At 59.7% G+C, this 57,671-nt stretch carries 46 protein-coding genes and 2 pseudogenes; 24 read left to right on the top strand and 24 right to left on the bottom strand.

Annotated features, from left to right (window positions below; translation table 11 throughout):
- Positions 1-117: 117 nt before the first annotated feature.
- A pseudogene (gene tnpA / locus B2A78_RS06830) lies at positions 118-357 on the top strand (IS200/IS605 family transposase); the annotation flags it as partial.
- Positions 358-575: 218 nt separating this feature from the next.
- Here tnpA and B2A78_RS06825 read toward each other — a convergent pair.
- The 8 genes from B2A78_RS06825 to hppD form a co-directional block, all read right to left on the bottom strand.
- Entirely contained in the window at positions 576-1,676 is a 1,101-nt protein-coding gene (locus B2A78_RS06825) for a M14 family zinc carboxypeptidase (RefSeq protein WP_077729166.1), read from the bottom strand.
- 274 nt (positions 1,677-1,950) lie between these two features.
- Positions 1,951-3,042: a tryptophan 2,3-dioxygenase family protein gene (locus B2A78_RS06820; protein WP_077729165.1), complete on the bottom strand. Its 1,092-nt coding sequence runs from the start codon at positions 3,040-3,042 to the stop codon at positions 1,951-1,953.
- Positions 3,043-3,213: 171 nt separating this feature from the next.
- A complete protein-coding gene (locus tag B2A78_RS06815) occupies positions 3,214-5,169 on the bottom strand; it encodes an acetoacetate--CoA ligase (protein WP_077729164.1) in 1,956 nt (651 codons plus the stop codon).
- A 753-nt stretch (positions 5,170-5,922) separates the two neighbouring features.
- Positions 5,923-6,858, bottom strand: coding sequence for a hypothetical protein (locus B2A78_RS06810; RefSeq protein WP_077729163.1), 936 nt, complete (start codon positions 6,856-6,858; stop codon positions 5,923-5,925).
- Positions 6,859-6,988: 130 nt separating this feature from the next.
- The gene (gene maiA, locus B2A78_RS06805) at positions 6,989-7,633 is read right to left on the bottom strand and encodes a maleylacetoacetate isomerase (protein ID WP_240502435.1); all 645 of its coding nucleotides are present in this window, start codon (positions 7,631-7,633) and stop codon (positions 6,989-6,991) included.
- Complete coding sequence (locus tag B2A78_RS06800) at positions 7,633-8,610, bottom strand: fumarylacetoacetate hydrolase family protein (protein WP_077729162.1); 978 nt, start codon at positions 8,608-8,610, stop codon at positions 7,633-7,635. The genes maiA and B2A78_RS06800 overlap by 1 nt, the downstream gene beginning before the upstream one ends.
- A 2-nt stretch (positions 8,611-8,612) precedes the next feature.
- The gene (locus tag B2A78_RS06795) at positions 8,613-9,731 is read right to left on the bottom strand and encodes a homogentisate 1,2-dioxygenase (RefSeq protein WP_077729161.1); all 1,119 of its coding nucleotides are present in this window, start codon (positions 9,729-9,731) and stop codon (positions 8,613-8,615) included.
- Positions 9,731-10,786 (bottom strand): 4-hydroxyphenylpyruvate dioxygenase, encoded by a 1,056-nt coding sequence (gene hppD / locus B2A78_RS06790; RefSeq protein ID WP_077729160.1) that lies wholly within the window; start codon positions 10,784-10,786, stop codon positions 9,731-9,733. The genes B2A78_RS06795 and hppD overlap by 1 nt, the downstream gene beginning before the upstream one ends.
- Before the next feature lie 257 nt (positions 10,787-11,043).
- On the opposite strand from hppD, the pseudogene B2A78_RS26980 reads away from it, so the two are divergent.
- From B2A78_RS26980 to B2A78_RS06750, 8 genes and pseudogenes are all read left to right on the top strand, one after another.
- Positions 11,044-11,163, top strand: a pseudogene (locus B2A78_RS26980) (hemin uptake protein HemP); the annotation flags it as partial.
- 253 nt (positions 11,164-11,416) lie between these two features.
- Entirely contained in the window at positions 11,417-12,178 is a 762-nt protein-coding gene (locus B2A78_RS06780) for an energy transducer TonB (RefSeq protein WP_077729158.1), read from the top strand.
- Positions 12,179-12,182: 4 nt separating this feature from the next.
- Positions 12,183-12,929, top strand: a complete 747-nt coding sequence (locus B2A78_RS06775) for a MotA/TolQ/ExbB proton channel family protein (RefSeq protein WP_077729157.1) — start codon at positions 12,183-12,185, stop codon at positions 12,927-12,929.
- Positions 12,929-13,357, top strand: a complete 429-nt coding sequence (locus B2A78_RS06770; RefSeq protein ID WP_077729156.1) for a biopolymer transporter ExbD — start codon at positions 12,929-12,931, stop codon at positions 13,355-13,357. Before B2A78_RS06775 ends, B2A78_RS06770 begins: the two co-directional genes overlap by 1 nt.
- A gap of 76 nt (positions 13,358-13,433) precedes the next feature.
- The gene (locus B2A78_RS06765) at positions 13,434-15,581 is read left to right on the top strand and encodes a TonB-dependent siderophore receptor (protein WP_077729155.1); all 2,148 of its coding nucleotides are present in this window, start codon (positions 13,434-13,436) and stop codon (positions 15,579-15,581) included.
- On the top strand, positions 15,581-16,279 hold the full coding sequence (locus B2A78_RS06760; protein WP_077729154.1) for a PepSY-associated TM helix domain-containing protein: 699 nt from the start codon (positions 15,581-15,583) through the stop codon (positions 16,277-16,279). The genes B2A78_RS06765 and B2A78_RS06760 overlap by 1 nt, the downstream gene beginning before the upstream one ends.
- A 156-nt stretch (positions 16,280-16,435) precedes the next feature.
- A complete protein-coding gene (locus B2A78_RS06755; protein WP_077729153.1) occupies positions 16,436-17,587 on the top strand; it encodes a hypothetical protein in 1,152 nt (383 codons plus the stop codon).
- Between the two features lie 40 nt (positions 17,588-17,627).
- Positions 17,628-17,942, top strand: a complete 315-nt coding sequence (locus B2A78_RS06750; protein WP_077729152.1) for an HPF/RaiA family ribosome-associated protein — start codon at positions 17,628-17,630, stop codon at positions 17,940-17,942.
- A gap of 484 nt (positions 17,943-18,426) precedes the next feature.
- On the opposite strand, the gene B2A78_RS06745 is transcribed toward B2A78_RS06750, so the two are convergent.
- Positions 18,427-18,753: a hypothetical protein gene (locus B2A78_RS06745; protein ID WP_077729151.1), complete on the bottom strand. Its 327-nt coding sequence runs from the start codon at positions 18,751-18,753 to the stop codon at positions 18,427-18,429.
- Between the two features lie 464 nt (positions 18,754-19,217).
- Between B2A78_RS06745 and B2A78_RS06740 the strand changes: the two genes are divergently transcribed.
- The 6 genes from B2A78_RS06740 to hisC all read left to right on the top strand — a co-directional run bounded on the left by B2A78_RS06740 (position 19,218) and on the right by hisC (position 26,011).
- Complete coding sequence (locus B2A78_RS06740; RefSeq protein ID WP_077729150.1) at positions 19,218-21,185, top strand: AsmA family protein; 1,968 nt, start codon at positions 19,218-19,220, stop codon at positions 21,183-21,185.
- A 944-nt stretch (positions 21,186-22,129) separates the two neighbouring features.
- Entirely contained in the window at positions 22,130-22,957 is an 828-nt protein-coding gene (locus B2A78_RS06735) for a helix-turn-helix domain-containing protein (RefSeq protein ID WP_077729149.1), read from the top strand.
- 507 nt (positions 22,958-23,464) lie between these two features.
- Positions 23,465-23,890, top strand: a complete 426-nt coding sequence (locus B2A78_RS06730; RefSeq protein ID WP_077729261.1) for an SRPBCC family protein — start codon at positions 23,465-23,467, stop codon at positions 23,888-23,890.
- An 85-nt stretch (positions 23,891-23,975) separates the two neighbouring features.
- Positions 23,976-24,464, top strand: a complete 489-nt coding sequence (locus tag B2A78_RS06725) for a cupin domain-containing protein (protein WP_077729148.1) — start codon at positions 23,976-23,978, stop codon at positions 24,462-24,464.
- 19 nt (positions 24,465-24,483) lie between these two features.
- Positions 24,484-24,951 (top strand): GNAT family N-acetyltransferase, encoded by a 468-nt coding sequence (locus B2A78_RS06720; protein ID WP_077729147.1) that lies wholly within the window; start codon positions 24,484-24,486, stop codon positions 24,949-24,951.
- Positions 24,944-26,011 carry a histidinol-phosphate transaminase gene (gene hisC, locus B2A78_RS06715; protein ID WP_077729146.1) on the top strand — a complete coding sequence of 356 codons (1,068 nt, stop codon included), beginning with the start codon at positions 24,944-24,946 and terminating at the stop codon, positions 26,009-26,011. Before B2A78_RS06720 ends, hisC begins: the two co-directional genes overlap by 8 nt.
- A gap of 158 nt (positions 26,012-26,169) precedes the next feature.
- Here the strand turns inward: hisC and B2A78_RS06710 are convergent, their stop codons facing one another.
- Both B2A78_RS06710 and B2A78_RS06705 read right to left on the bottom strand, forming a co-directional pair.
- Positions 26,170-26,379 carry a hypothetical protein gene (locus B2A78_RS06710; protein WP_156879394.1) on the bottom strand — a complete coding sequence of 70 codons (210 nt, stop codon included), beginning with the start codon at positions 26,377-26,379 and terminating at the stop codon, positions 26,170-26,172.
- A 250-nt stretch (positions 26,380-26,629) separates the two neighbouring features.
- Positions 26,630-27,556, bottom strand: a complete 927-nt coding sequence (locus B2A78_RS06705) for a LysR family transcriptional regulator (RefSeq protein WP_077729144.1) — start codon at positions 27,554-27,556, stop codon at positions 26,630-26,632.
- 100 nt (positions 27,557-27,656) lie between these two features.
- Here B2A78_RS06705 and metE point away from each other — a divergent pair, with 100 nt between their 5' ends.
- Positions 27,657-29,954 (top strand): 5-methyltetrahydropteroyltriglutamate--homocysteine S-methyltransferase, encoded by a 2,298-nt coding sequence (gene metE / locus B2A78_RS06700; protein ID WP_077729143.1) that lies wholly within the window; start codon positions 27,657-27,659, stop codon positions 29,952-29,954.
- A gap of 17 nt (positions 29,955-29,971) precedes the next feature.
- On the opposite strand, the gene B2A78_RS25990 is transcribed toward metE, so the two are convergent.
- The 3 genes from B2A78_RS25990 to B2A78_RS06690 form a co-directional block, all read right to left on the bottom strand.
- On the bottom strand, positions 29,972-30,148 hold the full coding sequence (locus B2A78_RS25990; protein ID WP_156879397.1) for a hypothetical protein: 177 nt from the start codon (positions 30,146-30,148) through the stop codon (positions 29,972-29,974).
- 762 nt (positions 30,149-30,910) lie between these two features.
- A complete protein-coding gene (locus B2A78_RS06695) occupies positions 30,911-31,297 on the bottom strand; it encodes a YkvA family protein (RefSeq protein WP_077729142.1) in 387 nt (128 codons plus the stop codon).
- A 350-nt stretch (positions 31,298-31,647) separates the two neighbouring features.
- Positions 31,648-32,013: a hypothetical protein gene (locus B2A78_RS06690; RefSeq protein ID WP_077729141.1), complete on the bottom strand. Its 366-nt coding sequence runs from the start codon at positions 32,011-32,013 to the stop codon at positions 31,648-31,650.
- 239 nt (positions 32,014-32,252) lie between these two features.
- On the opposite strand from B2A78_RS06690, the gene B2A78_RS06685 reads away from it, so the two are divergent.
- Positions 32,253-33,899: an alpha/beta hydrolase gene (locus B2A78_RS06685; RefSeq protein ID WP_168175361.1), complete on the top strand. Its 1,647-nt coding sequence runs from the start codon at positions 32,253-32,255 to the stop codon at positions 33,897-33,899.
- Between the two features lie 80 nt (positions 33,900-33,979).
- Here B2A78_RS06685 and B2A78_RS06680 read toward each other — a convergent pair whose 3' ends face one another.
- From B2A78_RS06680 to B2A78_RS06630, 10 genes are all read right to left on the bottom strand, one after another.
- On the bottom strand, positions 33,980-34,390 hold the full coding sequence (locus tag B2A78_RS06680) for a biopolymer transporter ExbD (RefSeq protein ID WP_077729139.1): 411 nt from the start codon (positions 34,388-34,390) through the stop codon (positions 33,980-33,982).
- On the bottom strand, positions 34,368-35,057 hold the full coding sequence (locus B2A78_RS06675) for a MotA/TolQ/ExbB proton channel family protein (protein WP_077729138.1): 690 nt from the start codon (positions 35,055-35,057) through the stop codon (positions 34,368-34,370). Before B2A78_RS06675 ends, B2A78_RS06680 begins: the two co-directional genes overlap by 23 nt.
- A gap of 214 nt (positions 35,058-35,271) precedes the next feature.
- Positions 35,272-36,030 carry an energy transducer TonB gene (locus tag B2A78_RS06670; protein WP_143735093.1) on the bottom strand — a complete coding sequence of 253 codons (759 nt, stop codon included), beginning with the start codon at positions 36,028-36,030 and terminating at the stop codon, positions 35,272-35,274.
- Positions 36,027-36,455, bottom strand: coding sequence for a hypothetical protein (locus tag B2A78_RS25595; RefSeq protein ID WP_086135480.1), 429 nt, complete (start codon positions 36,453-36,455; stop codon positions 36,027-36,029). The genes B2A78_RS06670 and B2A78_RS25595 overlap by 4 nt, the downstream gene beginning before the upstream one ends.
- 1,411 nt (positions 36,456-37,866) lie before the next feature.
- Positions 37,867-38,628 (bottom strand): hypothetical protein, encoded by a 762-nt coding sequence (locus B2A78_RS06655; protein WP_205780689.1) that lies wholly within the window; start codon positions 38,626-38,628, stop codon positions 37,867-37,869.
- Between the two features lie 46 nt (positions 38,629-38,674).
- Positions 38,675-39,184, bottom strand: coding sequence for a hypothetical protein (locus B2A78_RS06650; RefSeq protein ID WP_077729135.1), 510 nt, complete (start codon positions 39,182-39,184; stop codon positions 38,675-38,677).
- Between the two features lie 22 nt (positions 39,185-39,206).
- Complete coding sequence (locus B2A78_RS06645; RefSeq protein ID WP_077729134.1) at positions 39,207-40,370, bottom strand: DUF3322 and DUF2220 domain-containing protein; 1,164 nt, start codon at positions 40,368-40,370, stop codon at positions 39,207-39,209.
- Positions 40,357-43,731, bottom strand: a complete 3,375-nt coding sequence (locus B2A78_RS06640) for an SbcC/MukB-like Walker B domain-containing protein (protein WP_077729133.1) — start codon at positions 43,729-43,731, stop codon at positions 40,357-40,359. Before B2A78_RS06640 ends, B2A78_RS06645 begins: the two co-directional genes overlap by 14 nt.
- The gene (locus B2A78_RS06635; RefSeq protein WP_077729132.1) at positions 43,728-44,435 is read right to left on the bottom strand and encodes a DUF4194 domain-containing protein; all 708 of its coding nucleotides are present in this window, start codon (positions 44,433-44,435) and stop codon (positions 43,728-43,730) included. Before B2A78_RS06635 ends, B2A78_RS06640 begins: the two co-directional genes overlap by 4 nt.
- Positions 44,422-45,846 carry a DUF3375 domain-containing protein gene (locus B2A78_RS06630; protein ID WP_276205377.1) on the bottom strand — a complete coding sequence of 475 codons (1,425 nt, stop codon included), beginning with the start codon at positions 45,844-45,846 and terminating at the stop codon, positions 44,422-44,424. The genes B2A78_RS06635 and B2A78_RS06630 overlap by 14 nt, the downstream gene beginning before the upstream one ends.
- A 191-nt stretch (positions 45,847-46,037) precedes the next feature.
- Between B2A78_RS06630 and B2A78_RS06625 the strand changes: the two genes are divergently transcribed.
- The 7 genes from B2A78_RS06625 to pglX all read left to right on the top strand — a co-directional run.
- A complete protein-coding gene (locus B2A78_RS06625; protein WP_077729130.1) occupies positions 46,038-46,952 on the top strand; it encodes a WYL domain-containing protein in 915 nt (304 codons plus the stop codon).
- A gap of 63 nt (positions 46,953-47,015) precedes the next feature.
- Positions 47,016-47,516, top strand: a complete 501-nt coding sequence (locus tag B2A78_RS06620; protein ID WP_077729129.1) for a BrxE family protein — start codon at positions 47,016-47,018, stop codon at positions 47,514-47,516.
- Positions 47,517-47,518: 2 nt separating this feature from the next.
- Complete coding sequence (locus B2A78_RS06615; protein ID WP_077729259.1) at positions 47,519-48,307, top strand: DUF1819 family protein; 789 nt, start codon at positions 47,519-47,521, stop codon at positions 48,305-48,307.
- Positions 48,288-48,863 carry a BREX protein BrxB domain-containing protein gene (locus B2A78_RS06610; RefSeq protein ID WP_004146420.1) on the top strand — a complete coding sequence of 192 codons (576 nt, stop codon included), beginning with the start codon at positions 48,288-48,290 and terminating at the stop codon, positions 48,861-48,863. Before B2A78_RS06615 ends, B2A78_RS06610 begins: the two co-directional genes overlap by 20 nt.
- A gap of 28 nt (positions 48,864-48,891) precedes the next feature.
- Positions 48,892-52,533: a BREX system P-loop protein BrxC gene (brxC, locus tag B2A78_RS06605; RefSeq protein ID WP_077729128.1), complete on the top strand. Its 3,642-nt coding sequence runs from the start codon at positions 48,892-48,894 to the stop codon at positions 52,531-52,533.
- Positions 52,534-52,535: 2 nt separating this feature from the next.
- Positions 52,536-55,256, top strand: a complete 2,721-nt coding sequence (locus tag B2A78_RS06600; RefSeq protein ID WP_077729127.1) for an ATP-binding domain-containing protein — start codon at positions 52,536-52,538, stop codon at positions 55,254-55,256.
- A 10-nt stretch (positions 55,257-55,266) separates the two neighbouring features.
- A partial coding sequence (pglX, locus tag B2A78_RS06595) for a BREX-1 system adenine-specific DNA-methyltransferase PglX (RefSeq protein ID WP_205780687.1) occupies positions 55,267-57,671 on the top strand: 2,405 nt, incomplete at its 3' end.

The raw sequence follows: 57,671 nt of genomic DNA, 5'->3' as shown, positions 1-57,671 counted from the left end.
CATAGCGGCTCAAGACCTGGCCGACGCAGGCCGCGCCGGTGCGGCCATCGAGGAGAGCATGCAAAACCAGGGGGAGTGCGCGGCCTGTTGCAGGTCTTCTGCGGCGGGGACGGTTCGAAGCGGCGGAAGAAATTGATTTTTGGTGCGCTCAAGCGGCATTTTGGAGAGATATTTCAGGAGCTCGCCGGGCACAAGGAATCGAAAATTGTTGAAGGTCACCTGATGGGCGACCACGTTCATATGTGTATCAGCATTCCGCCGAAGTATGCGGTTTCGAACGTGGTGGGCTACATCAAGGGTAAGCGTGCGATCCAAATCGCCAGGAAGTTCGGCGGTCGGCAGAGGAACTTCACCGGCGGGAGTCGATTTGGATGCGTGAAGCGCCCAGCGGGCGAGCGCCGGGGAGGATGCGAAATCAGCAGACAACCCGGCGGCGCGCTGATCCTGCGCGTCATACAGGAGAATTCAGCACGCACGAAAATGTACCGTAGACCAGAATATGCGTCGGCGAATCATATGGGCACAGTGCGTGCCAATCGACATCCGGCCGATTGGTCCGGCGTTTGCGCGTCTCATCATCCGTCATACCACCATTCCAAGCCCTGACGCCTTAACCGCTCTCGCTCGGCTTCGTCGAGCTCGGTCCATGGCTCGGGCGAGCGTACGGCGCGGTAGAAAAGCTCGAACAGCAAAAGATGACGCCTTAGGGTCCGCCGCACGCGGTGAGGAAGGCGCGGATTGAAGACGCCGAGGGCCGAGAATGCCTGCGACCAGTTCTTCTTCACCCAAAGCCACGAACCCAGCTCCAGGGTGAAGGGAATATAGCGGCCGTCGGGCCGGACGGTTCTGTATTCGTCGTAGAGGTAATCCCACAAGTCGCCGTGGGCGAGGTACTGTCGGGACTGGGGCTCTATGCAATAGACGTGGTTGGGATGGGTCTTGTCGATCAGGTGCTTCAAGGCGACGGCTTCCGCCAGTGCCGGAAAGGGCTTCCGGGTTTTCGCGAAGGGAAACCACAGGCGGTCTACCTTCCCGTAGCCGGAGTGCACGTCGATGCTGAGTGCGGTTCGGGCGGGAAAGAGCTCGCGGCGCACCCAATCGCAAAGGGTTTGCGCCTCGATCTCCATGGGAGCGTCTTCCTGCCCTTGATACCAGGGCAATGCGGGAGAAATGCGATGCCCGGCGAATAGATGCCAACGGGACAATCCTTCCGCCCGAACCGGCGCGTTTCGCATGAGATCGACCCGGTTGCCGTTGGATCGTCGTTTGAGATACATGCCGACCGGATTGACCAGCGGCATGATCAGCAGGCGAGTCGTGGAGAGCATGTCTCGGGTCACCCGGTCCCAGCGAGCCATTTCCACCAGGGTCCGGAGATATGAGGTCACGACCTGCGTGCCGATACGCTCGAGCCCGTGGACCCCGCCGAACAGCGCCAGAGCCGGCAAGGCGGGATCGGGCGGACCGAAGCGAAAGGCCAGCAGCGGAAACGATTCCTCACCGTGATGCAATTCCGCCAAAACTTCCACCCGCGCCCAATCCCAGCCCGCATCCGCGACGTGCTCCGCGAGTATCAGAAGCTCCCGCAGTTCGGGGAGGGCGCGCATCACCGGACGAGTGAGCAACCCCTGTCGAGGCTCGAAGGACGTCGATTCACTGGCGGAGAAATCGGTCATGGGTGTACGTGAAGAGCGTGATTTGGACAGCTTAGCAGGATGGATATCGCTGCCCTAGTCCGTCCGATCCAGCGGTGGACGATGTCTGCCTTCTGTCTCGTCGAACATCGAACGGTAGATAGGCTTAAGTTGTTGGATAAGGCTCTGCGGGGGTGGGCCTGAGCACATTTTCAGGTTTGGCGCAGCGCCGTCAAGGTCCAGTAGGTCGGCAATCCCTTGCCGACCTACGAATTTCACGATCCTCACCGCTAAACCGATACAAAATGTTGCCGGCTCAGCTGCACCTCTCTCCGGTGAAGTGGAAGTCGAGACTTTGCTTCAGCCGCTTGGGCAGGGCCGGCAAGGACGAGCGCGGGATCAGAAAGGTCGAGAGATTGAACAAATCCTTGAAGATCCGCTTCTTGTCCACCGTTTCCTGGAGATATTCGTGTCCGCTGCTTCCCCCGGTACCGATTTTGCTCCCCAGCATGCGTTGCGCCATCAGGGCGTGGCGGCTGCGCCAGGCGGTGAACTGTTCGTCGATGTCCATCAGGTGACTGAGCAGGCGGAACGGCAGGTGCAGAATCGGCTCGTCGCGGTAAAGCTGGATGAAGAGGGCCGATAGCACGGACGTTTGGCAGAGATGAAACATGCCTTGCGCCTTGAGCCGCTCGAATCCTGCCGGATCGAGCAGGTAATCGAATTTCCGCCGGGTGTTTTCCAGCTCGGCGAGCTGCGCGCTTCGCTCGGCATCGGAAAATAAAGGATTCGTCTCGATCGAGCGCCGGTCTTTCGCCAGCATAGCCATGACCGCCTGACGGTAGCTTTCCCAAAAGTCATAGCCCTCGAACTTGAGGAAGGGCATGCGCGCCAGCCAGGCGTCCACCTGTTCGAAAAGACTTGGCTCGCTGGCGATTTCACGCAGGTATGCGACATCCTCGGATCTGAGCCGGCCGGTGACCGGTTGCGGAACGTGAACGCCCAACCCCAGGCGCAGTTCGATCTCGCGGAATTGCACGCTCTGAAATCCGGAAGCGGGGATCAGGTAATCGCGAAAATCGAGAAAATCCAGCGGAGTGATGGTCTCCAGAACGTCGATTTGCTGATTCAAGACCTTTTGTATCGCAATGACGCGCTCGAGACGGGCGACGATGACGCCCATGCTGTGTTCGTCCAAAGGCGTGACCGCGAATGCACCGAGCACCGACTCGAGTTCGTGCAGGATTTGCTTGAACCAGATCTCGTAAGCCTGGTGCGTGATGATGAACAGCATCTCGTCGTGGGCTTCCCTGCCATGCCGGCGGCTTTCGGGCGTCTGAGCGCTCAAGAGACGCTCGAGTTGCAGGTAGTCGGCGTAGTAGATTTCTTTCGTGGAGCGCTGATTCATCGGGGTGTCTCCGCTTGATTGATGTTATACAGGTATTGTCGGCAAAGGATTGCCGACCTACGCTTGTAGGCAAACCCAAGTAAGTCGGCAATCCTTTGCCGACACGAACGCGCGTTCCGTTCGGCCGGGCGGGAGAACGGCATCAGGCATGACATGCCCGGCTCAAATCCCTCAGCTCGCGAGCTCCGGCAAATTCCTGAAGAGTTCCAGCGCCTCGGGATTGGCGAGCGCGTCGCGGTTTTTCACGGGGCGTCCGTGAATGATCTCGCGTACGGCGAGTTCGACGATCTTGCCGGAGAGCGTGCGGGGAATGTCGGCGACCTGCACGATCTTGGCCGGAACATGGCGCGGGCTCGCGTTTTCGCGAATCTGCCTCCGGATTCTTGCCGCCAGCGTTTCGTCCAGCTTCAGGCCTTCGCGCAGGCGCACGAACAGCACGATGCGGACATCGTTATCCCAATTCTGGCCGACAACCAAACTTTCGACGATCTCGTCGAGCCGTTCGACCTGCCGATAGATCTCGGCGGTGCCGATGCGCACGCCGCCGGGATTCAGCACCGCATCGGAGCGGCCGTGAATGACGATGCCGCCGTGCGGCATGATCTCGGCCCAGTCGCCGTGCCGCCAGACGCCGGGGTACATCGAAAAATAGGCCTCGCGGTATTTGCTTCCATCCGGATCGTTCCAGAATCCCAGCGGCATCGACGGGAAAGGTTTGGTGCAAACCAGTTCACCTTTGCGGCCGACGACCGGTTGGCCGTTTTCGTCGAAGACTTCGACCGCCATGCCGAGCACCTTGGCCTGGATCTCGCCCCGCCGAACCGGCCCCATCGGATTGCCGCCCACGAAGCAGCCGATCAAATCGGCCCCGCCCGAGATCGAGGACAGGCAGGCGTCGGATTTGACGCGCTCATAGACGTAATCGAAGCTGTTCGGCGCCAGGGGAGAACCGGTCGAAAGAACGGTCCTCAGCGATGTCAGCCGGTGCGTGCGCTTCGGTTCCAATCCCGCCTTGAGCAAGGCGTCAATGTATTTGGCCGAAGTGCCGAAATGGGTCATGCCCTCGGCATCGGCGAAATCGAACAGCACATTGCCCGAGGGGTGGAAGGGAGAACCGTCGTAAAGGAGCAGGGTGGCGCCGCAGGCGAGGGCGGAGGCCAGCCAGTTCCACATCATCCAGCCGCAGGTGGTGAAATAGAACACCCGATCGTTCGGCTTCACGTCGCATTGCAGTAGGTGTTCCTCCAAATGTTTGAGCAGCGTGCCGCCGGCGCCGTGAACGATGCACTTCGGAATGCCGGTCGTGCCGGACGAATAGAGAATGTATAGCGGCGAGTCGGAAGGTAGCCGGGCGAAGGGAATCTCGCGCGTTTGGTAGGGCGCGAGATAATCGTCGAAGCGAATCGCCCGTTCGCCCAGCGCCTCTAGCTCGGGCCGCTCGGAGATATAGGGAACGAGGACGATGCGTTCGAGCTTCGGCAAGTTGGCCACGATCGTGCGGAGCTTGTCGGCGGCGAAATGGGCTTTGCCGTTGTAAAAGCATCCGTCGGCGGCGATGAGAACCTTCGGTCCGACTTGCCCGAACCGATCCAGCACGCCCTGTACGCCGAAATCGGGCGAGCAGGAGGTGAAGATCGCCCCGACCGATGCGGCGGCGAGCATCGCGATCACGGTTTCCGGCAGGTTGGGCATGATGACGGCGACCCGGTCTCCCGGCACGACGCCGTCGGCTTCGAGAGCCTGCGCCAGACGGCTGACTCGCTCGTAAAGCTCGCGCCAGCTCAGCCGCCGGCGCACCCTATCCTCGCCCCAGAAGACGATGGCGTCTCCGTCATCCCGGCGTTTGAGCAAATTCTCGGCGAAATTGAGCCGCGCCTCGGGGAAGAACCGCGCGCCGGGCATCTTGTCGCGGTCCGCCAAAATGCGGTCGCCGCGCGTCTCCGCCACGACTCCCGCGTAGTCCCACAGACTCAGCCAGAATTCGTCCATTTGCTCGATTGAGAAGCGGTGAAGGGCAGCGTAATCGGGCAATTCGATGCTCCATCGATCTCGCAGAATGTGCGTGAATCGGTACAGATTCGTGCTTTCGATGCGCGAGCGGGTGGGTTGCCAGAGGGGTTGATTCAAGACGGCGCTCCAGATTATTTATCGCGGGAAAACCCCCGGTTCTGCCGAGGGACTCGCAAAGTTTGACATTTCCGGGAGTCAGGTATTGTCCCAATTTCGCTGGGCCGTCATTCCGGCAGGGATTGCCGGAATCCAGTTCACAGGGATTGTGAATGGTCGAAACCATCCGTGGTCACTGGACCCCGGCACTCCAATCGCAAACGGGCCTTTAGTCGGCCCCTTCCCTGCCGGGGTGACGACATGGCTTTTGCCCGATGGCGGTCAGGCCCCTTTGAGGGGCCAGCCGTCGAAAGCCACTGGCTTTGCCGGTGGATCGTTACTTCACGCAAACTCCAATAGCCGGAATAAGTCCTTCGACTTTTCTCAGGACAGGTTCTGCGTTTCCGGCTTTGTGTTCTTATCCCGTTTGCCGCGCCGAGCATCGGAGCTTTCTGCGGGAATAACCCGTAAGGGGCGCAGAATGGATTCTGCGCGGCGATCGAGGGTCATGGATGACCCTTCGATCGCCTCCCGCCGAAAGCGACAAATTCGCCGGGAGCGAATTTGAACAGCGGTACGCTGGCCCGAAGGGCGAAAACCAAGGATGGTTTTCGTAGCAGCGCAGGACCCAAGCGGCAACCGGGCGGCTTTTTCTTTGGTTACCTTCTTTTGGCCGAGCAAAAGAAAGTAAGCCGACCGTGGGTTCGGAAACCCACATTCAAATAGCTGTCGCGCAAGCGACTCCTCATATTTACGATTTGCGGGAAGCGCTGCTTAAGCCGCTTTCGCCAACGCCCGCCGCTGCTCGTCCAGACCGTCCCAAAACACCGCCACGCCGTCGAGCATTTCGTTGCCGTAACGGATGAAATCATCCTCGTCGATGTCGCGGGTGAAATAAAGCTCTTCCAGTTCCTCCTGGGTATGCTGGGCGTGCTGGGCTTCGAGGCGGTTGTGCCAGGTGAAGAAAGCGAGCGGCAAGTTCGAGCCGGTACGCGCGTTGTAGCGGACCAAACCGTCGATCAGTTCCTGCCAGAAACCGGCCGCCGCCCAGTTTTCCACGGCATAGCTCGCGGCCTGGGTGATTGCGTAGTTCTCGTTGCCGTAGAGCCGGATCAGTTCGTCGCAGAAATGGAGGGTGGCGGGGGTGCCGTGCCTGCGGCCGCCGAGATCCAGAAATCCGAGTCCGAGCTCCCCGGCGATTCGCAGCAGCCACTCGAAATGCGCCGCACGGAAATGGAATATGCCGCCTTCCACCGTGCCCTCGGTGGAGACCAGTTCGGGATCGACCTCATGGTCGGGATCGCGCGTGGCGGACCTTTTCCGCCCGGCATTGAAGACGACGCCGATTTCGTTGGCTAGAATTTCCTTGGAGGCCCGCATGCCTTCGAGAGAATCGGCATTGATCATTTTTTGAAGCTGGGCCACCAGGAACTGGTTCGAAAACACCGAGAACTGGACGATGAACGCCCGGACCTGATCGAAGGTTTGCTCGCCCTGGCTGAACCAGGCGGTATAACGATTGTCGGTGATGATCCGGTGTCTCAGCATTTCGGTGTCTATGCGCCGCTGAAAGGCGAGAAAGCGTTGGGCCTTGTCGACCGAATACCCGGTCCGGTTCGTCGCAAGCGCCTCGAGCGTCGGAGCGGTCAGGCCCGACAAGCGGTGTTCCTCGGCATAGCGCTCAAGTTTGGAGTCGGCGACGGCTATCATGGAACCTCCTCATAACATAAGAAGGAAAACTACTTATTTGACCCGCGAATTCGTTCCGAATTTCTCCGGCAGGTCGGCAATCCGTTGCCGACATGGGCACTCCCGGCGCTACGCCAACCCGAAAAATTCACTATTCGGCGTCCGCCTGCTGCTCCGGTGCCGCGTCGCGGAATGCGGTGAGCGCAAGGCAGCTTTCGTCGATCGCTCGAATTCGGGGGAACCCGTTCAAATCGCAGCCGAAGCGCCGGGCGTTGAACACCTGCGGCACCAGGCAGATATCCGCAAGGGTCGGCGTGTCGCCGAAGCAGAATCGGCTGCTGCCTCCGTGGCGGGCGAGCTGTTCCTCGAACGCCCCGAACCCTTCCTCGATCCAGTACCGAATCCAGGCGTTTCGGGCCAGCTCGTCCTGGCCCAGCACCTCCGCGAGATACCGTAGGACCCGAAGATTGTTCAAGGGATGAATGTCGCAGGCGATGATTTGCGCAAGCGCTCGGACGTAAGCCCGCTCGTCGCGGCGGCGTGGCAGCAGCGGCGGGTCGGGATAGGTGTCGTTCAGATACTCTATGATCGCCAGGGACTGCGTGAACGGCGTTCCCCGGTCCACCAGGGTCGGTACCAGTCCCTGCGGATTGATTTCACGATATTTGCGTTGCCGCTGCATGCCCTTCGCGAGATGCACGAATTGCGGCCGGTAAGACAATCTTTTGAGGTTCAAGGCGATGCGGACCCGGTAGGCGGCCGAGCTTCGGAAGTAGGTGTACAGCTCCAGCCCCATCACTGCAGCACGTCCTGTTCGATGGCGCCGAAAACGGAGCGTCCGTTCCGGTCCAGCATTTCGATCCGTACCGTCTCGCCGTGCCGGAGATAAGGCGTCCGGGCTTCGCCGGATTCGATCTGTTCGAGGACGCGTTTTTCGACGATGCAGGAATAACCCCGGCCGGTGTCCGCGTTGCTGACGGTGCCGGAGCCGATGATGGTGCCGGCGGGGAGGGGGCGGGTCTTGGCAGCGTGGGCGATCAGGGCGGGGAAGTCGAATTGCATGCCTTGGCCGGCGTCGGGATTGCCGACGAGAATACCGCTCCGGTGGGTCAGCAGCGGAAGGTGGATCTTGCCGCCGTCCCAGGCATTTCCCAATTCGTTGGGCGTGACCGCAACCGGCGAGAAGGCGGGTCCGGGTTTGCCGTGCAGGAACCCGAAGCCTTTGGCGAGTTCCTGGGGAATCAGGTTGCGCAGCGAAATGTCGTTGACCAGCATCAGCAGCTTGATGTGCGGGGCCGCTTCCTCGGATGTCGTTCCCATAGGCACGTCGTCGGTGATCGCCGCGACTTCCGCCTCGAAATCCAGCCCCCAGCTTTCATCGGCGAGCCGGATCGGGTCCCGTGGGCCGAGGAAAGCCGCCGATCCTCCCTGATACATCAGGGGGTCGGTGTACAGGCTCGGCGGCATGGGCGCGCCGCGGGCCTTTCGCACCCTCTCGACATGGGACAGATAGGCGCTTCCGTCCAGCCATTGATAGCTTCGGGGCAAGGGCGACGCCAGCTCGGTAGGTCTTAAGGGGAGCGCATCGAGCTCGCGCTGATTGAGGGCGCGATAGGTGGTCTCGAGTGCGGGTGCGGCGTCTTCCCAGTTCTCCAGTACCGATTGCAGCGTTGAGAAGCCGGACTCCAGGGCGGGGAATGCCGTTTTCAGCTCCCGGTCGACGATAACCAGGGTTCCGTCGCGGCTTCCGGATTTCAGCGAAGCGAGTTTCATGGCTATTTCCAGGAATCCACGTAGCCCGCCCACTCGACCCCACGGGGCAGGTCGGCCACTTCGAGAGCGTCGCGGGCGTCGATCATGACCGCCACCTCGTCGGTTTCGGTGCGCGACCTCGCCTTAGCCGCCTCCAATGCCTTGGGATGAGGGCCGTGGGTGATTCCGCTGGGGTGCAGGGTCATCATGCCCGGATGGATGTTGTCGCGGGAGAAGAAATGGCCGCGGTGATAGAAGATCACCTCGTCGTAGTCGTCGTTGTTGTGATAGAAGGGCACCCGGAGCACGCCCGGATCGCTTTCCAGCGGCCGCGGGCAGAAGGTGCACACGACGAAGCGCTCGCTGGCGAAGGTGGTATGGGCCGAAGGCGGAAGATGATAGCGATGGCTCATCAGCGGGCGGATATCGCGCCAGTTGAGCCGGACCGGCATCAGCGTGCCCTGCCAGCCGACGGCATCGAGCGGATTGAAGGGATAGGTCACGGCGCTGAGCCGATCCCGCCGCTTGACCAGCACCCGCCAGGTCCGGTCCGACTGCTGGGCGAGAAAGGCGTCGTCGATCTTGGGCGTGTCCAAGACCGCCGGGTCGAACACGGCATGGGCTCCGACGATGCCTTTTTCGGGAAGCCGGTAGGTGCTGTTGGACGCCTCGATCAGGAGGAAGACGCCCATTCCGGAGGTTTCGATGCGCCACAGGGTGCCCCGTGGAATCACCAGGTAATCGCCCTCGGAAAAGGCGAGATGGCCGTAGTCGCAATAAAGATGTCCGGAGCCCTCGTGGACGAACAGCATTTCGTCGCCGTCCCCGTTCCGAACCAGATGATCCATGGCGGAATAGGTATGCCAGCACCGGATCTTGACGTGCAGATTGCCCAGCATCGGCGTGGCGTCCCATGGCGAGACGCTGGTTCCGGTGAGCTGGTTGGTATCGAAGGCGCGCGGCCTGAGCGGTCCCTCGACGCTGATCCAGCCGGTCGGCGGATGGCGGTGGAGCATTTGCGTGGAAGGGCCGTAGAAGCCCTCCCGCCCCAATTCCCGTTCGTAAGTACCCTCGGGCAGATCGGCGTGAGCCTGGCGGGCGGCGACGCCCTCGACTCTCGGCAGTGAAATCCAGCGGAACATCAGATTACCCCCCGTCTCATTTGATCGTCTTCTATCGCCTCGAACAGCGCCTGGAAATTGCCCTCGCCGAATCCTTCGTTGCCTTTCCGCTGGATGATCTCGAAGAAAATCGGCCCGATCACGGTCTCGGTGAAGATTTGCAGGAGAAGGCCCACTTTGTTGCCCGGCAGGCCGTCGATGAGAATCCGGTTCCGCCGCAGCCGCTCCAAATTCTCACCGTGGCCCGGAACGCGGGAGTTCACCCGCTCGTAATAGGTATCGGGCACGTCCATGAAGCGGACGCCGTTCTCGCGGAGCCGCTCAACGGTGGCGTAGATGTCGTCCGTGGCCAGAGCAACGTGTTGAATGCCTTCGCCGTGATAAAGGTCGAGGTACTCCTGAATCTGCGACTTGGGATCGGAAGGCTCGTTGACGGGAATGCGGATCTTTCCGCAGGGGCTCGCCATCGCCCGTGATTTCAGCCCGGTCGCCTTGCCGTGGATGTCGAAATAGCGGATCTCCCTGAAACCGAAGACGCGCTCGTAAAAATCGGCCCATTCGTCCATGTGGCCTTTGCGTACGTTGTGGGTCAAATGGTCGATGCGGGTCAGGCCGACCCCGAAAGGTTCCGCCGGCTCGTTTTCGATGGGAACGAAGTCGACATCGTAGATCGAATGCTCTCCATAACGGTCGACCAGATAAATCAGGCTCCGTCCGATCCCGCGGATGGCCGGGATATTGAGTTCCATGGGACCTGCCTCGCTGGCGGACGGCCTGGCGCCCAGTTCGAGCGCGCGCCGGAAGGCCCAGGCGGCATTTTCGACGCGAATCGCGAAGGCGCAAATCGAAGGCCCGTGCCGCTCCGCGAAGCGCTGGGCGAAACTCCCCGGTTCGTGATTAATGACGAAATTGATCTCTCCCTGCCGGTATAGAACCACATCCTTGGACCGGTGGCGGGCCACGGCCTTGAATCCCATCTGCTCGAAAAGTCTCGCCAAGGCTTGAGTGTCACGGGCGGTATATTCGATGAATTCGAATCCATCGGTCCTTATGGGGGGGACGTCGTCGCTTGTCATATTGGATACCCCAGTGGCGGATTTTTTTGAGTTCTTTGATTCCTATGACCTCGGTGGTCGCATAAAGATTCCCATGGCTCGACGAGTCAGGCGCAGCAAGAACGGTTGTCAATGAAAATGATAATGGATATCATTTGCGACAGGGTGGATGTGCCGTCCGCCGCCGCTGAACGACATGAGGAAAAAGTATGAGCCCAAGCAACCGAACCGAAACCGATCGCCCGCATCGTCGGGGTGATGCGGGGCCCTTTCATTCGAAGCGCAGAGTCACAAGTACGGAGTTGTTGGGCTCCGGTCGTGAAATCGTGATCGAACATGGCGGAGACGAATACCGTCTGCGCCTAACCAGCAACGACAAGCTCATTCTGACGAAATAGTTTGGGTGTGTGAGACTCGTCCCGGGAGAGCGTAGGTCGGCAATCCTTTGCCGACAACCCGCTGGCCGGACTGTTGCTGTCGGCAAAGGATTGCCGACCTACACATCGGGATCCCTTACACCGAATCGGAAAATGCTTTAGTGGAACGCGTCGCAGGTTCCGACACCCCTTGTAGCCAGCCACCCGGCCTCACGGCATAGGTAGCCAGCCAGACAGTTTGGTTTAGTTACGCTTCTGTTGGTGAGGCAGCATCATGTGGGCAGCCACTTTTCCGCCGGACCGTCTCTGGCCCGGCATCTCAATCGTCGATCGTTGTTGGGGAGTTCGCGCCGCCGGCATATTGGGGGCTGCCCTGGTCCATGTCACGGTGCTACCGATGCTGATAGAGGACGAGTCGGTGCCGGCAGTGCAGAGTCCGCAAGCGGCGCCGGTCATGGTCGACCTGATTTCGACGGCGCAGCCGCGAGCCGATGCGCCCCAGGCCGTACAGAAACCGGTAGAACCCGTCAAGCCCAAGACCGAAACGCCCAAACCGAAAGCGAAGCCCAAGCCGAAACAGGTCCGACCGTCGGCCAAGCGGTCGCCGATCCTGTCCAGGCCCAGCCAGGCAGCCGTGCAGCAGACGACTGCCGAACAGGAACCGTCTCCACGTCAAACTTCGACCGAAGCGGCGCCGGGCCCGGTACTGCCGCCATCAGCCGTATCGGCGACGGCTCCGTCGCCGGGACCGGTCGTTCCGCCGCGCTTCAACGCGGCTTATCTGCGCAATCCGGCGCCGGTCTATCCGGTCGGTTCCCTACGCCGAAAAGAGCAGGGCAAAGTCGTGCTTCGGGTCCTGGTGGATGCCGGCGGCGGCGCCGAAACGGTGAAGGTCCAGACCTCCAGCGGATACGACCGGCTCGATGCCGCCGCTCTCGAAACCGTAAAGCAGTGGAAATTCGTTCCCGCCCGCCAGGGAGACAAGTCCGTGCCGGCGTGGGTCTTGGTCCCGATTTCATTCTCACTCGAAGGATAATCCTATGGAAACGACAGAAACCCTGGGCTTGACCCATTTCCTGGCGCAAAGCGACTCGGCCGGCAAGGCGATTTTCGCGATCCTCGTCGCCATGTCCGTCGCGAGCTGGTATTTCATCGTGGCGAAGAACCTGCAGGCGCTGATCGCGCGCCGCCGGACGGCCCGCTTTCTGGAGTCCTTCTGGAACGCCTCTTCCCTGCATGCCGTGGAATTGCAATTGGAAGAGCACCACCCGGACGAACCGTTTTCCCATCTCGCCTATCATGCGCTGGTGTCATCCCGGCATCATGCCCGGCACGGCGCGGGGCGGCTGAACGAAGCGGGTTCGGCGGCGGAATTCCTGACGCGTTCGATGCGCCGGGTCATCGACGAGGAAACCGCGTCCCTCGAATGGGGGCTGACCGTGCTGGCATCCATCGGCAGCACAGCGCCCTTCATCGGCTTGTTCGGCACCGTTTGGGGCGTTTACCACGCCCTGGTCAACATCGGCATGAGCGGGCAGGGGAGCCTCGATCAGATCGCGGGTCCGGTGGGTGAAGCGCTGATCATGACCGGCGCCGGCCTCGCCGTGGCCATTCCCGCCGTATTGGCCTACAACGCCTTCGCCCGCTCCAATCGGCTGCTGCTGGCAAAGCTCGATGCCTTCGCCCACGACCTGTTTGCCTTCCTGACCACCGGCGCGCATTGCGTCGGGACCGAAGCCGATGACCGAAGCGCCGCGGTCGGCCAGGCCGTCGCGGGAGGTGCGTGATGGCGTTCGGAAGCTTCAGCCAGGGGCAGGGCGGCATGCGTCCCTCGGCCGAGATCAACATGATCCCGCTCATCGACATCATGCTGGTCTTGCTGGTCATTTTCATGATCACGACGCCCTTGCTCACCCACAACGTCAAGATCGATCTGCCCAGAGCGGCGAGCCAGCCGAGCGCAGACCAGGCCGAGCACATCGATTTGGCGATCGACGGAGCCGGCCGGCTTTTCTGGAACAATGAAGCGATCGACCGGGCAGGGATGCGCGAGCGCTTCGCGGCGGCGGCACGGCAGCAGCCTCAGCCCGAGGTGCACCTCCGGGCCGATAAAGCCACGGCCTACCAGATCATCGCCGAAGTGCTCGCCGCCTCGGCCAATGCCGGCGTGACACGCATCGGCTTCGTCTCCGATCCGAACGAAGCCAAGCCTTGACATACGAATTAGCCACCCAGCCGTTTTCCAGCCAGGTAGCCAGCCAACAGAACCAGTTAACTTGGGGAAAACATCCATGACTAAGAATAACAACTACCGGCTTAAATCCACGGCGTTGGCCGGAACGCCACTCGCGCTTGCCCTGGCGTGCGCGACGGATGGCGCCATCGCGGCGGACGAAGATCTCACCACGCTCGACCAGGTCAAAGTGGTCGGCAAGGTGGAACAGGCGGGCGGCGACACGAAAGGTTACATGGCCAAACGCACCACGACGGCGACCAAGACCGACACTCCCCTGATTGACGTTCCGCAGTCGATCACCGTCATCACGCAGGAGCTGATCAAGGACCAGAACATGCAGAGCATCGCCGATACGGTCCGCTACGTGCCCGGCGTCGTGATGTCGCAAGGGGAAGGCAACCGGGATGCGGTGATTTTTCGCGGCAACGCCACGACCGGCGATATGTACGTCGACGGCATGCGCGACGATGTCCAGTATTTCCGCGATCTTTACAACATCGACCGGGTGGAGGTGCTGAAAGGCCCGAACGCGATGATTTTCGGCCGCGGCAGCTCCGGCGGTCTGATCAACCGGGTAACCAAGCAAGCGAACTGGGAGAACCCGCGCGAGGCGAGCTTTCAGGTCGGTTCCTGGGACAAATTCCGGTTAACCGGGGACTTCGGCCAAGCCATCAACGAGAATTTCGCCGTTCGTCTCACTAGCATGTGGGAGAGTTCACGCAGCTTTCGCGAGGGTTTCCATGCCGAGCGCTGGGGCGTCAATCCAACCGTGTCCTGGCGTCTGGGCGATCAGACCCAAGTGACCTTCGGCTACGAGCATTACGAGGACGACCGTGTCGCGGACCGCGGCATTTCCTCGTTCTCGGGCCGCCCGGTCGAGATCGACGTTTCCACGTTTTTCGGCGATCCGAGGCGCAGTCCGACCTGGTCGAAAGTCGACGCGTTCAACGCCTTGATCGATCACGACTTCGGGAACGGGATCAAGTTCCGCAACCGCACCCGTTATGCGATCTACGACAAGTTCTACCAGAACATCTTCCCGGGGGCGGTCAATGCCGCGGGCGACCAGGTGGCGATCTCGGCCTACAACAACGCGACCCAGCGCGAGAATTTCTTCAACCAGACCGATCTGACGTTCGAGCTCGAAACCGGACCGTTCAAACACACTCTGTTGACCGGCGCCGAGTTCGGTCACCAGGAAACCGACAACTTTCGCCAGACCGGATATTTCACGGCGGTGGGTCCCAATGCGACATCGGCCAGGGTTCCCGTGGCGGATCCGAGATATACCGGCCCCGTCACCTTCCGGCAAAGCGCCACGGATGCGGACAACCACGGCCTCGCGACCATCGCGGCAGGCTATTTTCAGGATCAGATCGAGCTCACCAAGCACTGGCAACTCGTGGCGGGGCTTCGCTACGACAACTTCGAGGTCGATTTCCGCAACAACCGCAACGGCCAGACTTTCTACACCAATGACGACCTTTGGTCGCCGCGCGGGGGCCTGATCTTCAAGCCGTTCGACGAGCTCTCGATCTATGCGAGCTACAGCATGGCCTATGTGCCGCGGGCGGGCGATCAATTGGTCTCGCTGACACTGGCCAATAGCTCGTTGGAGCCGGAAGAGTTCAAGAACTACGAGGTGGGTGCGAAGTGGGACATCCGTCCCGACCTGTCGGCGACCCTGGCCTTTTATCAGCTCGATCGCCTCAACGCCATCGCTACCGACCCCAATAACCCCGCGACGTCGTTCCTGGTCGACGGCCAGCGCACTCGAGGCATAGAACTGGGGATAAGCGGCAACATCACCGACCAGTGGCGCGTGATCGGCGGATACGCCTACCAGGATGCCGAAATCACCGAGAGCTTGTCGGCCAGCGCTCCGAAAGGCAACAAGGTGGCACAGGTCCCGGAACACACGGTTTCGCTCTGGAACCGCTACGACATTACCCCTCATTGGGGCGTCGGCCTCGGCGCGGTATACCGCAGCGAAATGTACGCGGCCACCGACAATAACGTCACCCTGCCGGGCTTCCTCCGCTTCGACGGGGCTGTCTATTACACGGTCAACGACAATGTCCAGGTGCAGGTCAACGTCGAAAACCTATTCGACAAGGAGTATTACGCTTCGGCGCACAGCAACAACAACATCATGCCGGGCTCGCCGATTGCCGCCACAGCCGCGCTGCGGGTGAGATTCTGATGAAGCCCGCCGAGTTCGGTCTTCCGGCTCACTCGCCGCGCTCCAAGCCCTCGGGCGGATACTTGTTCCTCCCTAGGCGTCTGGCGCGCGGGGCATTCCTCAAATGGCTGCGCCGCACTCACGCCTGGATAGGGCTGTGGGGCGCGGCGTTGGGGTTTTTGTTCGGGACCACGGGAATTCTGCTCAATCACCACGAGAAGTTGAAAATTCCGGCCGCCCGGATGGAGCAGACCGTGATACAGCTGCCGCTGCCGGAACCGCGTCCCGCCGATCCCAAGGCCTTGGCACTATGGCTAGCAGAAGCGCTGCAGTTCCCATCCGACAAGGCGAAGATCATGCAGGAGCCTGGCAAGACCGTTATCTGGAACGGCGTGGAGGTGCGGCAGCCGGCGCGCTGGCAGATCGCCGCGCGTACGCCGCAACGCTTCCTCCAAGCGGAATATTGGGAAGGTAATGCTTTCGTCACCGTCAAGCGCGGCGAAGCGAATGTCTTCGCCCTGCTCGGCAACTTGCACCGCGGCGCCGGGTTGGGCGTCGGCTGGATCTTGCTGGCGGACACGCTGGCCGGCGGACTGATCGTGCTCGGCCTGACCGGCGTGCTGCTGTGGACCCGGCTGCATGGCCGCCGGCTCACCGCCGCCGGGCTCGGCCTCGGCTCGCTCGGTCTGGGACTCTGGTTTGTCTGGCAGGCTCTATAGAGAGACGGGGGAGGTCGCGCCGACCGGAACAACGGGAATCATCGCAGCGGAAGGCGGCCGGCTGAAAGCAGGGGAACGATTGGCGAACGTTCTTGGTCATTGATACTTATTCATCTTGGGTATTTTCCAGGACTTTCGCCTTGCCCCGGAGGCTTTATGGATTCACCGGCACATGATTACCCCACCGGGCTCTTCTTCGACGTTCAAGGGCCCCCATGCCTCTCGCTGTACGCGCCGACTCACCGGTCCCATCCGGATAACCAGCAGGACCGAATCCGGTTTCGGAACCTGGTGAAAGCCTTGGAAGACTCGTTGCGGCGGACCTATCCGGAAGAAAAGATTCGAGCGCTCATCGAGCCGTTTCGAAACCTGGCCGCCGATCGCGGCTTCTGGAATCACACGCTGGATGGACTAGCCGTACTGGCCGCGCCCGGCTTGTTCCTAGCCTATAGGCTGCAGCGGCCGGTTCCGGAATTGGCGGTAGTGGCCGACAGCTTCCACACCAAACCCCTGCTGTGCATCCTCCAGTCGGCCGATCGCTACCAGGTTCTCGGACTGAATCGTAAGGAAATCAAGCTTTTTGAAGGGAATCGCGACGCACTGGACGAAATCGAACTGGCCGATGAGGTCCCGCGCACCATCATCGAAGCGCTGGGCGAGGAGTTGACCGAGCCGCACCTGACCGTCTCCACCTATGGCTCCGGCCCCGCCGGTCCGGCGATGCACCATGGCCAGGGCGGGAGAAAGGACGAGGTGGACCTTGATGCGGAACGGTTCTTTCGCGTCGTCGACCGCGCCGTGCTGGAACATCATTCGCGGCCCTCGGGCTTGCCCTTGGTGCTCGCGGCGCTGCCGGAACACCATCATCTCTTCCGCCGGGTGAGCCATAACCCGTTCCTGCTGGAGGAAGGCATCGATGTCCATCCGGACGCGGTGTCTGCCGGCGAACTGCGGGAGCGCGCGTGGCGGGCGGTCGAGCCTTATTATCTGGCAAGGCTGGACGAGCTGGTGGAGGCGTTCGGCGCGGCGAAAGCCAAAGGGCTCGGTGCCGACGATCCGGCCCAGGTCGCCGAGGCGGCCGTAGCCGGTCGGGTTACGAGCTTGCTGATCGACGCCGGCTGCGAGATTCCCGGCCGAATTGATTCCACGACCGGACAGGTCGAATTCGACGATCTGGCTCACCCCGAGGTCGATGATCTGCTCGACGATCTCGCGGAGTGGGTCATGAGGAGCGGCGGCCAGGTGGTCGTCGTTCCCCCCGAGCGGATGCCCACCGGGACCGGGGTTGCCGCGATTTATCGCTATTAAGGGGGTCGTTCCCGGATAGCCTAGGCAAAAGGACGCGTCCATGCAGATTCAGTTCAACACCGACAGCAACATCGAAGGCCGCGACGAACTGGCCCACTGGGTCGAGGATTCGGTAGCGGCGATTTTGGGTCGTTTCGGCGAAAGGGTCACCCGGGTGGAAGCTCATCTCAGTGACATCAACGCTCACAAGATCGGTCAAGACGATATACGCTGCCTGCTCGAGGCTCGCCCTGCGGGCCTGAAGCCGGTAGCGGTCAGTCACAGGGCCGACAGCGTCGAGCAGGCGGTCAACGGAGCCGCGGAAAAGCTGAAGAGAGCGCTGGATTCCACCTTCAGCCGACTGGAAAACCGCTAGCGAACGGCATTCGCACAGGCGTATCCAGCGAACGATTCGGCGCGGACGTCTGTTTTGAGAATCGGCGTGTGGCCGCAAAAAATGACTCGCGCGTCGACGGCCTGTCCGGCTCGCTTCCGCTCGGCAAGCGCTTTTTCGACTATTAACCCGGCCTATAAATAATAGGCCGGGTTAATCCGGGACAGGGATGCCCCGGCGCGGCGACAAGCCGCGTGAGCCCAGGCCGGGCGTGTACCGGCCCGGGCGGCGGCCCGAAATACCAGGAGGGTATTTACGGGCCTGATTAATAAGGGAAGCGCCGGTTCGTGTGCGTCGTCGAAAATGAAGAGCGTTTCGACCTCTCCCGGATAACGGTGATCGAGTACGGTTCGGATATTTTCTTCGATACCGGTATCGAGTCCTCTGCCCCAACGCGCGGCGGGATGCGAAAGACCTGCGCGATCGGCTCCGCGAGCGGCGTTTCACCTCTCGCGGAGCCGGTTACTCATTCACACTCGTAGATGTTGCCGGTCACATGACCATTGAATGCACCGCGAGGGGTGGCGCTTTCCCATACGATATGAGTGGCTCCGAGATTGTCCGCTTTCCGTAGCGCCCGGCCTTTTGCGACTCGCTCCCAGTGCACGCCGCCATGTTTTCCGTAGCCCGAGTGCCCGCTCACCATGCCGAGCGATTCGCAATACTCGACTGCATCGGATGTGGCCTCGACAGGCGGCTCGTCAGCCAGTGTCGTTGCCGAGAAAATTAGAGCGCTCAAGGCCAAGATGGCGGATCCCGTGGTTTTAGAATTCGGCGGGAAAAGCTTGAACATGATTGTCTCCAGAAATCTCCAAGGACGCGGATTCATCTCGTTGATACTTACGCCTGGCTTACACCACCCAATGCGGGGTACCGAGGCGATGACGATCGTATTGACGCGATACTAAATCAAAAGTTCCGTGAGCGGGCGGATCGGGTCGATAGCGAAATCGTGGGGGAACAATCATCCGTACTGTCTAAGGATGGAAAGCGTCTTTCCAACGACCTTTTTGCCGGATCGGCGGTCATAACGATTTAAGAGAATTTGGACGGCGACAGGTCTATCCGGCAAGGCATCGTACGACCGAGCGGATTCGCCGGCAGCGAGGCTTGAAAGATACGGACCGTGTAAATCGCTCGCGGCGCCGAGGGTACTATGGACATTGAGAGCGGAATCCGGGAGGAACTTGGAGCGGTACCGGCCTTCACCAGGCGGGTTGCCGATCAGCCCGATAACCGATTTCCTTGGGAAAGCTTATGCTGCGCGTCTTGAAATGGATCGCTATCGGAATCGGTGCCCTGATCGGGATTCTGATTCTTACCATCGTTCTCGTCATAGCCTTCTTCGACCTGAACAGGCTTCGCGAGCCGCTATCCACGGCGGTCAGCAAGTCCCTGGGCCGCGAATTCGCGATCAATGGCGATCTGAGCGCCGACTGGTCGTGGACGCCGCGCTTCACGATCAACGACGTGGAACTGGCCAATGCGCCCTGGGGAAGCGAACCGGAGATGTTCACCCTCGACCGGCTGGCGTTCGCCGTCCGAATTCCGGAACTCTTCAAAGGGCGCATCGTGCTTCCGGAAGTCCGCGTCTCGAAACCCCACATATTGCTCGAACGGAATCCCGAGGGAATGGCCAATTGGGAGTTCGGCGACAAAAAAGAGAAGCGGGAACCGGCCGGAGCCCCCGTTAGCGAAAGATGGGTTCCGAAAATCGATAGCCTCGCCATCGACGACGGCCGCTTGTTGTTCCGCGATCCGACCACGGATACCCGCTTGGACATGAACGTTTCGACGGTGGTCGGCGAGTCGGACGAGCAGGCGGTCGAACTGAGCGGCCAGGGCCGATTGCAGCAGGAACAATTCACGCTGAAGGTCAGAGGCGGTTCGGTGCTGGATCTTTGGCAAGAAGATCAGCCTTTCCCGGTTAACGTCGAAGTCGAGTACGGCAAGACCGAGGCCAAGGTATCGGGCACGATAGCCGAACCCTTGGAGCTTCAGGGCCCCGATTTGCAGTTCGAGGCGAAAGGGCCGGATCTCGCGGCGCTCGCCTCCATAGCGCCCATGTGGATACCCGAAACGCCGCCGTATCGGTTCAGCGGAAAGATTAACCGTGAGGGCGAACGCTGGCTGTTGAAGGGGTTCGAGGGCAGTCTCGGCAACAGCGATCTCACCGGCGACCTGATGTTCACGATGCGGGACGAGCGGCCCTACCTGCAAGGCGACGTGGTTTCCCGCAAACTCGACTTCAAGGATTTCGTGGGCGTCTTCGGTGCCGATCCGACGCCGTCCCCGGAGGAACCGGAGCGCCCGAGACTGCTTCCCGACAAGCCGTATCCCGTGGAGGGCTTGCGCGCCGCCGACGGGGACGTGCGCTTCCAAAGCAGCAATATCGTGACCCCCTGGATGCCGGTGGACGATGTGTCCGTGCATGTCAAAATGGATCAAGGCATGCTGACGATCCAACCGGTAAAGCTTACCGTGGGTTTCGGGGCGATCGAATCCAATGTGACTCTGAACGCACGCGGCGACAAATTACAGACCGAAGTCAAAGGAAAAATCGACAAGGTGCCGTTCAAGCGGCTGGTGGCCGGAACCCCGTTCGAAGAAGAAACCGCCGGCACCTTTTTCGGCCGCGTGAATCTGACCACCGCCGGCAACTCGGTGGCGGAGATGGCCGCTCACGCGGACGGCGGCATAACCATCCTGATGGAACAGGGCCGCATCAGCAACCTGATGATGGAACTGTTCGGTATCGACTTCGCGGAGAGTCTCCAGAAACTCATCGGCACGGATCCGAGCATTCCGGTCCGCTGCACCATCGCCGACTTCATCGTCAGCGACGGCGTGGTGAAGACTCAGTTGTTCCTGATGGATACCACCGATACCAATGTGCTGATGGAAGGCCAGGTGAATCTGGCCACCGAGGCCCTGGATCTCCGCCTGACCGCCCATCCCAAGGACTTCAGCCCGTTCAGCGCGCGAAATCCGATCAAGATCGAAGGAAACCTGAAAAAGCCGCGCCCCTATCCCGAGCCTGCGCCCCTGATCGCCCGCGGCGCAGCTTCCGTAGCGCTGGGAGCGCTCCTGACTCCGGCGGCAGCATTGATTCCCTGGATCGAACTCGGCTTGGCCGAGGACAGCGCGTGCCACGCACTGGTCGATGCCGCCACATCCAAAGAGAAAATTCCGGAAAAAGAGCGGGAACGACAAGAACGGCACTAAACCGGGTCCATGTCTTTGAAAAGAGACGGGGCGCCACATTCCGGAATTTATCGGGCCGGACGTCTCGAGTTGTGCGCTGAGTCTCAACCTGCTTGCAATTGACGGGGATACTTTGGCGGCGTAGATTCGCGGCGGATATGGCGTTTTCGCTTACCGACGACGGCTTACGCGGCAACGCGCCATCTACTGGACGTTAGGTCGTGTCGGTCCGATGAGAAAACCGACAGGGATCCGGTGCTCGGCCGGCGTTTTGAATCCCCCTCGATCCCTCTTTCACAATGGGGGGAGGCAAGCGTCATTCCCCCCTTTGCAAAAGGGGCCAGGGAGGGCAATGCCGTTAAGTTAAGGCGAATGACGTCACCCCGGCAGGGAAGGGTGGCTTCGGTGCTCCAATCGCAAACGGTCATCCCAGGAGCGCTGGGATGACCCTTCCAATCGCAAACGGTCGCTTTAGTCGCGACCCTTCCAATCGCAAACGGCCTGGCCGGGAGCGCCGGCCACGCCCTTCCCGAAGACACCGTTTGCGATTGGAATGCCGGGGTCCAGAAGCCATGGATGGCAGAGGCGTGTCATTTCCCTGTGCCCTGGATTCATGCCGCACAGTCCCTGTGCGGCACCCTACGGACGCTTCGCGTGCAAATCGGCCATCCTGCCGATTTGTCCGGCACAAATTTGCCAGGAGCAAATTTGGACGTGCGGAGCACGGTCCGTAGGACGAACCCCAGGGATGGGGTGAGCAATCCCTGCCGGAATGACGAGTTAACTTAACAGCATTGGGCCAGGGGGGATTGCGTTCATCTCTCCCGTCGCGGTGTCCGTACTATCGGGATGAAAATGCGCTGGGCCCAAGATAGCTCAATTACCCGCCTCTCAAAGTCGCGACTCATGGGCAGGGACAACCGAGAGATCACGGCCTGCCGTGCTCGATAAACAGGTGTGTCATTATGAGTTTAAGAATCTTTCGGCCATCTCGCTTGCTGGCACCTTATGTTACGGCGATTTGGGACTATGACGATTTAATGGGTGCTGACAACTCGGCGCTGACGATCTTGCCGGATACCGCAACCTATTTATGTTTTTTGTATGCCGATTTATTGACCACGGCGCACAAGGACCGAATTTATACAACCCGTAGCGGACTCGCCGGTTTTCAAAGTTTTCGCAGTGATCTTGGGTCTTTTGGAAAAGTATCCGGGGTTTCGGCGCGCCTTACCCCATGGGGGTTAAATGTTTTTTGTCGCGGCATAGTGAGAGATTGCGCCGAAAGGCGGGTGGACTGTAGAGATATTTTCCCCAAATATTCGATAGAAGAAATCGAGGATAACTTGTCTCTTAAGAGGAGCGCTAGCGAGCGCGTCCAATGTGTCGAGCATTTCTTGCTTTCGATTTTGAATCGGGACAATGAGGATTTGCTGATTCAAACAGCGTGCAAGGAGTTGGATAAGTCAAACGGAAATCATCCCATTTCGAAGCTCGCCCGAACTTTAGGCTTGACCGAACGCACGCTCGAACGGCGGTTCCAGTTTCATGTCGGCGCTACGCCCAAGAAATATGCTCGTATCGTCCGTTTGCGGAACGCGCTTTTCCAGCGCCGAATGCTTTCAAATTGGGCGGATGCGGCATATGCAGCAGGTTACTACGATCAGAGCCACATGATTCGCGATTTCCATGAGCTTTACGGGATGTCGCCGGAATCCATCCATCCTCGATTGGAAGCTTCCAAAACCATACAGTTTTCCGGATTATTGAATCTACATGGAGCCGGACGCTAGAGCATTTTCATATCTGCTGTACGGGCACTCACGAGTAGGTCGGGAATCCTTCCCAATCGCAAACGGCGTCTTCGGGAGCGCCGAAGCCCCCCTTCCCGACGCCACGTCCCGGCGAGCGTCTTCGTCGGCAAAGGATTGCCGACCTACGAATACTTGAATCCATTCACCCGAGCCGAAGGCGCCAACGACGTCCGCCAAGCCGGTTTTGCCGTACGAGCGCGATGAAAACGCTCTAAGGGTGATTGTTTTATCGCTCGAAGAACCCTCTTGGCCATTTCTCGCGCCTCTATATTTCTCTCCGTTTCACGCTCGGCCACGCTGTTTAGGACTGTGCCGCTTCCGCTTGTCGGTTTTTTCCAATACGAACGATAGATCGTGTTGCTACAGTACGCCGCACGGGCCGCCAAAAGGTTCGTTGTAGATTGAAGTCGTTGTAGATCGATAGAACGGTGCGGCATTGTCACAAAGGTGTTCATTCGATCGCGAAAACTGGTTAAGGAGATGTCGATGTTTACTAAACAACCGATTACGAAAAAGCTAAATGTCCCCGCCGATATGGTTTGGGGAGCGATCCGAAAAATAGGAAGACTCGACGTTTGGTTTCCGTTCATCGAAACGTGCAGAGTAGAGGGTGATGGAAAGGGCGCATTGCGATATATGACCGTAGCAGGCGGCGGCGAGATAAAAGACACTATTGAAGAAATCGACGACATAAACATGCGATTGATATATCTTCGGCCGATATCTCCATTTCCCGTAACCTATTACAAAGGGACGGTCGAAGTCTTTAAGTCTTATGATGGCTTGGGCGTTGTAGTGTGGACTATCGATTTCGAATCGCAGCCCGAAGATGCCGCATCGGTGGCCGAGCTAGTGCGCGGTGCTATCAGCGCAGGTATTGACGGCATGGAGAAAGACCTCCAGTCCGCATAGAGCATCATCGAATGCAGCGGAGATTTCCCCAAGCACGACGACCGGTGAGCCACTCTTCGAACCAGCCTAATTGGAAATTTGCCCGATGAAGACAGAAACATCTTTGACATTACCCGCGCTCGACCCTTCCCGTGTTCCCGCCAGAACCGCCTCGACCTATCCGACGGAACGACTCCGTTCATTGACCGCCGGACGAAGCAAAAGGGCTCTCGGCGATGCGCTGGGCCTGCAGACCTTCGGCGTCAACCTGGTCACACTGGAGCCGGGCGCCGTGTCGGCGCTGCGGCATTGGCATACCCGGCAGGACGAGTTCATCTACGTTCTGGAGGGGGAATTGACCCTGGTAACCGAGCAAGGGGAGCAAATCCTAGTCCCCGGACTATGTGCCGGATTTCCGGGCGGCCAGCCGGACGGGCATCAGCTGATCAACCGCGGACAATCCGTCGCGGTCTATCTGGAAATCGGCGACCGGCTTCCGGGGGACCTTGCCAACTATCCCGACGAAGATTTGGAGGCGCGTGCGGTTCGCGGCTCTTATCGGTTCTTCCGCAAAGACGGTACGCCTTACGAGTGAGGTTCCAGGCGAGCCATGAATGGACATTCGAGCTGCCACTCCGGATGATGCGCGACGCATCAGCGCGCTCCTTCGCGATCTCGCCGGCAAGTACATCGCGCACGAATTTTCCGAGGAAGGAGCCGGCCGCTTGCTCGAGTCGATGAGCGAGGTCGCGATCAGGAGCTACCTGGAGTCGGGTTACCGCTATCACCTTGCCGAGGAAAATGGCGAATTGGCCGGTGTGATCGCAATCAGGGACAATCGCCATCTCTATCATTTGTTCGTATCCGAACGTTTCCAGAGCAAGGGCGTGGCCAGAAGGCTCTGGGAAGTCGCCAAAGCCGCGAGTCTCAGTGCCGGAAATCCAGGTGTGTTTACCGTGAATTCGTCTCGTTATGCCGTCGCCGTATACGAAAAATTCGGATTCGTCAGGCAATCCGAAGCGGTCGACGTTTCGGGCGTGATTTGTATACCCATGAAACTGGAGTCGGTAATTCGTGAATAAATTTTGGAGTCCCGCCATTCGGGATTTGACGCGTTATACGCCCGGCGAGCAGCCCAGGTTGAACGATCTCATCAAGCTCAACACCAACGAAAATCCGTATCCTCCTTCGCCCAAGGTGTTAGAAACCTTGCGTGGCGAGATGGGCGAAACGCTCCGGCTTTATCCCGATCCCGATGCCGATCGCCTGAAAGAGGCCATTGGCCGATTTTATGGCGTCGAGAAACATCAAATCTTCGTCGGCAACGGATCGGACGAGGTGCTGGCCCATGCCTTTCAAGCGCTGCTGAAGCACGACTTGCCCATTCTGTTTCCCGATATCACCTACAGTTTTTATCCGGTCTACTGCGGTCTTTACGGCATCGAGCACACCTGCATTCCGCTGACCGAGCGCTTCGACATCCGGATCGACGATTACCGGCGCCCGAACGGCGGGATCATCTTCCCGAACCCGAACGCGCCTACCGGCTGCCTGCTGCCGCTCGCCCATATCAAAGCGCTGCTCGAAAACAACACGGAATCGGTCGTGGTGATAGACGAGGCCTACATCGATTTCGGCGGCGAATCCGCCGTGGCGGCGGTCGAACGCTTCCCCAATCTGCTGGTGATACAAACGTTGTCCAAGTCGCGGTCCCTGGCCGGCCTGCGGGTAGGTTTCGCCATCGGAGACGCCGGTTTGATCGAGGCTTTGGAGCGCGTGAAGGGCAGCTTCAATTCCTATCCGCTGGATCGCTTGGCCATCGCCGGCGCGGTGGCGGCGTTCGAGGACCGGGACTATTTCGAGAGCACGCGGCTAGCCATCATCCGGAGCCGGAATCAGCTCGTTCGGGAGCTATCCGGATTGGGATTCGAGGTATTGCCGTCCGGCGGGAACTTCGTATTCGCCCGGCATCCCCGTAGGGACGCAGCGGAGCTGGCTGCGCTGCTTCGGCAGCGGCATATTATCGTGCGGCACTTCAGGCAGCCGCGGATAGAGCAATTCCTGCGCATCACCGTCGGCACCGACGCTCAGTGCCGAGCGTTGGCGGAGGCGCTAGCGTCTATCTTGGAATCGCCGCGCTGAGTCGTTTCATACCGGCCACCGGCATAAAACGCGGGGATCTCTGGCGGAAGCAACGGCACACAACGGACCCGAACGCCTGCAACCGCGGCATCAAACCACATCGCTACGTTGGACCCATGGTCGATTTTGGGGTGATTACCGAATTCACCAGATTGTAGCTACGCTACCACGGGTTCGATGTCGCTCTCGGGTACCCGCAAAATGCCGCCGGAAGGAAATTCGATAAAACAGTCGTCGCTGTTGAAGCGCGAATAGCGTTTGACGATGGCGGGTTGACCGGGGAGGTAGGAGTCCTTGAAAAAGCGCGGTCGTTTGGGTTTATACAGTACTGCCGTACCGAGGGGAATTTTGGTGCTTGATTGTGACAATCGAGGATTCATAGCCGTGGAAGATTTATCCATTATACGCTCAAACCGCATCGGAATGTCGACGACATCGAGCGGAACTGATCTCGACGAGTGGTCGGTGTAAATCGATACCGAAACAGGTTCGGGTCGTGACTGAGGAAATCAAAGATAAGGTGCGACAAATTTACAGAGGACTCTATTCAAGCCTCCTTTGCGCGCCTTGTAAGCACGTAAAATTACCTACGAGCCGTCTTCGGGCAGACCCAACCGGCTACGACAGCGGTTGAAGTCCCCGCAGGTTCCGGAAGCTGCTGGAACGTACGGTATCTAGGAAGTCCAGCATAAAGGCCGATGTCGCCATCGGCGCGGTAGTCGCCGCGTACAAGGCGCTCCACAGACCTTTTTTGCCGATCGGTTTTCCCAAGACGTAATCCCGCTCCAGATAGCTCTGAACCGTCCAGTTGGGCAAGGCCGCAATGCCGCGACGGCTGGCCACCAGTTGTAGGATAGCCACCGTCAGTTCGGCGGTGCGCCGTTTCGGTTCTATACCGACCGGCTTCAGGACCTTGCGCACGATGTCCAGCATGTCGTCCGGCACCGGATAGCTGATCAGCGTTTCCGCGGCGAAATCTTCGGGTTTCAGGAAGCGTTTGGGCGCGAACGGATGCTGCCGCGACACCAAGCCGACGATTTCGAAACTGAACAGTGGATGAAAAGCAAGCCCCGAGCGGTGCTGCGGCTCGGAAACCACCACCAGTTCCGCGCGATTTTCCAGCAGTAGGGCCAACGGGTCGGTGTGGAAGCCCGAGACCAGATCCAGCTCGATTTCCGGCCAGTGCTCCCGGAATTGGTCCATGGCCGGCATGAGCCAATCGAAGCAGGTGTGACACTCCACGGCAATGCGGAGCTGCCCGGCTTCGCCCTGGGCGATGCGCGCGACGTCCCGCTCCGCATCTCCGACCAGTTTCATGACTGTTTCCGCCAACGTATGCAGGCGCTGGCCCGCCGGCGAGAGCCGCAGCGGCTGGCTCTTGCGCTCGAACAGGCTGACGCCGTAGTGCTCCTCCAGCTGCTTGATCTGATGCGAGATCGCCGATTGGGAGAGATATATCCGGGTCGCGGCTCGGGACAGGGTGCCGGTTTCCACCAGGGCCAGCAGGGTTTGCAAATGGCGCAGCTCCAAAATCGACTGAATCATGAACAAAATCGATGAAGTTTATGAAAAAGTTGAGTTTGAATAATAATCATCGCGAGCCGATCATGCCAGCTCCGAATCGACCTACAAGAGGAGCAGACTCATGGCGGTGACGCATTCTTTGGGATTTCCCCGCATCGGGACTAAGCGCGAGTTGAAGCAGGCTCTGGAAGCCTACTGGTCCGGCAAGATCGGTCTCTCGGATTTGAAGCAAACCGGCCGACAGTTGCGCGAACGGCATTGGAAACTCCAAGCCCGAGCCGGGATCGACCTGGTGCCGGTGGGCGATTTCGCCTATTACGATCAAATGCTGAACATGGCGGTATTGCTGGGAGCCGCTCCGGAACGCTTCGGTTTCGGCGACGAGCCTCCGGATCTCGACCGCTATTTCGAACTGGCCCGAGGCAGCAAGGATCAGCCGGCCATGGAAATGACCAAGTGGTTCGACACCAACTACCACTATATCGTCCCGGAATTCCATCGCGACACGAGGTTCCGCCTGGGCGCGGAGTGGTTGTTCGAAGAGGTGGAGGAGGCCAAGGCTCTGAAACTCAATCCCAAGCCTGTGCTGATCGGTCCCTTGACCTATTTGTTTCTGGGCAAGGCGAAGGAAGAAGGGTTCGACCGGCTGGAATTACTGCCCCATCTGGTGCGGGTCTATGCGGAAATCCTCCGGAGACTTAAAGATCAAGGCGTCGCCTGGGTGCAGATGGACGAGCCGGCCCTCGTGCTCGACCTGCCGCTGGATTGGCTCGCCGGCTATCGGGAGGCTTACCGCGCTCTGGCAGCGGCGGGGCCGAAAATTCTCCTCGCGACCTATTTCGATTCGGCGGCGGATCAGGCGAGCTTGCTGAAGGCGCTGCCGGTGGCTGGATTGCATATCGATGCCGTCAGAGCGCCGGATCAGGTGCCGGTTTTCGTCGACGGGTATCCTTCGGACAAAATTCTGTCGCTGGGGCTCATCGACGGCCGCAACATCTGGCGTACCGACCTCAGACGCACGCTGGCGCTGGCCGAAACCGCCCGTGCCGAGCTGGGCAAGCGGCTGTGGCTGGCGCCGAGCTGTTCACTGCTCCACGTACCGGTAGACGTGGAGCCGGAGTCCGAACTGGATCCAGAGATCAAAGACTGGTTGGCCTTTGCCGTGCAGAAGCTCGATGAGCTGGCGATCATGGACAAAGGCTTGCGGCTGGGCGTGGATGCCATCCGGACCGAACTGGAAGCCCAGGATCGGGTGTTGCAGAACCGGGCGACGTCACCGCGGATTCACAATCCGGCGGTCGGGGCCCGTCTCGACCAGTTGACCGAAGCGGATTTTCGGCGTTACTCGCCCTTTCCCGAACGGATCCCATTGCAGCAGAAAAGGCTGCGGCTGCCTGTCTTTCCGACCACCACGATCGGTTCCTTCCCGCAGACGCCGGACATCCGCAAGGCCCGCGCCGATTACCGCAACGGGGAGCTGAACGACGCCCTGTACCGGGAAACCATGCGCAAAGCCATACGCGAAGCCGTGCACAAACAGGAAGCGCTCGGGTTGGATCTCCTGGTGCATGGAGAAGTCGAGCGCAACGATATGGTGGAGTATTTCGGCGAGCAACTGGAGGGTTTCGTCTTCACCCGGCAGGGTTGGGTGCAGAGTTACGGCTCCCGTTGCGTCAAGCCGCCGATCATCGTGGGCGACGTGTCAAGGCCAAAGCCCATGACCGTGGAATGGATCGCCTATGCCCAGAAGCAGACCCGAAAGCCGGTTAAAGGCATGCTGACCGGTCCCGTGACTATCCTGCAATGGTCCTTCGTACGCGATGATCAGCCCCGAGCTACCACTGCTCTGCAAATCGCCCTGGCCATTCGCGACGAAGTCGACGACCTGGAGCAAGCGGGCGTCGCGGCCATCCAGATCGACGAACCTGCTATTCGGGAAGGTTTGCCGCTTAAGCGGCGGGACCGGAACGGCTATCTGGATTGGGCGGTAAAAGCGTTTCGCCTGGCTTCATCCGGCGTGGCGGACGATACCCAGATCCACACCCATATGTGCTACTCGGAATTCAGCGACATTTTGCCGGCCATCGCCGATCTGGACGCGGACGTGATCACCATCGAAACCTCCCGCTCCGACATGGATTTGCTGACCGCTTTCCGCGATTTCCGTTATCCCAACGACATCGGCCCCGGTATCTACGACATTCACTCTCCCCGCATACCGGACAAAGAGGAGATGCTGCGCCTTCTGGAAAAAGCGTGCGAGGCCATTTCTCCGGAACGGCTCTGGGTCAATCCCGACTGCGGACTCAAGACGCGCGGATGGCCGGAGGCGGAGCAAACCCTGGCTCATATGGTCGAGGCGGCAAGAACGTTGCGTCGAAGATGGGCGCCAGCGGTTGAAGATCGACTTCATTCGTGAGGCGATCCGATTACCGATCAAACGCGCCGTCGGTTCCGAACCATCCGGATCACTTTGACGAGCGCTATGGCCCGTGCCACCGGGCTGCCTACAGTCAGCCGGGAAACCGCCTTGAGCAACTGTCCGGCGACGAAGATGCGGGTTGCCGTCCGTGCCCAGCGGGGAAATCGCGACGAGGAAGAAATTTGGATCATGGCTGCGCGTGCACGTTCGCGGGAAAGCCACTGAGTGATGACGGGCTGAACCTCCGTGTTCCCGCCGACTTCGGCGAGCCCGAGTGGCCTCCCACCCGTTGACCCCCGTCATCACTCAGTGCTGATACTCGCCATCCGTGGAGACGTCCAGAAGACCGCTATTCCCTTGGCTCTCTGGGACGAAACATCCCGTTTCGCACTCGGCGCATCAATCCGCGCGTCCCGCGGGTTATGGCGGATGTCCGAGCCGAGTAGCAGGTATTAGATCGCTCGGAATAGGTTAAGACAATACGTGGGGTTACCTAGCCCGCATTTCTCATACCCTCCAATCGCAAACGGTCGCTTTAGCCGCGACCCTTCCAATCGCAAACGGTTATCCGGGGAAGGGGCTGGCCGGGAGCGCCGGAGCCGCCCTTCCTACTGCGGACGCCGATCCGCTCGCCGTGACGCGCCGTCCGGCTCCGCGCCAAGTTCGGGGTGGCCTTCCTTGGCCACCCGCTCGGAGAAGCCCTTCACGCCGGCTCGACGTCGTATCGTAGGTCGGCAATCCTTTCCCGACACACGCTCGTCGGCAAAGGATTGCCGACCTACAACGACACCGTCACTCAGTCCGTGCGGCGCGCCACAGCGGCGTCTCGACGCCCTCGCTACGAAGGGGTATGAGAAATGCGGGCTAACCGAGTTTTCCTAGGCCGTGATCGAAGCGGCGGTTTGCAGATGATGCGATTCGGATACTCGCCGTATCTTGCGAAAATCGCTAGCTTAGGTGGACATTTCGGCGGTCCAGGACTCGTATTCAGCAAGTTGTTGCTCGACCAGAAGCAGGCAAACGCTCAACATCAGCGCATCGTCCGTGTAGCCCAGAATCGGGATGACGTCCGGGATGAGATCGACCGGACTCAAGACGTAGAGGAGGGCGGCGACAATCGCCGAGAGCGCATACCAGGGGATTTGGCGATAGGTGCCGTTCCGATAGTCCCGCACCAGTGCGATCATCAGTTTGACGTCCCGCAGGAAACGGCCGAGCGGACCTTTGGATTCGAACGTCCGCTTTATGTCGTCGGCCTTTTCGATCACTCGCTTGATATCGCTCTCGGTGAGCTTTTTGGCGTCGGCGTTCAGCCGTTCTTTAATCTTTTGTCTCAACATTGGTTTTTCCTCTCAAGGAAATTCGAGGACCTTTGATCGCGGTTTCACACGATCAGCGGCAGGTCTAATTTACGCTCTCCGTGTGTGCTCCGCAGCAATCTTTGGCGTATTTTCCGGTTTGTTCGATCACGGGATGACGGGAACGCCTGTGAGCGTTCGAAAGGTGCGGGATGAGCCGGGAGCGAAGTGGCAAGTGTGGCTATCTTGTCGGATGCTGCCGGCTGGCTGTGCCGTAACTCAGTGCCTGAAGAGCATGGTGACGAATATCCGCTCGCTACATCTGGCGAGCGCCGGAGGCGGATGACGGCCCCGGCGCCCGTGCCGATTCGATTACTCTTGCAAGTAGAATCTCAGTACTCCCAATGAGTCAATAACAAATAAATGGCGACGGTCATCACAACCACAACGAAAGCCAAAATTGCCAATATACCCGTTCCGCATGCCAGAAGGGTGAAGGAGAATTTCCATGCGGCAAAGACGTTTCCCATGCATTCGAGCGCCGATAGCATGGCCATGAGTATCGCGAAGATGACAATCCACTTCGCCGTGTAGCCTGGCAGGTAGACCCGCTTGGATCGGTTGCGGCGGTATGCCGCAGCGCGCTCCAGGAAGGAGCCCACATTTACGTTTTCAAAGATCCAGAGCGGCCACAGATACAAATAAAGGAGACAGGAGAGAGACCTGTCGTTCCGGATATTCGATACGTCGATATTCATTCTGCGCACCTCCATGATCGTTCAGACTCTCTGCCGCTAAATATATTTCATCTGGTGGTCCGCGGTAGAGCGGAATGGCGAAGCGGTTCCGCTGCGAATGACATTTCGGACGGCCTAGTGCGCGAAACCGAATCCCCCGGCACCAGCCGACGATCGGGAACGTGCCATCGGATCGCGATCTTTGCCGAGGATGCTCGTCTAATAAGGATTGGTGTGGATGTCAGGCACGGATGGGAATCATGCCGCTTCGGTTCGAAATCTCATTCAGGAATCCGCTGCACTTGGCCTTAGTCCTGTGCGTCCTAGCGGTCAGCGGTGGTGTTGTCGGTTCGACGTCCGAGCCGTCGATCCAGTGGGGCGAGTGTCCCGATTACCCGGAATTTAAGGATGTAGCTGCGGAATGCGCCTTCATTCCGGTACCGCTCAGATACTCGAATCCCGGTAGAACGATTCCGATATTCGTTGCGCGAGTGCGGGGCAGCGCGCCGGAAACCGAAAAGCGCGGACAGTTATGGTTTGTCACCGGCGGGCCGGGCGCATCGGCCATCGGGTTCGCGCAACAGTCTCAATCCTTTGCGGAACTGCGCCCGGAATGGGACTACTACATCTTCGAGCAGCGCGGCATCGGCAATTCGGCGCCGCTCTACTGTGCCGCCGCGGCTGACGAGGCGATCGTTGCGCCCGAGGATGCGCTGGACTGCCTGGCCGAGTTGCGCCGAGCTTGGCCGGAGGGTATCGAGGATTTTACCGTCACCAACACCGCACGTGATCTCGCTCACATCATCGACCGGCTACGTCCGCCCGGTCGGGAAGTGGTAGTGTACGGCGTCTCCTACGGCACGTATTTGGTGCAGCGGTACTTGGCCCTGCGCGGTGAGCAGCCCGATGCGGTAATTCTCGATTCGATCGTCGCAGCCGGGTACGAAGCGTACGACACGATTGAACGCGGTACCAATGCGGCGGCACGAATGGTGATGGACCGCTGCGCGAAGGACGCCGACTGCCGTCGGCGCCTGGCCGGCATCGCCGCCGATCCGTGGACCGCTCTCGGCGTGACTTTCGCGCGCCTCGATCAGGGGCAACTGTGCTCGGAGTTGCAGGCGCGACTGGATTCGCCCCTCACCCGTTCCTATTTACGCAGTTTATTCGGTACGATGATCGAGAGGACCGACCTGCGAGGGTTGATGCCGGCCGTGGTGTTACGGCTGAATCGCTGTGTTCCGGACGACGTTATGGCACTGGAACATCTGATCCGATCACTCTCTTCGGAGTCGCTCTTTTCGGCGGCGGATTCGGAAGCGCCCGCGGCCGATCCGGGACCTGGCTTCGTACCTTACGAACAGGTGAAGTACTCGGCACCCCTTAGTTCGCACATCACGCTTTCGGAGCTGTGGGAAGGTACTTCTTTCGCGCAAATCATGAACGAAGCGGAGGGATTCTACGCCTGGTTGAACGTGGCGCCCTCGCTGGCTCTATTGGCCGATGCGCAGGTCTGGCCGGTGTACCGCGATCCATTGAGCGATCTGCACGCTAACACGCGAGCCCCCGTGTTGATGCTCAACAGCGATATCGACTCGAATACTCCCCTGGCCGAAGCCATACCGATTCGAGAGGACTTGAATGGCCCCAATCAGCGGTTCGTCACAGTGCCCGACGCCGGGCACGTGGTGATTTTGAATTCGCTTATGGCTGGCGCCAAAGGCGATAAACCGGCTGATCATTGCGGGACACGCGTGATGCTCTCCTTCCTCGATGATCCGTACGGTGAGCCGGACACGAGCTGCATCTCGGGCGTGGAACGGCTAAGTTTCGATGCCGCAAATTCGAGGAATCGCAAGAGCAGCCTCCAATACTTGGGCCGGAAGGACATGTGGTCCGCAAAATAAGCGTCGCGGAAGTTTTGCTTGACGGCATGCGTCGCCACGAACCTAGGATTCCGGGGTTCCGATCGGCCGAAAACCCCCTCTCATTGCTGGACGGTCACGAACGACAGCTTGCCTATCCCGGAACGCTGGGCGCTGGCCATGACCTTGGCCACGGCATCGAACACTGCCGCCCGATCGGCCTGGAGCTGGATGCCGATCTCGGGATCGCGCTCCTGTAGGGCTTTCAACTCGGCCTCCAAGGATTCCAGCGGCACCGGACGGTCGTCCAGCATCGGCTGTCCCTCCGCGTTCACGCTGAGGATGGCGATGTGTTGGTCCGGTGCCGGTTCGGTTTGCTCGGTCTTGGGCAATTTGACCCGAACCACCTGGGTCAGCAGCGGCGCCGTGACGATGAACACCACCAGAAGCACCAACATCACATCCACCAGAGGCGTGACGTTGATCTCGCTCATTTCGCCGCCGTCGTCGTCATTGGGCAATTGTATGGCCATGTTCGGTCACCGTTTGTTGGATCAGATGGTCTTGGATTGTCGCGTGCAGGAACTCGCTGGCAAAGTGGTCCAGTGCGATGACGATGCGCCGGTTCTGACGCAGGAAGAAGTTGTAGGCGATCACTGCCGGAATCGCCACGGCAATGCCCAAGGCGGTCGCGATCAACGCCTCGCCGATGGGGCCGGCCACCACTTCCAGACTGGCCGAACCCTTGGCGCCGATGTCCTTGAGGGCGTGCATGATGCCCCATACCGTGCCGAACAGGCCGACGAACGGCGCCGTGCTGCCGATGCTGGCTAGCCAGCCGAGACCGGCGTCCATCCGGGCCTTCTCCTTTTGAATCTGCAAACGCATGGCGCGTTCGATCAGGTCGTGCCAGGCTTCATGCTTATCGGCGCGGAAAGCCAATTGTACCTTGGCCCGCGCCAGGGTTTTCAGCCCGGTCTGCTGCACCCGGGCGAGCTGAGCCGCGCTGTGGCTTACCGATTCTTGATCGATACCGAGCTCCGAGCCGTTCCTGACAATTTTCAGAAAGCTATGGTTGCGCAGCTTGTTCAAACCGAGTTCCCCCGCTTTCAGCAGAATCACGCTCCAGGTCAGCAGAGAAAAACAGCCGAGCATGCACAGAGTGCCGTCGACAATGGCGGTTTCCGATAGGTTAAACATGATCTCCTCTCGCGTTTAAGATTGTGATTTCGTTTGTTTCGCGCGGTTGTGGGCCGCACGGTTTCTGCGCCCTCGTGCCTGTCGCAACTTCGCCGCACAGCATCACTCACCGATCAGTCCCGAACGATGGTTAAGGCGGGCGACGGCCGACCGTCAAAGACAAAGCTCTGCCCGACGCGCCTAGCCACCTAACGAAACGTTCCTCTCATCCGGGTCATTCCAATTGGAACTCGATGGGCACGGTAACCCAACTTGCCTGCGCGACATCACCGCGCTTGGCGGGCACGAAGCGCCATTTTTTCACCGCCTCGAGGGCTGCTTCGTCCAATACGTCGTGGCCGCTCGATCGTTGCACCGATAACTCGCCGCAGCGGCCGTCGGCGGTAACGTAGACCCGCAGCAGGACCAGGCCTTCCCAGTGTCGGCGGCGCGCGATGCCCGGATAAACCGGTTTCGGATTGTTCAGATAGTTGGCGTTCGAACTGGCCGGCGTATAGGTGTCGTTGCGCGGAGCAGCGGCACGGTCTTGGGGCGGTGCGGAAGGTGCCGCCGGTGCCGCCGGTGCCGGCGGTGCGGTGTCCGCTTGTTCCTGCTTTTGCGGCTCGACCTGTTTGACCGCGGAATCCTTGCGCACCGGTTTCGGTTTGGGTTTTTTCACCGGCTTGGGATCGGGTTTCTTCGCTTCCTTCGGAGGTGTCGGCGGGGACGGTACGGTCGGCTGGGTCACCGCCGGTGCGGGAGGCGCGGACAGAACCATGTCGATCATCGGCAGCGGCGCGGCTTCGGTGAAGGGCACAGGTTCCGGGCGGGCGAGATACCAGAAGAAAAGCAAACCGTGCAGTACGGCGGCCAGTCCGGCGGCGGCAGCCACCGCGAGCGGTCGCTTCCAGGTAACGGGAATCTCGGCCATCGTGACCGGCGTACCTCCGGGACCATCGAACGGCGGGTCCCCGGAAAAGAAATATGTGCTCATTCTCGGGACACCGTGCCGAATATGGGAGCGACCGCGCTCGTCGTCTTGCGCCGCGACTTCTGGCACTTGTCGACGCCTTGGAGCGAGAGTGTCGGTCCGACGGAGGATGATTTGTTGCGGTGTGCCTCCGTCCCGCACTCTTCCGGCACTTGGCGTGCAATCCGGCTGTCTTGCCCGGAGGGCTGGCATCCGGTGTTATCGGCAGGACTGTAACTGGAATCTTGTTGAAAATCGGCGACTTGCTGTCGCAACGCATCGAGGCGCAGGCGAACGTCGGCGAGCAACTCCTCGAGATATTCGAAATGAACCTGAAAATAGCGCGCCGAAGGAAACTCCGGTCCGCTCGTTGTCCCGGATTCCGAGGCTCGAGTTCCGTTCGGGTCGACCCTTCGGCTAGAGGCGGGGCGGCCTTGCTTGATCCTCATGACGATTCCTTTTTTGTTGCTTCTTATCCCTAATGACGTATGAGCGCGGCTAATCCCGCACTTCCGATAGAAAAAATTTTTCTGACGTCTATAAGTTGTTGTAAAGCCTAAAAAAGAAAAGCCAGGTAGAGCGGATCTGTGGGATATGCCGTACTCGCTGTGTCTAAAGCTCACGCTCGATCCGGACGAATGCGCTTGGCGCTGATCTCGGGGTGTGTTGGATCGGGGATTTTCGAATGTGGTGTAGCACCCCGAGCACCACCGTCCGAAGCCGGAGCGGCTGCCGGAAACGCCAACGCTAATTCAGGCCATGGCAGGTTATCACTTGTTGTGTTGCAAGTTTTCCGCCCTCACCTAAAGGATCATCCTGAGGATGAACTCGATAAAGGGAGCTGAGTCGGTTTGCTTCATGCTGTTTTGCAGTGCCTGGTAGTACTTCGCCTGATGCTTATAGATCAGGCTTTCTACCGGGATGCCGGCGAACGAGGGATTCCAGCGGGAAGGTTAAGGTCTGCCACGGTCCCCCATGCGGCCGTTGCCGTCTGTGAAGGGATGGATGAACTTGAACTCGTAGTGAAACACGGAACTGGTAATCAGAGTGCTCTTCACCGGTCGCCAGCCACCGGAAGAGGTCGTGCATCAATACCTGGAAGTGATCCGCTGGAGGCGTCACTCACCACATACCTTTCGAGGTCGCTCGATATGGGCGATCGTGACGGTCGTGCCCTCTATGTCCAGATCAAAGTCTTTCTCGGGTGATCTGGACCAGGTTCGCCCAGAAACGGCTGGCGTGATTTCCGAGGCGTACGTGCGCGAGGTAAAAGTGTTGTTGCACGAAAAGCGGCGTAAGTTGTGAACATCCAAAGTAAAACGCGCCGCCGAAAGAGGTCAGACGCGGTTTTCATCTCGTTGAGGCGGCGTCAATCGGAAATCGACGAAAGCCTTATGGAGTAAGACTTTCAGTCATTCCAGCTTGATCGGCTTTGCCCCGGCCTTTGTATTGCGGATCGCGGCGCGGTATCGGTCAGAGCATGGAGGTAACGCCTTGTAGGATAACTGAATTACCCCGAAAGTGCCCCCAGTTACCCCGGATGTCAACGGACTCTATAGGATCGCGATGGATGGAATATAAACGAAAAAGCCCGCATTTACGCGGGCTTACGGATTTCTTTGGATGTCTTTGAATGGGTGTTTGGTGGTGGGGTGGAACCCTGCGCCAAACCTATGTAACTCAGCGCCTTAGAACCGCTGCGAACTCCTGCGGAAAGGTGCGGAATCTAGCCCCAACTCCCAACAATCCTACCAGTTCTGCCCGGCCGGGGTCACCAGCCAAGTGCATCAGACAGGACGCCAGTTCGATTCCCGTTTGCGGAATTGAACCCGCGTCCGCATCGACTCACCCGACCTTCGATCAGGCGGTGACGAACCGCTCCCGAAATGCTCGCCGGCCCTGGTCGTAAGGCACAGGGTTGGTGGCGTGCGGGACCGGGGCTCTTCTGTCGCCGATGAGGTAATTGATCCGGTAGGTGCAGTTGCCGGATGGGTGCAGCATGCCGCCAATCACCCGGTCGGGTTTCAGGACCCGCTCCTGGATCAGACGGTCCAGCACCTTCTGGACCTGCGGACCGAGCCCGACGAACACGGCATCCTCGAGTTCCTCGACCTCCGCCGCGAAGTTCTCCAGCAGGTACTTCCTCAGCAAGGGGTGCTTGGTCATGTCAGGTGAGCCACGGTAATCGTCGCCCTTGACGAACACTGGATAGCGCAACAGCGAGGTTGTCTGCACCAAGTGGCGCGAATTGGAGAACAGGTCGGCCGAATCGGTCAGGCCGAGCCACTTGTGAAAGCCCCAATGGTTGAGCTGGTTGATGAGGTTGCTCCGCAACGGCTCGCCACTGAATGCGCCGACGCTCTTGGCGGCCTGGATCGCTTCCGTGCTGGACTTGCCGGCCTGAAGCGCGCGCCGCGCCTCATTGTTGGCATTGACCATCTGGGTGGGGCCCGGTGTGATCCCGACCAGAACGATCCGCGCACTGGGGTTGATGTACTCGAACGGCGCGTAATAGATCTTCACGTCGCCGCTTGCACCCATCAAAAGGCGCGGGTCGCGCACCACCGGAGGCGTCGACCCACAAAGAATCGGCGCGTACTTTTCGATAAAGTCTGTTTTCATTATTTGATGTGTCCTGGTCTACGACTGGTCCGCCAGCCTGCTGGAATCAGTCCGAAGCCCACAGCCGATCGTCATCCTGGGTCGCGGCCCAGAAGTCATCGAACAGGGCCAGCTTGGCTTCGTCCTTGGTTGCGTAGGTCTTGGCACTGAACCGGCTGCCGATCAGGTAGCCCCAGCGCTTGAACTTGTTCATGTGGACGCCGAGGTTGTGCCCATCGACGTTCAGAAAGCTGTTCCCCTTGGCGGACACCCGCCACTTGCGCTGCAGCCATCGGGTTCGGCGTGCTGCTCGGTTGCGCAACTTGGCCTCACGCCGTTTCGGCCCCTCGTAGTCGCCGCTCATCTTCTCGGCGCAGACGCAGCCGACGTCGAAGTTCTCGTCCAGATCCGGGTGTTCCATGACGTGGACGTAGCGGATCTTCTCGTTGCCGCACATCTGGCAGGTCGCGTAATCGGTTTCGTCCGCCGACTCGCCGTCGGCCCGCAGGTCGACCACGTCAACGCAGTGCCATCCTTTGTGGGGCACTCCCGGCTGATCCCATCGATTTCCGCTCACGACTGACTTCCCTAATCCTGAGTCATCGAATACTTGCCTGTATGGCATTCCACGCCACATCCCAGCGTATCCGCTCCTGTTCGAGGCGGACTTGTTGACCACAGGCATTTCCCTTGATTGACTGATAGAGCTTTTGTTCGGTACTGGTGAGTAGTGGGAGCTCTGTGGAAGAGTGCTGATCTTTCTCTTCGACCCATAAATCACGATGACTCATCAGCGTTGACTCATCCATAAGCACAGTTCTCAGGCTAGGGATGTATGTTCTGGCTCGATTCAGAATGGCAAAGCCATGCGTATCAATGTCACCCCAGTAGATGCATTGCGCCTGTTGTAGCCATGGAAGCTGTCCCAAAACGTCAACCGCGTAACCCAGGCGCATGATCACAACCGCCCCTGGCAGGTCATCAAACGCAAGCCCAGTTTGAAGGTTCTCAACAACGAATACATTCTTTGGTCGAATGCCAACGCTTGCCACTTCCTCACAAGGAGCAGAGATATCGCCAAGACCGCCCAAACGGGCTCTCAGTTCTGGGTCTAGAACGCGCATGCGCATTAACTGCGGCTGTGCCCTCAAACCGCAGCGCCTAAAGAAGTCGCGCTCTCCTGTCGGGTCACCCTGGAGCGTCGCAACCAAGTCAGAGATGAGACCCTTTCTAGAATCCAGCCATTTGCTGTCGGCGCCGGCGATCGGAATTTGTCGCGGGTAGAGATTCGATTTCGGATTGAGATTGATCCACCCCAGCATCTCTGCCAGCCGACGAAAATCGGCATCGCCGTAGTCAGCGAGGACATCAAAATATCTCGGCAACTGCTGCGCCAGTACCGGCCAGCGAGCAGTGAGCGTCTGATAGCGAGATTGGGCACGGGCCCACCGTGCGGATTCTCCGATCCACAAGGCAACATCTTCAGGGCTTCGTAGCGCCAGTTTCTCTGGCAGTCGCTGGACGCCGAGCGCTTTCCACCGGCGCTCACACCAGGACAGGGTGCCGACTCCTTGCCAACCTTGCCATGCGCTCACCCAAGCGCGAACGCCGTCGACTTGCCTCAGCGCAGCCTGTTCCGTCGGTATGCTGAGCGGAACTTCCAGCGGCCATTGGCTCTCGCCAGCCTCGCCAATCAGCCACTCGCGTTGTTTGCTTTGAAAGCGACGGACGAGAAACTGTCGGACATCTTCAGGAAGCTTCAACGCTAGCCTCCTCTCGAGCGTGCTCCGGCAGCTTCAACCGCTGACGGTCACCGTCGTACTCGATCAGCAGGACGCCTGACACTCGCCGGTCACTGATATCTACGAAGCAGGCGCCACCGATGAATGGTTCGAGGGTCATGACGGACTTCAGCGGCGTAGCGACGACCATTTGAAATCCGAAATTGGTAAAGATATTCATCGCCAAAGTGGTGAACTCGTTGTCAGCCTTGTCGAATGCCTCATCAAGCACGACGGGTGCATACATCGGTACGCCGTGGTCGTTTCCGCCCAGTTGATACCGCAGGGCTGCGGCCAAACACGTGGTGGCTAACTTCTGGCGTTGGCCTCCAGACTTACCAGCACCGCTTCGGTAGATCTCGACCTCGACACCACCTTCATCGATCTCCCGTCCGATGAACTCAACATGCTGTCGAACGTCGAGCACAGTCTCGCGCCAGCGTTTTTGCTCGGGGTCCTGACTGGCGAGTCGATCAACAAGTCGGCGCAGGGCCAGGAACCGCGCCTCGGCAAACTCGTGGTCCTCCGTCCACGCATGGCTAAGTGCCTGCTGGATTTCCTGCTTGAACTCCTTGACGTCAGCAAGTTGCCGGTCACTGGCGTCGATGTGGAGATAGGTGCGTTGATTGACGCTTTGGTTGAACGGCACCTGGCCAAGACTGTCGTTGACCAGATCCATTCGTTCTAGGATGGCTTTACGAGCGTCGTTCAGGTAGGTGGAGAGTGCTGCTAGATTCTGGTGGCTTTGGTTCTGCAACAGTTCGAAGAATCGCTGCTCGTAGGCGGGCAGGCCATCCGTTTCCAGTCGAACCAACTTGGCGAAAAAGTCTGGTGCGCTGGCGAGGCTCGTGTCCATGTCGCCAGCGTCCATAGGCCACTGCCGTTTGAATGCGGCGAAGCGCGCTTCTATTTCCTTCTCGCAATCGCCGATCTTATCTTTGATCTCACTGATTTCTGTGTTGAGACCCCTCTCAACAGCGGTTGCTACCTTGTCGAGGCTTTCGAGCCTGATCGCGTCTGACTGCTTGGTGAAACGTTCGTCGAGCCCCTTGATCTGATGGGGAGTCAATGGAACCCGGAAAGCATCTTGGAGGAGGGATTCAAGCTTCTGCGTGCTGTCGTTGATCTGCTTGAGAACGGAGTCATGCGCGACCTTGGCTTCGCGGAGGTCCTTGTCTGCTTGATCAACCGAGTGCTTTTGCTTGTCGATCCGCTCACTGATATGCAGTAAGGCTGTATTGCCTTCCCGCGCTTCGCGAATCTGCCGCTCGATGGTGGAAATGCGGTCTAGCAAAGGTATTACATCGATTTCCTGCCACTGGAGATTCACCAAGGTCTGGCACTGCATCGCTCGGGTCGCACGATTCTTGTCTTGGTCGGCGAGGGTTTCGATTTCTCGCCCGAGGCGCGTAATCGTCGCAGCCAGCTCCTGGGCCTGGGCTTGAAAGAGCCCAAGCTTCTCGCGGTTATCGAACCCGAGCACCCAGTTTCGTCGGTCGCCGACACTTCTCCGGTCGTCCTTCTCATGCCGGGTTTTGCTGTGCTTGACCTGCCCCTCGCGGGTGATGGCTCGATCAGCGCTCCTGAACGACTGAATGGACTCGACGCACGCGTAATCGAAGCGTTGCCGTAGCTCGGCCTGCAGCCAATCGGCATACGTACCCTCCTTGACGTTCAGCTTGAGGACGAGCGAATTGGCACCAATGGGCTTGGCCTGCCACGTCTCCGGTCGGCCAGTCCGGTAATACACCAGGCGCTGCCCAAGGTGGGTGTTGTTGATGTGATTGGCCAACGCCGAATACTGGCGCTCGTCCACCAAGAGTGAGAGCGCAAATCCGTGCAGTACGCGCTCGATGGCACCTTGCCACTCGGCCTCGTCAGGCTTTACCTCGATGAGTTCGCCAACAAAGGGCAGCGCCGACTCCGAGATCCCGATGCCTGAGGCGATGTCTCGGCGCATTTCCAGCATATCGGCTGGAATATTCGATGGTTGGCGCTGGAGTGCCTGCACCTCCTTCACCGCTTGCGAAAATGCGGTTTCGGCGTCCTTCTTTTGACCTGCCAAGCGGAACTGTTCTTCGCGGTTCTCGCTGCTACGTTGCTCCCAGTTTTCGACTTCCTGCCGCGCGTTGCCCAACAGCTCAGCGAAGACCTGAGGCGAATCCGGGAGGCTCCAGCCAAGCTTCTTGCATGCTTCTTCAGCCTGGCCGCATTTGCGCAGACGATCCGTGCGCTGGCCTTCTAGACCAGATTTCTCTGCCTCCCATTGCTCGATCTGATCACCGCCGGCTTCACGGTGCTGTCGCTCCAGATCGCGCAAGGTTGTGACGTGGTTATCCAGGATGCTCTGGCGTCGACTCACTTCACCTTCCGAGCCGCTGGCTTGCACCTCCAGGGACTCGATATGCCGCTTGAGGAGTTCAATGCGGCGGGTTTCCCGGTAGCCATCAACGCCCAGCCGAAGCTCATCCAGGCCATTGCGCTGCAGCATCAACGAATCTCTCCGCTGATACTGCTCCCGCGCTGGCGCAAGTGTTTGAACCTGCTCGCGAGCTGTCACTACCGCCTGGTGGGCCGCATTGAGTTCGCCAAATTCGCTGACCAAGCGATCGGCCACCTCGAAGGTTTCTGGCTTGTCCAGCATGAAATCGCGCAGGAAGGTATTGAGATCGCCGAGATTTTTGGCCGACTGTGTTTTGTGCAGCAAACGCAGCGCCATTTCGCTCTCGATACCGAGCAAGCGGGAGAATCGTTCGCAATAGGGACGAAACTCGTCGCGGGCGAACGCCTCGGGGAATGACTGCTTGAGCTTTCGGATGTCGAAGTTGGATTGGCCGAAGTCCTCCAACTCGCGCAGGTCAAAGGCCCGCTCCAGGACAAGGTAGTGGCGTTTGACGTCTGTGTTTCCATTTGCATTACCACGCAGCCAAAACACCTGAACAAGCACCACAAACTGGCCCAATGCGTTCTGGTAAGTCAGTGCCAAGGCTGACCACGTTGTCCCCGAGCGCAAGTAACGGGTGGCGATCTCACCTGAATCTCCATCCTTCTGTTCGGCCCATGCACCACGTACGTAGGAGACGAGGTTTCGGTCACGACCGCTGCGGTCAGCCTCGCGCGCGGCAGCGTTGAAGTCGATCCAGCGAGGTGGCACCAGCAACGCCGAAAAAGCGTCGAGAAGAGTCGATTTCCCAGCCCCCGATCGACCGACAAACAGAAAGCCTCGTTCGCTGATCGGTACGTCATGCAGGCCAGAAAAAGTGCCCCAGTTGTAGACCTGCAGGCGAGTCATCCGGAACTGTTCCCGGGCGAACAAGGAGGCGGTTTGGGGTTCCGAGATCATTGGTCGGCCTCCTCATCAGGCTCAGTCTGAGCCAGTTGCCCTGGCGTCTCTCCGGCAGCCATGCGCTGATACAAGTGGGTAAGAGCTTGTATTTCCTCTGCTGAGAAGAGGAGCTTCAACGTGGGCGAAATCTCGAAGCGATCCTCACTCGAGCGAATTTTCTGGAGGATGCTGTGCTTCTTGATCTTCTCGATGGATGCATGAACCCGTTTCGCGAATCCCGCGCGGTCGGTGTTGGAAGCTCGCTCATAGAGGGTAAGAAACTCCATCATCTCGTCCGTCGATACCACGGCACGGTCGCCCTGCGAGTCTGCCTGGGTCAATCGCTGGCGAAGGTGGAGCAGCAGAATGGAGTCAATGAAGGTCAGCTGCGCGCGACGCAGCAGAAGTGGCACTTCGAGGTCGCCGGTATCTGCCTGGCGGGTGAAGGCAACTTGTACGTCCCGGTCGATGACTAGTTCGAGAAACAGTTCGGCAAGGCGCCGACGTATCACCGCTTCGTCTCGCACTAGTATCGGCCAGAGTTTTGGATGTCGACGTCCGTCGAGCGAAGGTCCCGCAAGTAGCTGCACCAGGGCGCGCCGGGTATCCAGCGCCAACTCGCCGCTGTCACCCATGAAAAGATGGGCGGCAGATTCCTGCGCAGGATCTGGTGCTTGTGCTTCGGCTGGCATCGCCGTTTCGTCGTTCTCAGACCAGTTCATTGGCCCGCTCCCTCAAAAAGAAGATCTTTGGAATTCGGGCGCTACGAAGCTCGTCGTCGCCTCCAACCCAGCCTACGGTTTCGCTATGGTCGGCTTTGAAACCATGCCGACTGCCCAATGCAAGCAGGCCGACGACGCTGCCCAAACCCTGTGCAGCGGGGAACTGCTCCAGCACTTCAGCAATGGATGCCTGGGACCGTTGCTCCAGGACAGCCAGGACGTTGGCCTTCAATGTTCGGAAGTCGATCTCGGATTGGGCGACCAGTTCGCTGACAGACTCCAGGTCGATTGGTGGGGCGTCACCTTCCGCCATTTGACCGGGCAAGGCTTGTAGGGATGGGTCGTACAGCACCCATTGAGACAAGGAGCGCAAACGGCTGCTCGTGAGCTCAAGCGTGTACTGTAGGGTTTCTGTGGCCCTGACTTCGTCCTTCAGAGCGAGTGCTGCTCGCTGAGCGTATTTCAGAAGGTGATTGAGTCGGCGTTGCTCGAGGTATTCACGGCTCTGGACGAAATGCTTCAGGCTGCGGGCAAACGTCTGGAGCACTTCGTGGACCATGCCGCCCTGCTCAAGAAGGGTTCGTGTCAGCCGAAGTAGGAATCGGCGCTCCTTGGCTTCGAGCTGACCTACAAACTCCCGCGACATGACGCTATCGAGAGCCTGATCAAGTGTGGCGGCCTGCTGTGGGTCCGTTAGCAATCGCCAGAAAGCAGCGAAAGTTCTTCCCGCGTCGCTTTCTGAAATCAGGTCGATTCCGGCAAACAGCGAATCCAGCACGTCGCCCCGATTGCCATCGTTGTCCATGATGCGTTCACGGAGATCTCGATTTAGCTGATCGAACTGGTCGCGGACACGACGGAAATCACCCGCAAGATCGTCGGCCAGCGTGATGATTTCGCGCGTACGCTCCAACGCCGTTGCATGGGGCAGCACGCGCATCTGCCCCTTCTGGATGGCGTCTATCTCCTTGTCGATTCGGGCTTGCTCTGCCATGAGCCGGTCGATGCGGCGGAATTTATCGGTGTCGGTGTCCTCTGCAAGCCGGGCCAGCGCCTCGATAACAAGCGTCAGGCGGCTTTCGGTCGCTGCTGAGTGCGGCTGCTCCAGGCCAGAGACAAATCGGATGGCTTCGACGGAGGCCGTGGAGAGTTCATATTCCTCCTCTGAAGCCCCAGCCGGGAAGCGTCGCTCCAAGTACCCATCGGCAAGCCAGCTGGCGACATACGCTTGTGCGGTTTGGGGAAAGTCTTCGCCATGTGCGCGCAGCTCTTCCAGATCCCTTGCGATTCGTTCGTGAAAAATGGAGGCAGGAAGGCTCCGCTCGCTCTCGTAGAGATGGGCTTGGAGCAGGCCAATGACGGTAGGTCCAGTGTTCGAGGCAAGCAGGCGCCACAACGGTTGCGCCCGCATGCGCCGGTAGGTCGCGATGGCTTTGTCTGCTTTCACTCCCGTGCTCCAAAGTGGCGGGTCACTACCACATGGTTATCACAATACGACGTACACACAAATCAAAATAGAGTCATGGACAGATTCTAGGGCAGACCATATACTTTCCGCAATAACCCGTACAAGCATTCGCTAACCCGAACGAGCCAGCCAGGATGTCGAACGAACAGCTTGCAGATCTAACCCAGCCACAACGCGACCGGCTCGCGTTCGTGGAGTTGCGCGTGCGCTTCATCGGGGAGATACGCCGTCAGGACCTGGTCACGCGGTTTGGCATCCAGTCCGCCGCCGCATCCAGGGATCTGGCGCTGTACAAGGACTTGGCGCCCGGCAACATCGACTACGACCCCAAGGGCAAGTCCTACGTCCTGGGGCCGGACTTCCGGCCCGTATTCGACTTTCCCCCAGAGCGGGTGCTGTCTTGGCTGACCCAGGGCTTTGGCGATGGTGAGCCGATGCGGCTCAAGGCGTGGGTGGCCAGCGAGAGCCCGTCACGGCTCACGCACCCGGATCTGGATGTGCTGGCGAGCGTGACCCGTGCGATTCACCAGGAGTGTCCGCTCGGCATCGAGTACCACTCCATCTCCAGTGGCCGCACCGAGCGGGAGATCGTCCCGTTCGCGCTGATCGACAACGGCCTCCGTTGGCACGTCCGCGCCTTCGACCGGAAGTCGCAGGAGTTCCGGGATTTCGTCATCACCCGGATCAAGCGCCCGATGGTGCTCAAGGGGCAGCCAGTGGCACCCCACGAGATGAGCGATCAGGACATTCAGTGGACCCGGATCGTCGAGCTGGAGCTGGTGCCGCACCCAGATCAACCCCGGCCGGAGATCACCGAGATGGATTACGGCATGCGCGACGGCCTGCTGCGGATGAAGCTGCGTGCCGCCACGGCCGGATACATCCTGCGCAAATGGAGTGTCGACTGCTCCCCGGATCACAGCCTGCGTGGCCATGAGTACCGGCTTTGGTTGAAAGACCACCTCGCCATCTACGGTGTTCGCAATGCCGTGCTGGCTCCAGGGTATGCGGCGCCAGAAGCCACTGGAGCTGGAGCGGAATATGACTGAAATGCGGATGCCTCTGCCTTACGCCGTTTGCGTCGGTAGAACCAATGAAAAAAGAGAGATGAGATGAAGGAATCCTACCTACCGACATTACTGCAGATGAGGATGCTCGTCGGCTTCCTTGGCGAGCGTGCTCAGTGCGCCTGGTGGCCCACGGCGTTCTATGAGTCATCGAGCAAGCTCTTCCTGGAGCCGGTCTTCTCGAAAACGTCTCGCCTTGCGCAGTACCACGGTGTGCTGGAAGCAGCCAGACGATTGCACGACGAGCATTTGAGCGTGGGTAGCTACCACCTGTTCCGGTTGCCCGAGGAGGTCGAGCAAGACCTGCACGCGACCGTGCAAAGCAGCGTGGGAGAAGAACTCGCCAGCCAGGCGCCACAAAGCAAAGAGGCTGCGCTGGATGCGTTGAAGCGATTGGCTGCCACGGGCGGCACGTCCAGCGTTGGTCCAACGGCGGTCGGGGGCATCAAGGATCTCGATTCCACCGACACCCTGAAGACTATCGCTGCGGCCTATCTATCGGCGTTCACGCAGAACACCAAAACTTATCCGTATCTGGTGGGGTGATCGTGGCCGACAACACGCCCTACACGACTCAGTTACAAGCAGGCCTTGGGCTCGTCAACGAGACCAAGACGCTGCTCGACCTGTGGTCGCCCGGCATGTCGGCGAACCAGTTGCATCAGGTCGCACTGGAATCGGGGCGATTCCCCACCGTTACCGCGCGCCGACTTCGCAACATCGTCGTCGAATGCTTCGCTCCACGCTATCTCGTGGCAGGTGGCGCACCAGCGGCACATCTCAAGCGGCTGTCCGCAACGATATCCACGGCTGACCTGACGCAGCTCATGCTCGTTTTTACGAGTCGGGCCAACCCGATCCTTGGCGACTTCGTGCGCCACGTTTACTGGGCTCGGTATGCCGGTGGATATACCCAGATCACCAATGAAGACGCGCGAACCTTTGTCGAGCGAGGCATCGATGACGGCAAGACAGTTAAACGCTGGTCTGAGACGACAGTGCGGCGTGTCTCCGCCTATTTGACCGGATGCTGCGCCGACTACGGAATGCTTGAGCGCGGTTTGCGTTCGAGTCGTCGCATCCTGCCGTTCCGTATTTCGCCAGCCGTGGCCGCTTACTTGGCCTACGAACTGCACTTTTCCGGCGTCGGTGACAACGCTCTGCTGACCCACGAAGACTGGCAGCTGTTTGGCCTGGCGCGCGAGGACGTGCTGGAGGAAATCAAACGACTCTCGCTGAAGGGATTGCTCATCGTCCAGGCTGCTGGCGACGTGATCCGCATCAGCTGGAAACAACAAGACATGGAGGCGCTCTGCGATGTCCTCACTCAAAGCTGATTTCGACGAGTTGCGCGAGCGCATCCGCCACGGACGTGAGCTCGGTCATGCGAGCTTCGAGCCGATCTACTACCTCGTCTTCCCGCCGGAACAAATCCTCGAGGTGAAGCGGCAAACGCCCGCTTGGGTGGCCAAGCTGCACCAGGAAGGCTGGGACGTGCACACGTTCTCCATCGCTGAACAGATCTGGGCCCTGCTGAAAGACGACCCGTTCTGGTCACTGTGCGTGATGGAGGACAAGTCAGCGCCCTTGGATTGGCCACGTACCAACAAGGCGCTGGCGGACATCCTGACGGCGGATAACGGCCTGCTGAAGCGGCTGGAGGATGCCCTGCAGCCGCTCGAAGGCCAGCAGAACGCGCTGCTGTTGGTAACGGACCTTGAGGCACTGCATCCGTTTATGCGCATCGGCGCCATCGAAAGCCAGCTCCAGGGCAAGTTTCACGTGCCGACGATTTTTCTGTACCCCGGCGTGCGAACCGGCAAGACGCGCCTGAAGTTTCTCGGCTTCTACCCGGAAGACGGCAATTACCGCTCCGTCCACGTCGGCGGCTGAACAGACAAAAGAACCCTGGGACAAACCTATGACCATTCGCTCACTCTTCGACCCAAGCAAGGACATCTACCGGACCATCGAGAAGGTCATCACCTATGGCGCCTCGCAAGAAGGCCGCCTCAAGGCTGAGATCTCCGAGTACGTGGTCACCGAGAGCATTGAGGAGCAGTTCCGTAAGCTCCTCGATCGCATGCAGCTCGCGATGGAGTCCGGTGGCGAGAATGAGGTGGGCGTTTGGGTCTCGGGCTTCTATGGTTCCGGTAAGAGCTCGTTCACCAAGTACCTCGGCTTGGCGTTTGATGATCAGCGCACCATCGACGGCACGCCATTCATCAAGTACCTGCAGGACCGCCTGCACAAGCCGCAGACCAAGGCCCTCCTCAGCACCGTGGCGCAGCGCTTCCCGGCCGCCGTGGTCATGCTGGATCTGGCCAGTGAAATGCTCGCCGGCGCCACGATGGAAGACGTCTCCACCGTCCTCTACTTCAAGGTGCTGCAGTGGGCGGGCTACTCGCGCAACCTGAAGGTTGCCGCTTTCGAGCGCATGGTCGAGAAGGACGGCCGCACCCCCGAACTGCATGAGCGCATCGCCCATGCGTTGCCGGGTGCCACCTGGGCACGCGTGCAAAACAACCCACTGGCCATCGACGGGCTGATCCCAAAAATCGCCCATGAGATGTACCCGGCACTCTTCCCGGAGGCCAAGTCATTCTCGTCCAGCACCGAAGGCTTCTTCCAGTTCGAAGACCAGCGCGTGCAAGAGATGATCGACATCGTCCGCGAGAAGAGCGGCAAGCAGAACATCATCTTCATCGTCGACGAAGTCGGCCAGTACGTGGCCTCGCGCGACAATCTGATCCTTAACCTCGATGGCCTGGCCAAGAACCTCAAGCGGCTCGGCGATGGCAAGGCCTGGATCATCTCCACCGCGCAGCAGACCCTTACCGAGGACGACCCGCGCGCAGCGCTGAACTCGGACAAGCTCTACAAGCTGAAAGATCGCTTCCCGATCCAGATCGACCTTGAGTCGAGCGATATCAAGGAGATCTGTTACCGCCGTCTGCTCGGCAAATCGCCAGCGGGCGAGACCGAGCTTGGCAAGCTGTTCGATGCCCACGGCCAGGCACTGCGACACAACACCAAGCTGCAAGACGCCAAGTACTACGACGCGGACTTCAGCAAGGAGAGTTTCACCAATCTCTACCCGTTCCTGCCGGCTCACTTCGACATCCTACTGCACCTGTTGGGCGCGCTCGCCAAGTCCACCGGCGGTATCGGCCTGCGCTCTGCGATTAAGGTGATCCAGGATGTTCTGAAAGGAGAAGGCGGTTCCAAGGCAATGGCCGATCAGCCTGTGGGCTGGCTGGCCACCACGGTCACGCTGTACGACGAACTGGAAAAAGACATCCGCCGCGCCTTCACGTCCATTCACCAGGCGGTTGGCAAGGTCCAGATTCGCTTCCCGGATTCGCAGCTCCATCAGGACATTGCCAAGTCCGTCGCCGTACTGCAGATCCTCGGTAACCTGCCGGTGTCGGTGCAGAACGTCGCCAGTTTGATGCACCCGTCCATCACTGCAGCATCGCAGCTCGATACGGTAAAGAAAGCCGTCGAAGAGATGCTGAACGACGTGCATGTGCCGCTGGGTGAGAAGGATGGCAACCTCGTGTTCCTCAGCGAGAAGCTGCGGGATATCGAGCAGGAGCGCGGTGCCATTGCACTGCGCACCGTGGATGTGAAGCGCATTTTCAACGATGCGCTGCGCGAGTCCTTCGATCCGCTGCCTCGCGTCAGCCTCCACGGTACGATGGCCGTCGCAACGGGCCTGAAGGTCCAGGCCGGCAGCGCCATCACCAGCCTGGCCGGTGATCAGAGCACCATTCAAACCGTTGTCGAGTTGGTGCCCGCCAGCGATTACGACACCGCCAAGAACCGGATGCTGGATGATTCCCGCAGCCGGGCGGGTCGGAATGTCATCGGGCTCTTGGCTCGCGCCAATTCCGAACTCGACGATCTGGCAAACGAAATCTATCGCTGCCAGCGCATCGCCGAACTGCATCGCAACGAGCCTGACCAAGAGGTCAAGGACTACTGCACCGGCCAGCTCGACCGTGCTGCCAAGCTGGCTACCCAGCTCCAGAGCAAGATCAAGCAAACCTTGCAAGCAGGCTCGTTTGTGTTCCGTGGCCAGGCCACGGCGGTATCGGCACTGGACGCCGACCTACTGGAAGCCGCTAAAAAACTGCTCTCTGACGTGGCCGACCAGGTGTTCGACCGTTATGTCGAGGCGCCGGTGCGTGCGGGAACCGACACCGCCGAGAAATTTCTCAAGGTCGCTAACCCCGCAGCCATCAGCAGTGCGCTGGACCCGCTCGGTCTGGTGCAAACCGTGGCCGGTCGTGCCTCGTTCAAAACTGACCATAAGGCGATGATCAGCATCCGCGACTACATCGACAAGCGCGGTACCGTCGACGGCAAGCGCCTGCTCGACGATTTCAGCAACGATCCGTTTGGCTGGTCACCCGATACCACGCGCTACATCGTGGCCGCCATGCTGATGGGGGGCGAAATCAAGCTCAAGGTCTCGGGTCGTGAGGTTACAGCTGCTGGGCAACAGGCGATCGATGCGCTGAAGACCAACAACTCCTTCAAGCAGATCGGCGTCGCACTGCGCGACGAGCGCCCGTCCATCGAAACGCTTGGCCGGGCGGCGGAGCGACTCACCGAGCTGGTCGGTGACATGGTTATTCCGCTGGAGCAGGAGATCAGCAAGGCGGCAGCGAGGCACTTCCCGCGCTTCCAGCACGACTACGGCTCCTTGGCCGAAAAACTCAGCGGCCTCGGGCTGGCGGGCAGTGACCGCATTCGCACCTTGAACCAGGACATTGCCGATGTCCTGTTCACCGATGCATCCGATGCTCCGCAGCGCTTGGGTGCCGAAACCTCCGCCATTTACGACAACCTCAAGTGGGCGCTCGAAGTGAAGCGGGTGCTCGACAACGGACTCGACGCCACTCTGCGTGACTTGCAAGCCCATCGCCGCGACATCGAAGCCTTGCCGGACACCGGCGTGCCAGGGGAGCTGCGCCGCGAACTTGCCGAAGACCTGGGAACCCTGTCAGAGCGCCTGGGCAAAGAAGACTTCTACAAACACACCGCTGACTTCAACTCGCAGCTCACCCATCTGAAGGGCCGCGTGCGCGATGCGGTCATCACGCTCTCCGATCAGCAAAAGCTGCGTTTGAAGGAGGGGGTCGAGGATCTGCAGCGCATCCCCGAGTGGGAAGAACTCACCCAGGAGGAGCGCGGCAACGCCGTGAATCGGCTGGACGGGCTCGCCCTGGCCGCCACTCAGGATCTGGCCGGACTCAAGAAGCTGCTGGCCCGTGACTACGACATCAACAGTACCCTCGAAGATCTGAAGCGCTCCATCCAGCGCCAAGGGCAGGAACGCCTGCGCAAGCGCATGGAGGAAGAGCGAGCCAAGACTGGTGAGAAAGGTCCGGCGAAGCTCACCAAATCGATCGCTGTGCCGGTGAAGATGACCTCTGCGGCGGACATCGATGCGCTGATTCAACAGCTTCATGAAATCAAGGCTCAACTCGCTCTGTATGCCGAGATCGAAGTGTCTCTTGTCCTGGGTGAACAGCCTGGAACGGGTGGGAGCTGAGCATGGAGCTGACCACCGAATCTAGGCAGCACATCGAGCAGGTCGCTGGCGAGGCGCTCACCCAGCTCGACAGCATCGCTACGGCTGCAAAACGCAATCTGCACGATGGGCGAACGCTGGGCTCCGATGCCTTGGCGAGCGTCAATACGATGACGTCTAGTTCGGCCATCCAGAAACTGGATCAGATCAGTCAGGCAAACCGAGAGAGCTATCAGGTATTGGCGGCCGAGCCTGCAATCGCCCGTGTTGTCGTTGTGGATGAGGAAGGCGAAGAGCGCACCTATTACATCTGCCGAACCACGCCGGTTTCAGGATTCCAGAATCTGGCCAGTTACCGCGCCCCGGTTGGTCGTCTGGCCTCTTTGGCGATCGGGGCTGAATTCACTCTTCCCAATGGCACCGTCGTCGAAGTCTTGGAGCGAGCCCAACTCAGGCCTGCGGCTCTGGCAGACGGCTGGGATTCGCGCGATACCGTGGTGGAAGCCGAGCATTTCGGCCCACTCACCATCGAGTCGTTGCGAGCGCTACTGACTGAGGTTGCCGGAGAAGAAGTCACCGAAGACCTCCTGGGTCAACTGCTGGCCGAAGAAACCGTCAAGGCCAACATCATCGACGGCGTGCGCCGCAGCGTCATCACCAAGATGGGGCTACGCGATCAGCCCGTTCTGGATCAGTACCAGGATGAGATCTTCCGTCTTCCCCTCGACAAGCGCTTGCTGATTCTTGGCCCGCCCGGTACCGGTAAGACGACGACCCTGATCCGCCGCCTTGGCCAGAAGCTCGACACTGCCTTCCTGGAAGAAGGCGAACAACGTCTGGTTGAAATAGTGGCCACTGCCCAGGGCGTCGCGCACGCCAACAGTTGGCTGATGTTCACGCCCACCGAATTGCTCAAACAGTACCTCAAGGAGGCTTTCGCTCGTGAAGGCGTTCCCGCCTCCGATCTGCGCATCAGAACCTGGCAGGACTACCGGCGCGAGCTGGCCAGAAACGCTTTCGGCGTCCTCAGAACCGCATCGGGTGGTGGCACATTTGTCCTGAAAGACAGCCTGCCAAGCCTGAGCGCAGAGGCGCTGAATCGCCCAATTCAGTGGTTCGACGATTTCAACACATGGCAGCGCAACGCCTACGTGCAAGAGCTGCATGAAGCGGCCAACATGCTCCGCGAAGCCAAGGCGCCAGAAGTCCAGAGCTTGGGCGAGCGGCTGAGCAGCATCCTGACGCAAGCAAGCGATGGCGCGTTGGCATCCACCTTCGGATCGCTGGCAGCCGAGCTCCCTAAAGTACAGGCGCTCGTCGCCAGCCTGAAAGAAGCCTCTGACGGCAAGATCAAAGCAGCGCTCAACCTCCAGCTCAATCGCAGTCGGGTGTTCCTGGATGAGTTGGCGCGGTTCATCGACGGCCTGCAGCAGGCCCAGACCACCGACGTCGACGAACAAGACGAGCTTGATGCTGATGAGGACGAAGACACCACGGCACCGCGCACCGGTCGTGCCGCCGCTCTCAACGCCTACATGCAAGCGGTGCGCGCCCAAGCCCGGGCCGCAGCCTCCAAGCGCGCGGTCAGCAAGTCATCACGCAACGGAAAAATCATTGAGTGGCTGGCAGATCGTGGCCTGACAGAAGCCGACCGCACCGATGTGGGAGCGAGTCTCCTGGTGCAGACCAACGCCCGCCGCTTCGTGAACCCGGTCAAGCGCTATCTCGAGGGCATTCCGAAGCGCTACCGCGCGTTCCGGCGCGATCGCCAGCAAGCCGAGAACTGGTATCGCAACGAAGGCTTCGAAGCCCGCGACATCCATCCGCTCGAACTGGACATTGTGCTGCTCGCCATCCTGCGCGCCGCAGGCGACTTGATCAGCCGGCCCAACGTGCAGCGCGATATCGACAGCCCCGCTTGGTCGGCACTCCAGCCCATCCTGGGGCACTACCGCAACCAGGTCTTGGTGGATGAAGCGACCGACTTTTCGCCTATCCAGCTTGCCTGCATGGCCGCCCTGGCGCATCCACGGCTGCGCTCGTTCTTTGCCTGCGGCGACTTCAACCAGCGTCTAACCACCTGGGGTGCGCGCTCCGCCGACGAAATGAAGTGGGTCTTTGCCGACTTCGACATCAAGGAGATCACCGTCTCCTACCGGCAAAGCAAGCAACTGAACGATCTGGCTCGCGCCATGATCCATGCCGTCGGCGGCACTGAGCAGAACGTCAGCTTGCCCGCCCATGTGGATAGTGGCGGCGTCGCGCCCGCGCTCCTGGAGCACGCCACAGACACAGCAATCGTGGTCAGTTGGTTGGCAGACCGCATCCGAGAGATCGAGCGTTTCGTCGGCCAGCTGCCGTCCACTGCCATCTTTGTGAATGCCGAAGACGACGTGGCACCAGTGGCTGAGGCGCTGAACGCTGCCCTGTCCGAACACAACATCCAGGTCATTGCCTGCCGCGAGGGTCAGGCGGTGGGCCAGGAAAGCAACGTGCGCGTGTTCGACATCCAGCACATCAAGGGCCTGGAGTTCGAAGCGGTGTTCTTCGTGGGCATCGACCAACTCGCCGCACTGCATCCAGCGCTCTTCGACAAGTACCTGTACGTGGGCACCACGCGTGCGGCCACCTACCTGGGCGTGACCTGCGACGGCGCCTTGCCGCCCGCCATCGAGAGCCTGCGCGCTCACTTTGGCCAGGATTGGCAAGCGCCCGGTTCACAGCAACCAGGCACAGAACAATAGGAATCGATCGATGGCCTTCGACCAAACAACAAGAAACCGCCTACAGCGCTTCGTCAACGATGCGCGCCGGGTGCTGGAAGAGGAATTCACTCGCCAGCTGCAAAACGACTACGGCATGGACCCGAACGCGGGCACCGTGGCGGAGCTGGGCAACCTGAGGCATATCAACGACGCCCAGCGCGAAACTGCCCGCATTCTGCGCGACACCCTGGCGCACTACACCGCCAGCGGCGACATGAACGCCACCCAAGGGCTGGATCGCATCGTGCGTGAGCAGGCCTTCACCGTGCTCAACCGACTGGCGGCGCTGCGTATGGCGGAAGCGCGTGGCCTGTTGGTTGAATCAGTCGGCAACGGCTTTCAGGCCAAGGGCTTTCAGCTCTACGCACGCCTGGCCGGTACTGGCTTGGGCGAAACCGGCGATGCTTATCGCGTGTACCTTTTTAGCGTGTTCGATGAGCTTGCCCAGGACCTACCGGGCCTGTTTGACCGCTACTCGCCGCAGGGCCGCCTGTTCCCGCGAGAGGCCGCGCTGCTGCAAGTGCTGAACCTGATCAACGATGCCGACATCGCCCCGCTGTGGAGCGAGGACGAAACCATCGGCTGGATCTACCAGTACTTCAACTCCAAGGAAGAGCGCAAGGCCATGCGCGATGCCAGCCAGGCGCCGCGCAACAGCCGCGAGTTGGCGGTACGGAACCAGTTCTTCACGCCACGCTACGTGGTCGAGTTTCTGGTGGACAACACCCTCGGGCGCCTCTGGTTCAACGCCACGGGCGGGACCACCGGCCTGCGCGATCGCTGCCAATACCTGCTGGTGAAGCCGGACGAAACTCCACAAGCCGCCACCAAACTGCGCGATCCGCGCACACTTAAGCTATTGGACCCGGCCTGCGGCTCCATGCACTTCGGCCTGTATGCCTTCGATCTGTTTGCCGAGATCTATCGCGAGGCATGGGCCTGGGAGCGACAAAACGGCCCCGGCTCGCTGGATGTGTCGACTCAACCCCAGGCTGCACTAAAGCCACTGAGCCAGACCTACGAGGACGAGGCGGCATTTCTGCGCGATGTGCCGCGTCTGATCATCGAACACAACATCTACGGCGTGGACATCGACCCGCGCGCTGCCCAGATCGCCTCGTTGGCGCTGTGGCTGCGGGCACAACGCGCCTGGCACGATGCCGGCGTCAAAGCCAAAGATCGCCCGCTGATCGGGCGGGGCCATGTCGTCGCCGCCATTGCGCCGCCGGCAGAACGAGAGTTGCGCCAGCAGTTTGCCGCCAAACTCGATCAGCGTGATGCCGAGCTGTTCGAGAAGACCCTGCAACTGCTCAAGGGGCTGCCGGAGCTCGGAGTGCTGCTCCAGGTCGAGCGGGAGTTGCCGCACTTGATTCGTCAGGTTTATGTGGGCAAAGGCACCGGCCTGTTTGCTGCGCAGGAGCAAGAGAACTGGCAGCAAGCGGAGACACGCCTGCGTACGGCACTCACTGAGTTCGCTCAGGCAGCCAAGTCGACATATCAGGGACGTCTGTTTGCACAGGATGCGTTGCAGGGGCTCCGACTAATCGATTTGTGCCGTGAAGTGTTCGATGTGGTGGTAATGAATCCGCCATTTGGGCAGATTGCCACAGCGACAAAGCAGTATGTTGTTGGTAACTATCCACGTTCAAAAAATGACCTCTATTCGACATTTGTAGAAAGAGGTCTCTCATTGTTGAGGCCCTCGGGGTACTTGGGTGCTATTACCAATAAAACGGGTTTCTTCCTTCAGACATTCGAAGATTGGCGGCGTCTCATTTCCTCAGAAGTCAACCGCGTAGCGACAGCGGTAGATCTCGGTTTTGGCGTCCTAGACACAGCGATGGTGGAGACGATGATGTACACCATTACTGGTGCGCATCAAGAGGGGACGCCGCTAACGGCATTTATCAGGCTTACTCATGAGGCTGATAAATCTGGCGTGCTTGATAGCACCGTTAGGGAGGTGAGGCGGGGGGAGCTACCCAAAGGAATTGCGTGGCAGCGAGATGTTGCAGAATTTTCTGATATCCCTCACGGTCCATTTTGCTATTGGGTCAGTAAAGGCTTTCTTAACCTATTCAGAACAAAGAAGGCATTTGCTCCAGTATATGGTCATATCTATCAGGGGATCGCTACCGGGGACAACTTTCGCTTCCTGCGTTGCCGATGGGAAATTCCAGCTGAGCGAATTGGACAGGATGCTTGGGCTACGTACGCAAAAGGTGGGACCTCTACACGCTGGCTATCGGATTTCTCACTGGTAGTTCGTTGGAAGGGTAACGGGTCTGAGATCAAGGCAAATGCACAACAGTGCTACGGATCAGCATCAAGAACCGTTAAGAACGAATCAACTTTCTTTAAAGCTGGTGTTACTTATACGCAGGTTACTGTTAA

The organism is Methylocaldum sp. 14B, assembly GCF_002005105.1.
Classification (GTDB): domain Bacteria; phylum Pseudomonadota; class Gammaproteobacteria; order Methylococcales; family Methylococcaceae; genus Methylocaldum.
Note: the sequence above shows the minus strand (reverse complement) of the source record. Positions and strands in the feature narration are given on the sequence as shown.

What these genes read in the sequence shown, in the direction of transcription:
- B2A78_RS06825 (WP_077729166.1), bottom strand. Translation starts at nt 1,676, where the DNA reads ATGACCGATTTCTCCGCCAGTGAATCGACGTCCTTCGAGCCTCGACAG.
- B2A78_RS06820 (WP_077729165.1), bottom strand. Translation starts at nt 3,042, where the DNA reads ATGAATCAGCGCTCCACGAAAGAAATCTACTACGCCGACTACCTGCAA.
- B2A78_RS06810 (WP_077729163.1), bottom strand. Translation starts at nt 6,858, where the DNA reads ATGATAGCCGTCGCCGACTCCAAACTTGAGCGCTATGCCGAGGAACAC.
- maiA (WP_240502435.1), bottom strand. Translation starts at nt 7,633, where the DNA reads ATGGGGCTGGAGCTGTACACCTACTTCCGAAGCTCGGCCGCCTACCGG.
- B2A78_RS06800 (WP_077729162.1), bottom strand. Translation starts at nt 8,610, where the DNA reads ATGAAACTCGCTTCGCTGAAATCCGGAAGCCGCGACGGAACCCTGGTT.
- B2A78_RS06795 (WP_077729161.1), bottom strand. Translation starts at nt 9,731, where the DNA reads ATGTTCCGCTGGATTTCACTGCCGAGAGTCGAGGGCGTCGCCGCCCGC.
- hppD (WP_077729160.1), bottom strand. Translation starts at nt 10,786, where the DNA reads ATGACAAGCGACGACGTCCCCCCCATAAGGACCGATGGATTCGAATTC.
- B2A78_RS06780 (WP_077729158.1), top strand. Translation starts at nt 11,417, where the DNA reads ATGTGGGCAGCCACTTTTCCGCCGGACCGTCTCTGGCCCGGCATCTCA.
- B2A78_RS06775 (WP_077729157.1), top strand. Translation starts at nt 12,183, where the DNA reads ATGGAAACGACAGAAACCCTGGGCTTGACCCATTTCCTGGCGCAAAGC.
- B2A78_RS06770 (WP_077729156.1), top strand. Translation starts at nt 12,929, where the DNA reads ATGGCGTTCGGAAGCTTCAGCCAGGGGCAGGGCGGCATGCGTCCCTCG.
- B2A78_RS06765 (WP_077729155.1), top strand. Translation starts at nt 13,434, where the DNA reads ATGACTAAGAATAACAACTACCGGCTTAAATCCACGGCGTTGGCCGGA.
- B2A78_RS06760 (WP_077729154.1), top strand. Translation starts at nt 15,581, where the DNA reads ATGAAGCCCGCCGAGTTCGGTCTTCCGGCTCACTCGCCGCGCTCCAAG.
- B2A78_RS06755 (WP_077729153.1), top strand. Translation starts at nt 16,436, where the DNA reads ATGGATTCACCGGCACATGATTACCCCACCGGGCTCTTCTTCGACGTT.
- B2A78_RS06750 (WP_077729152.1), top strand. Translation starts at nt 17,628, where the DNA reads ATGCAGATTCAGTTCAACACCGACAGCAACATCGAAGGCCGCGACGAA.
- B2A78_RS06745 (WP_077729151.1), bottom strand. Translation starts at nt 18,753, where the DNA reads ATGTTCAAGCTTTTCCCGCCGAATTCTAAAACCACGGGATCCGCCATC.
- B2A78_RS06740 (WP_077729150.1), top strand. Translation starts at nt 19,218, where the DNA reads ATGCTGCGCGTCTTGAAATGGATCGCTATCGGAATCGGTGCCCTGATC.
- B2A78_RS06735 (WP_077729149.1), top strand. Translation starts at nt 22,130, where the DNA reads ATGAGTTTAAGAATCTTTCGGCCATCTCGCTTGCTGGCACCTTATGTT.
- B2A78_RS06730 (WP_077729261.1), top strand. Translation starts at nt 23,465, where the DNA reads ATGTTTACTAAACAACCGATTACGAAAAAGCTAAATGTCCCCGCCGAT.
- B2A78_RS06725 (WP_077729148.1), top strand. Translation starts at nt 23,976, where the DNA reads ATGAAGACAGAAACATCTTTGACATTACCCGCGCTCGACCCTTCCCGT.
- B2A78_RS06720 (WP_077729147.1), top strand. Translation starts at nt 24,484, where the DNA reads ATGGACATTCGAGCTGCCACTCCGGATGATGCGCGACGCATCAGCGCG.
- B2A78_RS06705 (WP_077729144.1), bottom strand. Translation starts at nt 27,556, where the DNA reads ATGATTCAGTCGATTTTGGAGCTGCGCCATTTGCAAACCCTGCTGGCC.
- metE (WP_077729143.1), top strand. Translation starts at nt 27,657, where the DNA reads ATGGCGGTGACGCATTCTTTGGGATTTCCCCGCATCGGGACTAAGCGC.
- B2A78_RS25990 (WP_156879397.1), bottom strand. Translation starts at nt 30,148, where the DNA reads ATGATCCAAATTTCTTCCTCGTCGCGATTTCCCCGCTGGGCACGGACG.
- B2A78_RS06695 (WP_077729142.1), bottom strand. Translation starts at nt 31,297, where the DNA reads ATGTTGAGACAAAAGATTAAAGAACGGCTGAACGCCGACGCCAAAAAG.
- B2A78_RS06690 (WP_077729141.1), bottom strand. Translation starts at nt 32,013, where the DNA reads ATGAATATCGACGTATCGAATATCCGGAACGACAGGTCTCTCTCCTGT.
- B2A78_RS06685 (WP_168175361.1), top strand. Translation starts at nt 32,253, where the DNA reads ATGCCGCTTCGGTTCGAAATCTCATTCAGGAATCCGCTGCACTTGGCC.
- B2A78_RS06680 (WP_077729139.1), bottom strand. Translation starts at nt 34,390, where the DNA reads ATGGCCATACAATTGCCCAATGACGACGACGGCGGCGAAATGAGCGAG.
- B2A78_RS06675 (WP_077729138.1), bottom strand. Translation starts at nt 35,057, where the DNA reads ATGTTTAACCTATCGGAAACCGCCATTGTCGACGGCACTCTGTGCATG.
- B2A78_RS06670 (WP_143735093.1), bottom strand. Translation starts at nt 36,030, where the DNA reads ATGAGCACATATTTCTTTTCCGGGGACCCGCCGTTCGATGGTCCCGGA.
- B2A78_RS25595 (WP_086135480.1), bottom strand. Translation starts at nt 36,455, where the DNA reads ATGAGGATCAAGCAAGGCCGCCCCGCCTCTAGCCGAAGGGTCGACCCG.
- B2A78_RS06655 (WP_205780689.1), bottom strand. Translation starts at nt 38,628, where the DNA reads ATGAAAACAGACTTTATCGAAAAGTACGCGCCGATTCTTTGTGGGTCG.
- B2A78_RS06640 (WP_077729133.1), bottom strand. Translation starts at nt 43,731, where the DNA reads ATGATCTCGGAACCCCAAACCGCCTCCTTGTTCGCCCGGGAACAGTTC.
- B2A78_RS06635 (WP_077729132.1), bottom strand. Translation starts at nt 44,435, where the DNA reads ATGAACTGGTCTGAGAACGACGAAACGGCGATGCCAGCCGAAGCACAA.
- B2A78_RS06630 (WP_276205377.1), bottom strand. Translation starts at nt 45,846, where the DNA reads ATGCGGGCGCAACCGTTGTGGCGCCTGCTTGCCTCGAACACTGGACCT.
- B2A78_RS06625 (WP_077729130.1), top strand. Translation starts at nt 46,038, where the DNA reads ATGTCGAACGAACAGCTTGCAGATCTAACCCAGCCACAACGCGACCGG.
- B2A78_RS06620 (WP_077729129.1), top strand. Translation starts at nt 47,016, where the DNA reads ATGAAGGAATCCTACCTACCGACATTACTGCAGATGAGGATGCTCGTC.
- B2A78_RS06610 (WP_004146420.1), top strand. Translation starts at nt 48,288, where the DNA reads ATGTCCTCACTCAAAGCTGATTTCGACGAGTTGCGCGAGCGCATCCGC.
- brxC (WP_077729128.1), top strand. Translation starts at nt 48,892, where the DNA reads ATGACCATTCGCTCACTCTTCGACCCAAGCAAGGACATCTACCGGACC.
- B2A78_RS06600 (WP_077729127.1), top strand. Translation starts at nt 52,536, where the DNA reads ATGGAGCTGACCACCGAATCTAGGCAGCACATCGAGCAGGTCGCTGGC.